This is a genomic window from Streptomyces sp. 8N706 (assembly GCF_052245415.1).
GTDB lineage: Bacteria > Actinomycetota > Actinomycetes > Streptomycetales > Streptomycetaceae > Streptomyces.
Window position 1 is genome coordinate 1 of sequence record NZ_JBQQBW010000055.1, and the last position, 46,056, is coordinate 46,056.

Here is a 46,056-nt window from a genome sequence, read left to right on the forward strand (position 1 = left end):
CCCCCCCACCACGTCGTCAACGGCGTCCGGACAGGCTCAGCAGCCGAGCAGGCGGCCGCCCAGGTAGGCCTGGATCTGGTCCAGCGAGACGCGCTCCTGCTTCATCGTGTCGCGCTCGCGCACGGTCACCGCGTTGTCGTCCAGGGTGTCGAAGTCGACCGTGACACAGAACGGCGTACCGATCTCGTCCTGGCGGCGGTAGCGGCGGCCGATGGCGCCGGCGTCATCGAACTCGATGTTCCAGTTCTTGCGCAGATCGGCCGCCAGACCCTTGGCCTTCGGCGACAGCTGCGGGTTCCGGGACAGCGGCAGCACGGCCACCTTCACCGGCGCCAGCCGCGGGTCGAGCCGCATCACGGTGCGCTTCTCCATGACGCCCTTGGCGTTCGGGGCCTCGTCCTCGTTGTACGCGTCCAGCATGAAGGCGAGCATGGCCCGGTTCACACCGGCCGCCGGCTCGATGACGTACGGGGTCCAGCGCTCGCCGGCCTCCTGGTCGAAGTACGACAGGTCCGTCCCCGAAGCCTTGGAGTGCGCGGACAGGTCGAAGTCCGTGCGGTTGGCCACGCCCTCCAGCTCGGAGAACTCGGTGCCGCCGAAGTTGAAGCGGTACTCGATGTCGGCGGTGCGCTTGGAGTAGTGCGACAGCTTCTCCGCCGGGTGGTCGTACCAGCGGATGTTCTCCTCCCGGATACCGAGGTCCCGGTACCAGCTCCAGCGCTGCTCCATCCAGTACTCGTGCCACTGCTCGTCCTCGCCCGGCTTGACGAAGAACTCCATCTCCATCTGCTCGAACTCACGCGTACGGAAGATGAAGTTGCCCGGAGTGATCTCGTTCCGGAAGGACTTGCCCATCTGCGCAATTCCGAAGGGCGGCTTCTTGCGCGAAGTCTGCTGTACGGCCGCGAAGTTGGTGAAGATGCCCTGCGCGGTCTCGGGGCGCAGATACGCGACCGAGCCGGAGTCCTGGGTCGGGCCGAGGTGGGTGGCCAGCAGCCCGGAGAACTGCTTGGGCTCGGTGAAGGCGCCCTTGTTGCCGCAGTGCGGGCAGTTGACGTCGGAGAGTCCGTTGGCCGGCAGATGGCCGTGCTTGGCCTCGTACGCCTCCTCCAGGTGGTCCGCGCGGAACCGCTTGTGGCAGGAGGTGCACTCGGTGAGGGGGTCGGTGAACGTGGCGACGTGGCCGGAGGCCTCCCAGACCTCGGGGGCCAGGATCACCGACGAGTCGATACCGACCACGTCATCGCGCGAGGTGACCATGGAGCGCCACCACTGGCGCTTGATGTTCTCCTTGAGCTCGACGCCGAGCGGCCCGTAGTCCCAGGCGGCACGCTGGCCGCCGTAAATCTCACTGCACGGGTAGACGAAGCCACGGCGCTTGCTCAGGCTGACGATGGTGTCGATCTTGTCGGCGGCCACGGTGCTCTCTTCATTACGACGACGAAGCGGTCATGGTGTGATCCGCCGGCACCCACGCGCGGAGGGCGGCGCCCCCGGGGAGGTGCCGGCCCGCTGCGGCCCAGCGAATACCTCAGATTACCGGCGGCTGTACCCCCCGGATCAAATCGGTTCGGGGCCGGACCGTCCCCTTATCTTTGTTGACAACCGTTTCCACCTTTGTTGAAAATGAGTGTCATGAACGTACGACGCCGTCTCATACCCGCCGCAGCCGCCGCCGGAGCCACCGCGCTCGCCCTCGGCTCTCTGTCCGCCTGCTCCTCGTCCGGCAGCACGGGCGGCGGCGAGAACGGCAAGCTGACCGTAGTGGCGTCGTTCTACCCCATGGAATACCTCGCCGAGGAGATCGGCGGCGACCATGTCACCGTCTCCGGTCTGACCAAACCCGGCACCGAGCCGCACGATCTGGAGCTCAGCCCCCGGCAGACCGCCCAACTGGGCGAAGCCGGAATGATCCTTTACCTCAAGGGCCTCCAGCCCGCGGTGGACGAAGCCGTCGCCCAGTCCGGCGTGAAGAACACCGTCGACGCCGCTTCCCTGACCAAGCTCGAGGACCATGGCACCGAGGTCGGCCACGACCACGGCGGTGAGGACCATGCCCCCGGCGGCGAGGAGAGCCACGGCGGCGAAGAGGACGCCCCCGCCGACCCGCACATCTGGCTCGACCCGGTGAAGTACGCCGAGGTCGCCAAGGGCGTCGGCAAGGCCCTGGAGAAGGCCGACCCGGACCACGCCGACGACTACAAGAAGAACACCGAGAAGCTCGTCGGCGAGCTCGACGGCCTCGACAAGAGGTTCGAGGACGGCCTGAAGAAGCGTTCCACCGACACGTTCATCACCAGCCACTCCGCCTTCGGCTACCTCGCCGAGCGCTACGGCCTGGACCAGGAGGCCATCGCGGGCCTCGACCCGGAGGCCGAGCCCAGCCCCGCCCGGGTACGCGCGCTGCACGGGATCGCGAAGCAGGAGAAGGTCACCACGGTCTTCTTCGAGACGCTCGCCAGCGACAGGACGGCCAGGGCCCTGGCGAAGGACACCGGGCTGAAGACCGACGTGCTCGACCCGGTCGAGGGCATCGGCGCCAAGTCCCAGGGCGACGACTACGTCGAGGTCATGGAGTCGAACCTCAAGAACCTGCAGCAGGCCCTCGAGGCCAAGTGAGGAAGGCACGCATGGCAAGCCGCGCCGATGAAGGACAGCCGGTCATATCCCTGCGCGAGGCATCCGCCTCGCTCGGCTCGCGGCCCGTGCTGCGCAAGATCGAACTGACCGTGCGGCGGGGCGAGGTCGTCGCGCTGCTCGGCGCCAACGGCTCCGGGAAGTCCACCGCCATACGGGCCGTGGTCGGTCAGGTGCCGCTCACCGGAGGGGAGCTGGAGCTGTTCGGCACCCCGCTGGGCCGGTTCCGCGACTGGGCGCGCATCGGATACCTACCGCAGCGGACCACCGCCGCGAGCGGGGTGCCCGCCACGGTCCGCGAAGTCGTCTCGGCGGGTCGTCTGGCCCGTACGAAGCTCGGGCTGCTGCGTAAGGCCGACCGGGCGTCGGTGGAACGGGCACTGGAGCTGGTCGGCATGGCCGACCGCGCCAAGGACTCCGTCAACGCGCTCTCCGGCGGCCAGCACCAGCGGGTGCTGATCGCCCGCGCCCTGGCCGCCGAGCCCGATCTGCTGATCCTGGACGAGCCGATGGCTGGTGTGGACCACACCAGCCAGGAGGTACTCGCCGACACCCTGCGGGAGCAGGTCGGCGCAGGCACCACCGTGCTCCTCGTCCTGCATGAACTGGGCCCGCTGGAGCCGCTGATCGACCGTGCGGTGGTACTGCGCGACGGCTGCGTGGTACACGACGGAACACCGCCGGAGGCCGTCGGCCAGCACGCGCTGCCCGGCCACGACCATGTGCACCCGCATACGGGCGCGAACGCCGAACCGATCCGGACGGGGCTGCTGACGTGAAGGACACCACCGCCAACGAGCCGGCCCCCCGCCGCCACTGCTCACCGCACTCGACGCGGGGGTGCTGAGAACCATGGACATCCTCACCTACGACTTCATGCAGCGGGCGCTGCTGGCCGCCGTGCTGGTGGGCATCACCGCCCCTGCCGTCGGTATCTATCTCGTCCAGCGCCGCCAGGCGATCATGGGCGACGGTATCGGGCACGTGGCGCTGACCGGCGTCGCGCTGGGCTTCCTGACCGGCACCAACCCCGTATGGACGGCCGTCGTGGTCTCCTCGCTCGGCGCGGTGCTGATGGAGCTGATCCGCTGGTACGGCAAGGCCCGCGGCGATCTCGCCCTCGCGATGCTCTTCTACGGCGGCATGGCAGGCGGCGTCCTGCTGATCAACCTCGCGCCGAACGGCTCCAACGCCAACCTCACCACCTATCTCTTCGGCTCCATCACCACGGTCTCGCGGTCGGATGTGGTGGCGATCTGCGTACTGGCCGCCCTGGTGGTGCTGATCACCCTGGGCCTGCGGCGACAGCTGTTCGCCGTCTGCCAGGACGAGGAGTTCGCCCGGGTCACCGGCCTGCCCGTACGGCTGCTGAACCTGCTTCTGGCCCTCACCGCGGCCGTCACGGTCACCGTGGCCATGCGGGTCGTCGGCCTGCTGCTGGTCAGCGCGCTGATGGTGGTTCCGGTCGCCGCCGCCCAGCAGGCCACCCGCGGTTTCGCCATGACCCTCGCACTCGCCATCGGCATCGGCACGGTCGTCAGTCTGTCCGGCACCGTCTACTCCTTCTACGTGGATGTGCCCCCCGGGGCGAGCATCGTCGTTCTCGCCATCGCCGTCTTCGGGCTGATCACCACGCTCGCCGCGCCGCTGGCGAGAAGAAGGGCCCGCAGGGCCGCGGCGGCAGGGGAAGGGTGCACTCTGGAGGCACCGGGCATCCGCCCGGCGGGGGACGACGTCAGCGTGTAACCGCTCCGCGCCCGCGAACTGGCACAATGGCCACTCGTACGTGCGGATCGGGCGATCAGAGGAGGCAACGGTGACTACCGCGGGGAGCCGTCCGACGAACATCGCGCCGGTGCGCGGCCGGTCGACCCGGCAGCGCGCCGCAGTGGCGGCCGCCCTCGACGAGGTGGATGAGTTCCGCAGCGCTCAGGAGCTGCACGACATGCTCAAGCACCGCGGCGACTCGGTCGGCCTGACCACCGTCTATCGAACCCTCCAGTCGCTCGCCGACGCGGGCGAGGTCGACGTCCTGCGCACGAGCGAGGGCGAGGCCGTCTACCGCCGCTGCAGCACCGACGACCACCACCACCATCTGGTGTGCAGCAGCTGCGGCAAGGCGGTTGAGGTGGAGGGCCCGGCGGTGGAGAAGTGGGCGGACCAGATCGCGGCCGACAACGGCTTCGTGGACGTCGCCCATACGATTGAGATCTTCGGCACGTGCGGCGAGTGCGCGGCGGCAAAGTCCTAGTAGCTCGTCACGCGGCCTTGACCGGGTAATCGACCTGCTGTTCTTGGGTCGGCAGACCACCTCCAAGACCTGATCTCGGAGGTGGTCGTGGGACGCCGACCCACTGTGTTCGTCCGGCCGGTGAGCATGGAAGTGCGCTGACTGGCAGTGCTGCGACGGCGCAGACGCAACGGGCCGTATACGGCTGCTGCAGCGCCGACAAGGGCCCCGCCAACGGCACCGATGAGTCCGTAAACCGCTCCTGAATCCGCCATGAGGACCACTGCGCCCCAGCGCAGTTGGGCGCTGTCACGTATCCCGCGGCCGAAAGAACGGGAGGTAACGGCGATGGCGAGTGTCAGCCCGTGCATCGGTGGACCGTCTGGTCTCGTTTGAGCCACATGTGGGGCCCGAGCGAGTTCCTCACTCGGCCGCGGCGTCGAGCGCCCGTTCCTTGGCCTGCCGATAGCGCGCGATGGTCTTCTCGTTCTCCGTCGTGAGCAACTTCCGCTCGACCTCCCGCTGGACGTCCGCGACGGCCTCGGCCAACCCGGTGTCCGTCTGGCACCGGGCGTCGGCGCTCGCGGCCTCGATCTCGTCACGGCCCAGCGCCCGCAATGTCCCCTCGTCCTTTGCCGCCGCGGGCAGGCGGGCGTTGAGCGGCGCGCGGGCGGCCTGAAGGTCCGCTCCCGGATGCCCGGATTCCGTCATGCAGGCGGACCAGCGCTGGACCGCCTCACGGTAGGCCGGCTCCTCCTCGACCGTGGCGAGCACCCGGTTCGCCAGGTTCACGGTGAGTGGCTCCAGAGTCTTCCACTCCGGCCCGTACACTTCCGCTTGCGCTCGGGCGATGCAGCCGTCTGTGGAGTACTGAACGTTGGTCCCGCCCGGGAGCTGCAGCGTCACCCGGTGTTCCACGGTTCCGGTCAGGGCTTGCTGCCACGCCTTCGTACGCGGCTTGTCGGTGGGTGGCGGCGTGGACCGCAGGTGGAGGTACTCGCCGACGATGCCGTAACCGTCCGCCGCCGCTCGCTCCGGGGTGAGCAGTCCGTACGGGTTCGTCTCCGCCCCGCGCGCGGAGGCGATCGCGGGCTGCGCCGTGTATTCCTGGCCGCGGGCGGTCATGCAGGCGGTGACGGCACGCTCCTCGCGGTCGTGCAGGCGCACGGAGTCGACGTGGCTGAACGCGGTGACTCCCGAAAGCGGGCGGACATCGGGCGCGGCAGGCTCGCGGCCGGGCTCCTCGGAGGAGGAGCAACCGGCCGCGGCCAATATCAGGGCGAGGTAAGGGAGCCGCCCGTGGAATCGGCTCAGCACCAGCGGTTGGAGGCGACGTTGTCCTTCCAGGGGCTGTAGAGGGGGCTGTAGGTCCAGCCCCGCTTGGCCAAGGCAGGCGAACCCGTGTAGTTCAGGCCGGAGTAGACGGTGACGTCGCAGTTGTTGCCGTTGTTGTACAGCGACTCGGCGTTGTTGAACTTGTTGTACTGCAGCAGATTGGTGTTGTTGCCCCAGACCGTCCCGGGGTCACCCGCGCCGCCGGTGCCCAGGTACGCGCAGAGCGCCCCGGACGGACAGTCGGAGTACGCCGCATGGGCGGGCGCAGCGGTCACCAGCGAGCCGGTTGCAGCCAGCGCCACAGCGCCAAGGAGCACACCGGCCTTGGGAAGAATCCGTTTCATACTCTGTCCTCCTGTTGATGGCCGCCCTTCTCAGCGGCCGCGATGGTAGAGGCAGCGTGCGAGGCGGTCCCAACCTGCCCCGTACGGTGTGCCGGTCGGGATTCCTCCGCGTATGTGCCGCCAGCCCCGTTCCCGCCCGCCGAGCGCGAGCACCACGAGACATCTGCGGCCCCTGGAGGACCAACCCGGTCAAGGCTCGCAGCACACAGCGACCCCAGATACGATAAAACCCGCCATAACTCGACGAGATACCGAACGTGGTGGTCAACTTCGTGCACCGCGCGGTGGACCTGCCGGAGGGCCCAGCGGCGAAGGCTGCGGGCCGTACGGAGGAGCGGCAACGGACCTGGGTGCGGCAGCGCACCGCCTTGTCGTACGACAAGGCGAAGCCCGCAAAATCGCTGAGGCGGTGATGAGGAGACAGTCTGCTGACCAAAGCGCAGCAGGTCGATTGCCCGGCCAAGGCTGCGTGACGAGCCACGAGAAGTCCTTCGCGGCGGCGAAGCGCTGGCAGCCCTGGAGGCCCGCCCCCTGCCCGGGAGAGGTCACTTCGGCGAGGGGCAGGAGCCGGGAACGGTGACGAACCGTCGGCACAACGGCCGGGAGCCGGGGAGGCTGAACGCCTCCCCGGCTCCCTTCGTCTCCACGCCGGCGCTATGCCTGCGCTTCCTTCGACTCCTGGGGCTCCTGCGGCTCCTGCGCCTCGTTCGCCTCATTGGGGATGGCGCCGCCGAAACGGCGGTCGCGCGAGGCGTACTCCAGACAGGCCCGCCACAGGTCGCGCCGGTCGAAATCCGGCCACAGCACGTCCTGGAACACCATCTCGGCGTAAGCGCTCTGCCATATCAGGTAGTTGGAGGTGCGCTGCTCTCCGGACGGGCGCACGAACAGGTCGACATCCGGCATGTCCGGGTAGTACAGGTACTTCGCGATGGTCTTCTCGTTGACCTTCGACGGGTCGAGCCTGCCTGCCTTGACGTCCGCGGCGATCGCGGCGGCGGCGTCTGCGATCTCCGCACGGCCGCCGTAATTGACACAGAAGTAGAGCGTCATCGCGTCATTGCCGCGCGTCTGCTCCTCCGCCACCTGGAGTTCCTGGACAACGGACTTCCACAGCTTGGGCATCCGCCCGGCCCAGCGGATCCGGATGCCCATCGCGTCCATCTCGTCGCGGCGGCGGCGGATCACATCGCGGTTGAAGTTCATCAGAAAGCGCACCTCGTCGGGCGAGCGCTTCCAGTTCTCGGTGGAGAAGGCGTACAGGGAGAGGTTCTTGACGCCCATCTCCAGACAGCCCTTGAGGACGTCGAGGACGACGGACTCGCCGACCTTGTGGCCCTCGGTCCGCGGCAGGCCGCGCTCCTTCGCCCAACGGCCGTTCCCGTCCATCACGATGGCCACGTGGTTCGGCACCAGCTCGCCGGGGATCTTCGGCGGGCGGGCACCGGACGGGTGTGGCTCGGGCGTCAGGTACTCGCGGCGGGTACGTCCCAGAATCCCGCGTCGTGCCATGCGATCCGTCTCCTCATTCCTATTTCTCTACATATCTGAGCGAGCGCAGACCGCGCTCCAAGTGCCAGTGCAGATACGCCGCCACGAGCCCGCTGCCCTCGCGTACGTGCCGGGCCTCGCACGCGTCGGCCGTCTCCCAGTCCCCGGTCAGCAGCGCGCCGAGCAGCGTCAGGGACTCCGCCGAGGGTACGACGCTCCCCGGCACCCGGCACTCGGCGCAGATGACGCCGCCCGCGGCGACCGAGAAGAACCGGTTGGGGCCGGGCATCCCGCAGCGCGCGCACGCTTCGAAGCTGGGTGCGTAGCCGTTGACGGCCAGTGAGCGGAGCAGGAAGGCGTCGAGCACGAGGTTCGGCTCGTGCTCCCCGGAGGCGAGGGTCCGCAGTCCGCCGACGAGCAGGAGATACTGCTGCACGGCGGGCTCGCCCTCATGGTCGGTGAACCGCTCCGCGGTCTCCAGCATCGCGGTGCCGGCGGTGTAGCGGGCGTAGTCGGTGACGATGCTGCCACCGTACGGAGCGATGGTCTCGCTCTGCGTACAGAGCGGCAGGCCGCGGCCCACGAGCTCGCTGCCGCGGGCGAAGAACTGCACATCGACATGGGAGAACGGCTCCAGCCGTGCTCCGAACTTCGACTTCGTGCGCCGCACGCCGCGGGCGACGGCTCGTACCCGGCCGTGGCCGCGGGTGAGCAGCGTGATGATCCGGTCCGCCTCACCCAGCTTCTGGGTGCGCAGCACGATGCCGTCGTCGCGGAACAGACTCATGCGGCCATTGTCGCGTACGAACGGGGCTGCCCCCGCCGCGGGCTCGGGACGGCACACGGCCACAGAACGGCATACGGCCTCGGGTGGGCCCGCGGACTCAGGAGGGCGCCCCGGCCTCAGGAGGGCATGCGGGCCGCAGCGGCCAGGAGGCGCTCGGTCTCCTCGTGGCCGAGGAGCAGGGCGCGGCCGACGGCGGCGAGGGCCTCGCGCTCGGCGGGGCTGTACGGGCCGTCGGCGAGGGCGATACGGGCGCCCTGCAGCAGGATGCCCTCGCGTCCCGCGGGAGCGAGGTGGGGCGCCAGGGGCTCGAGGGCCTCATGGAGCTCGATGGCCAGGACGGTGCCGCCCTCGAGTCCGTCCTCGAAGCAGCCGGGCAACCGTCCTGTGTCGGCGGCCAGGGCCTCGACGAGGGCGAGCAACTGCTCCCCGGTGCAGTCCGCGAATCCGGCGCAGCGCACCGCACCGACCGCGACCTCTCGTGCGGCACGGTCCTCGGCGCCGCCCGCCGTGAGGACCGCCAGGGCGACGGTGTGGACCGCATCGCGCAGCATGGCGGAGAAGCGGGTGGTGGTGGGGTGGTCGAGCGCCTCGGCCCCGAACCGGTCGTGACAGGAGCAGCATTCGACGACGGGACCGGCTGCTCCGCGCGGGAGGAGGGGGACGCCGAGCAGGGCGAACCGGCGCCGGCCGGCGCGGCGGCGGTAGTTGCGGTCGCCTCCGCACTCGGGGCAGAAGAACTCGCCGTCGCCGACCGTACGCCAGGTCGTGCGCATTCCCCACACTCGCTGCATCGCGCACCTCCGACGCATCGGCCCCGAACACCCGGACACGGACCGCCGTCATGTGGTGACTCTTCGGCAACGGTGCCGTGTGGGGGTGATGTTAACCACATTCTTGATGCGGCGTCAGCACCCCGTACGGAGCAAACACGGCCCGCCCGGCGACCCGGCACGCGCGGGGCCGCCCGGTGCCCGGTGTGCGACCTGCGGAGCGGTGCCCGGGAGCCTCGCGGCCCCCTCCGGAACAGCGGCGCAGATCACACCGGGCCCCCCGCACCCCGGCGCGGGCACGGAGGGGACGTTCCGCAGATCGGGCACCTGCCGCCCTGCCACCCGCGGCCCCCTCCGGCGTCGCGCCGGACCAGGGGAGGGTCGGAGCTGTCATCAGCGGTCGAGCCCCTCGGCATGGTCACCCCCCGCACCCCCGGCCGCCGATCGACGGGGGGTACGAGGCGACAGCCGGCCGGGCCGAGAGGCCGGAAGAGCCGTCAGCGGGAAACGAGGCCGGTGACCGGGCGCGGGTTCAGCCGCGCGCGGCGCGGTTCACCGCGGAGATGACCGCCTTCAGCGAGGCACGGGTGGTGTTCGGGTCCACACCCATGCCCCACAGGACCTTTCCGTCGATGGCGCATTCGATGTACGAGGCGGCGCGGGCGCTCGCACCCTCGCTCATCGTGTGCTCGGTGTAGTCCAGCAGGCGGGCGTCCACGCCGACCGCGGCCAGGGCGTCGAAGAACGCGGAGATCGGGCCGTTGCCTGTGCCCGTCAGGACCGTGTCCACGCCGTCGACGACGGCTTCGACGGTGAGCGCGTCGCCGCCGTCCGTCGTGGTCGAGGTCTGCGCGGAGCGCAGGGCGATCCGGCCCCAGGCGTTCTCCGGGGTGGGCAGGTACTCGTCCTGGAAGGTGGACCAGATCTGCGCCGGGGTGACCTCCCCGCCCTCGGTGTCGGTCTTCGTCTGGATGATCTTCGAGAACTCGATCTGCATCCGGCGCGGCAGATCCAGCTTGTGGTCGTTCTTCAGGACGTAGGCGATACCGCCCTTGCCGGACTGGGAGTTGACCCGGATCACGGCCTCGTACGAGCGGCCGACATCCTTCGGGTCGATGGGCAGATACGGCACCGCCCACTCGATGTCGTCCACCCCCTTGCCCTGGGCGGCCGCGTCGGCCTCCATGGCCTCGAAGCCCTTCTTGATGGCGTCCTGGTGGGAGCCGGAGAAGGCGGTGTAGACCAGGTCGCCCGCGTAGGGGTGGCGCGGGTGGATGGTCATCTGGTTGCAGTACTCGGCGGTGCGGCGGATCTCGTCGATCTGGGAGAAGTCGATCTGCGGGTCGACGCCCTGGCTGAACAGGTTCATCCCCAGCGTCACCAGGTCGACATTGCCCGTCCGCTCGCCCTGGCCGAACAGACAGCCCTCGATGCGGTCCGCGCCCGCCATGATGGCCAGCTCGGCGGCGGCGACGGCGGTCCCCCGGTCGTTGTGCGGGTGCACCGACAGGCATACGTGCTCGCGGCGCGAGAGGTTCCGCGACATCCACTCGAAGCGGTCGGCGTGGGTGCTCGGCGTCGAACGCTCCACGGTCGCCGGCAGATTGAGGATGATCTCGCGGCCGGGCTCGGGCTGCCAGACGTCCATGACGCCCTCGCAGACCTCCAGCGCGAAGTCCAGCTCGGTATCGGTGAAGATCTCGGGGCTGTACTGGTAGCCGAAGGCCGTCTCAGCGCCGAGGATCTTGTCGGCGTACTCCATCACCAGCCGGGTGCCGTCGGTGGCGATGGCCTTGACCTGCTCCCGCGAGCCCCGGAAGACGACGCGGCGGAAGACCGGCGCGGTCGCGTTGTAAAGATGCACCGTGGCCCGGTGCGCGCCCCGCAGGGACTCGACCGTGCGCTCGATCAGCTCCTCGCGCGCCTGGGTCAGGACGGAGATCGTCACGTCCTCGGGGATCGCGCCCTCTTCGATGATCGAGCGGACGAAGTCGAAGTCCGTCTGCCCGGAGGAGGGGAACCCGACCTCGATCTCCTTGTAGCCCAGCCTGACCAGCAGGTCGAACATCGCCCGCTTCCGGGCCGGGGACATCGGGTCGATCAGCGCCTGGTTGCCGTCCCGGAGGTCGGTGGACAGCCAGCGGGGTGCCTGGGTGATGCGGTTGTCCGGCCAGGTGCGGTCCGGGATGTCCACGGCCTCGTACCGGCCGTAGCGGTGGATCGGCATTCCGGAGGGCCGCTGGGTGACCGAGGACGCGGTGATGGGCGTGGGGCGGCCTACGGAATTCTCGGGGATCATGTGCGTGGGGCTCCTGTCGAAGGATGTTCGACGGCCGACGGCGGGCAACACCGGACTCCGCGGGGAGGGGGTCGGCCTCGACTACAGGCCCTCGCCGCGGCGACTAAGGAGGAGCTGCCGGAAACGCATGATGATCCGCAGCCTAGCCGAGTCCCACGGTCGGTACCGAGTCCGTTCCAGTATGCAAGACGCGACCGCGGTCACGGCTGGATGGTGACCTATCACTCCATTTCACTAATCTTCGTCGCACGCAGTGACAGTACGGTCACCCCGTGCCACATTGCGCTGCATGACCAGGAACTCCGTCTTCTGCACGATCGTGCCGCCGCACGTCCTCGACGAGCTCGCCCGCGCCGGGGACTCGTCGCTCGCCGCCCCCGCCCGCCGCACCCTGGAGCACGACGCCGCGCAGCGCACCCGTCGCCGGCTGACGACGGTCGTCGGCGCCGGCCCCGCCCGTTCCCCGCAGGGTCCGGCCGACCGGCCGCTCCGGACGGTCTCCGACGCCGAGCACCGGGAGGAGCTGCCCGGCCGTGAGGTGCGCGGCGAGGGCGACGAGCCGACGCGGGACGCCACCGTCAACCGCGCCTACGCCGGGCTGGGAGCGACGTTCGAGCTCTACCTCAAGGCGTACTCCCGGAGCTCCATCGACGGCTCCGGTATGGCCCTGGACGCGACCGTCCACTACGGCCGGGACTACGCCAACGCCTTCTGGGACGGCGAGCGGATGGTCTTCGGGGACGGCGACGGCGAGATCTTCCTTGACTTCACGATTCCGGTGGATGTCATCGGACACGAGCTGACCCACGGCGTCACCCAGTACACCGCCAATCTGGAGTACTTCGGCCAGTCCGGCGCCCTGAACGAGTCACTGTCCGATGTCTTCGGCTCTCTGATCAAGCAGTACGCACTCGGCCATACCGCCGACCAGGCCGACTGGCTGATCGGCGCGGGTCTGCTCGCCCCGCGGGTCAGCGGTGTGGCGCTGCGCTCCATGAAGGCCCCGGGCACGGCGTATGACGACGACGTCCTCGGCAAGGACCCGCAGCCGGCCACCATGGACGACTATGTCCGCACCGGCCGCGACAACGGCGGGGTGCACATCAACTCGGGGATCCCCAACCGCGCCTTCCACCTCGCCGCCACGGCCCTCGGCGGGCACGCATGGGAGAGGGCCGGACAGATCTGGTACGACGTGCTGACCGGCGGAGAGCTGGCCCCGGACGCCGACTTCGCCGACTTCGCCCGGCTGACCGTCGCCGCGGCGCGGTCCCGCTACGGCGAGGGCGATGTGCGCCAGGCACTGCTGAAGGCGTGGGCCCAGGTGGGCATTCCGGCCGTGGAGCGGGAAGCTGGGAGGTAACCGGCCGGAGCGGGTAGGGATGGAGCCATGCGTATTCAGGTGAGGCGTACCGGAGGGTTCGCGGGCATCGAGCGCTACGCCGAGGTGGACACCTCGGGGCGGGCCGACGCCCCGGAGTGGCACACCCTGGCCGAGGAGGCGGCCGCCGCCGGCCGGGGCACGCCCCCGGTCGGCGTACCCGACGGCTTCAGCTACCAGCTCACGGTCGACGACCGCACGGTCTACTGCGCGGATCCCCGGCTGACCGAGGCGCAGCGCGAGTTGATCACCCGGGTGCTGAAGGAAGGTGCGTAGCGGCGGTCCGGGCAGTCGCCCCGCGGCGCTTCAGCGGCACGCACCACGGCTCAGCGGCCGGCGCGGCGGCGCAGTCGGTCAGCGGGTCAGCCGTTTCAGCGGGGTCAGCCGTTTCAGAAGCCCAGCTTGCGCAGCTGCTTGGGATCGCGCTGCCAGTCCTTGGCGACCTTGACGTGCAGGTCGAGGAAGACCGAGGTGCCGAGCAGCGCCTCGATGTGCTTGCGCGACTTCGTCCCGACCTCCTTCAGACGGGCGCCCTTCGGGCCGATGATGATGCCCTTCTGGCTGGGCCGCTCGATATAGACGTTGGCGTGGATGTCGAGCAGCGGCTTGTTCTCGGGGCGGCCCTCCCGGGGCAGCATCTCCTCGACGACGACGGCGATCGAGTGCGGCAGCTCGTCGCGTACGCCCTCCAGCGCGGCCTCGCGGATGAGTTCCGCGACCATGACCTGCTCGGGCTCGTCGGTGAGGTGGCCCTCGGGGTAGAGCTCCGGGCCTTCGGGCAGGAGCGGGACGAGGAGGTCGGCCAGAAGTCCGACCTGCTGGTCCCCGACGGCCGATACGGGGACGATCTCCGCCCAGTCGATGCCCAGTTCCGTCCCGAGCTTGTCGATCGCGATCAGCTGCTGCGCAAGCTGCTCCGAGTCCACCAGGTCGGTCTTGGTGACGATGGCGACCTTGGGGGTTTTCTTGATCCCGGCCAGCTCGGAGGCGATGTAGCGATCGCCGGGGCCGAGCTTCTGGTCGGCGGGCAGACAGAAGCCGATGACATCGACCTCGGCCCAGGTGGTCCGTACGACGTCGTTGAGCCGCTCGCCGAGGAGGGTGCGGGGCTTGTGGAGGCCGGGGGTGTCGACGAGGACCAGCTGCGCGTCGGGGCGGTGCACGACGCCCCGGACGGTGTGCCGGGTCGTCTGCGGCCGGGTGGAGGTGATGGCCACCTTCGTCCCCACCAGTGCGTTGGTCAGAGTCGACTTGCCCGCGTTGGGGCGGCCGACGAAGCACGCGAAGCCCGAGCGGTGGGGGGCCGCCTCCGGCGCGGTCGGGGACGAGGGGGATCGGTCACTCATGGCAACCATTCTCCCCGATCATCCGGGCCGGCTCGACCAGCCGCGGGACAACGGGAACGAGGACGGCCTGGGAGCCGGGGCGTTCCCTCCGGCTCCCGACCGATCTGCCGCGCGATCTCTGCCGAGGCGCGAGCCCTTGCCGCGCGCACCGCACCGCACGACCGCGGGGTTCCCACCTGGGTCCTATCCGGCGGAGACGGAGGCGCGGAGAGTGCCGTCCGGTGCGGCGAGCAGGACGGGGGTGTCCGGGCCGCCGAGGTCCCGTACGGCGGCCCGGTCGGTGTCCGAGGCCGCGGCGGCCTCGGTGACCACAGCGGCGGCCTCGAGGGACTGGGCGCCGCTGGCCACGGCCATCGCGACGGCGGTCTGCAACGCACTGAGCTTGAGAGAGTCCAGATCGACGGTCCCGGCGACATACGTCCGGCCGGTCTCGTCCCGTACGGCCGCTCCCTCGGCGACGGCGTTCCTGGCCCGCGCGGAGCGGGCGAGGGTGATGATCTTGCGGTCTTCCGGGTCGAGAGGCGCTGCTTCGCTCATGCGGATGAGCATAGGACGCGGCCGGGGGCGGGAACGGACCGGCTCCACCGGACCTGCGAGGCCTACCGCTGCCGGTGGCCGGGAGACACCCCCGAAACGGTCGGTCCGGTGGCCGGGCCTCCCCGGCCTGCCCCGTCACCGCCGGAGGCCCTGACCTCCCCGAAGCGCGTCGCTCCCGTGTGGCCGAGGCGCCGAGCCCGTCGCTCCCCGGACCGAAGCCTTGAGGCCCGTGGTTCCCGTCTGCGGCCGAAACCCGCGCTCGTCGCTCTCCTGTGGCCCGAGCCCCGTCGCTTCTGTGCGGCCGGGGCCCGGTCGCTTCCGTGCGGCCCGAGCCTCCGTCGCTTCCGTGTGGCCGGCGCCCGCTGAACTCCGTCGCCGCGGGCGGGACCACCGCCGTGGACGGCACGCCGGCGACGGAGCTCGGCGCACCGCGGCTTCAGTCCTTCCCGTTGGCCATGTTCTCCTCGGCCGGTGGGCCCTCTCCCGAGCGGACGGGCTCCACCAGGACCGTGACGATCCTGTTGCGGCGCCCGGCCGGGGATTCCGCCGTCAGCCGGAGGGCCTTGAGCGAGGAGTCCGAGGTGTCCTCCGAGAGGTCGACCTCGGCCGTGGCGCCCGCGATCGGGACCCGGCCCAGGGACTTGGCCAGCAGACCGCCGACCGTCTCCACGTCCTCGTCGTCCAGTCGCAGGCCGTAGAGCTCGCCGAGGTCACCGATGTCGAGCCGGGCCGTGACGCGGTACGTGCCGTCGCCGAGCTCCTCGACCGGGGGCAGCTCGCGGTCGTACTCGTCGGTGATCTCCCCGACGATCTCCTCGAGGATGTCCTCGATGGTGACGATGCCCGCGGTCCCGCCGTACTCGTCGATGACGACGGCGACATGGTTGCGGTCGTGCTGCATCTCGCGCAGCAGGTCGCCCGCGTTCTTGGTGTCGGGCACGAACACGGCCGGCCGCATGGCGGTGGAGACCAGCTCGGATTCGGAGTCCCGGTTGATATGGGTCTTCCGGACGAGGTCCTTCAGATACACGATGCCGACGACGTCGTCCTCGCTCTCCCCGGTCACCGGGATACGGGAGAAACCGGAGCGCAGGGCGAGGGTGAGCGCCTGGCGGACGGTCTTGGCCCGCTCTATGACGACGAGGTCGGTACGCGGCACCATGACCTCACGGACAAGGGTGTCGCCGAGTTCGAAGACGGAGTGCACCATGCGGCGCTCGTCGTCCTCGATGAGGGACTCCTGCTCGGCGAGGTCCACCAGCGCGCGCAGCTCGGCCTCGGAGGCGAAGGGGCCCTTGCGGAAGCCCTTGCCGGGGGTGAGCGCGTTACCGAGGAGGATCAGGAGCTGCGGGATGGGGCCCATGACACGGGCGAGCGGCAGCAGGACGTACGCGGCCGCGGTGGCCGTGTTCAGCGGGTGCTGGCGGCCGATGGTGCGCGGGGAGACGCCGACGGCGACATAGGAGACGAGGACCATCACGCCCAGGGCGATGGTCAACGCCTCCCAGGTCTCGTCGAATTCGCGCACACAGGCGTAGGTGACCAGGACGCCCGCGGCCATCTCGCAAGTGACGCGCACCAGCAACGCGACGTTGAGGTAGCGGGTGGGGTCCTCGGCGACGGCCATCAGCTTGGCGCTGCCGCGCCGCCCGGAGCGTGCGGCTTCCCCCGCGCGGAAGCGGCTCGTACGGGCGAGTCCGGTTTCGGCGCAGGCGGCGAGCCAGGCGACGACGACCAGCAGGACGGCGGCCGCGACGAACTGTCCGGTCATCGCGTGGTGGGGGCCGGGGACGGCCCTTCGAGGCCGCGTTCGGCACGCCAGCCGTCGATGATCGCCTTCTGCAGGCCGAACATCTCGGCCCTCTCGTTGGCCTCCTCGTGGTCGTAACCGAGCAGGTGGAGGACGCCGTGGACGGTGAGGAGCTGGAGCTCCTCGTCCATCGAGTGGGCCGTCTCCGCTTCCTCGCCTTGCTTCTTCGCCACTTCCGGGCAGAGCACGATGTCGCCGAGGAGCCCCTGGGGGGGCTCCTCGTCGTCCTTCGCGGGCGGGCGCAGCTCATCCATCGGGAAGGACATGACATCGGTCGGCCCGGGCAGGTCCATCCACTGGATGTGGAGCTGTTCCATGGCGCCGGAGTCGACGACGATCACCGAGAGCTCGGAGAGCGGGTGGATACGCATCCGGGTGAGGGCGTAGCGGGCGACGTCCAGGACCGCCTGCTCGTCGATGTCCGTTCCGGATTCGTTGTTGACGTCGATCGACATGGGGTTTTGCGTTACTTTCGTCGGTTTGTCACAGACCGTTGCGGCTGTCGTACACCTCGTACGCGTCGACGATACGGCCCACCAGCTTGTGGCGGACCACGTCACTGCTGTTGAGAATCGAGAAGTGGACGTCGTCGACCCCTTCGAGGATCTCCCTGACCTGGCGCAGACCGCTCTTCGTGCCGCCCGGGAGGTCGATCTGGGTGACATCACCCGTGATCACGATCTTGGAGTCGAAGCCGAGCCGGGTGAGGAACATCTTCATCTGCTCGGGGTTCGTGTTCTGCGCCTCGTCGAGGATGATGAACGCGTCGTTGAGCGTCCGGCCGCGCATATAGGCCAGCGGAGCGACCTCGATCGTCCCGGCCGCCATCAGCCGCGGGATCGAGTCCGGGTCCAGCATGTCGTGCAGCGCGTCGTAGAGCGGGCGCAGATACGGGTCGATCTTCTCGTAGAGCGTGCCGGGCAGGAAGCCGAGCCGCTCGCCCGCCTCGACGGCCGGCCTGGTCAGGATGATCCGGTTGACCTGCTTGGACTGCAGGGCCTGGACCGCCTTGGCCATGGCCAGATAGGTCTTGCCCGTACCGGCCGGGCCGATGCCGAAGACGACGGTGTGCTTGTCGATCGCGTCGACGTAGCGCTTCTGGTTGAGGGTCTTGGGGCGGATGGTGCGGCCGCGGTTGGACAGGATGTTCTGGGTGAGCACCTCGGCAGGGGACTCGGTCTCGCCCGCTGCTCCGTCCTCCTCGCGCAGCATGGCGATCGAGCGTTCCACTGCGTCCTCCGTCATCGGCTGGCCGGTGCGGAGCACCAGCATCATCTCGTCGAACAATCGCTGGATCAGCGCTACTTCCCGCTCGTCGCCGACCGCGCTGACCTGATCACCCCGTACATGGATGTCGGTGCCGGGAAACGCCTTCTCGATCACGCGCAGCAGGGAGTCGCCGGAGCCCAGGACCGTGACCATGGGGTGCTTGGCGGGGACGGTGAAGTGGGCGCGCGCCTGTCCCCGCTCGGGGGTGTTGGCTGTGGGTGTCTGCGTCATGGGCCGGCTCTCTGGCCTCCAGACCCGCCTTCTGTGCTCGACATGCCGTACGTCTTCCGCACGGCGCCTACGGGTATCCAGCCTACGACGGAGCACCGACAAGTCCCGAGTACTTTTCGCGGTACGTCACCCGCGTCCGGGCCGCCGGTCCATACCTCGGGACGCGGCTCAGAAGGACGGCCGGGGAGGAGGCTCGGCGGGCGGCTCAGGGGGCGCCCGGGACGCGGCTCGGCAGGTGGCTCCGGGGGCGCCCGGGAGGAGCTCGGAGGGCGCTGGCTCAGGGACAGCCCGGGAGGAGGCTCGGCGGGCGGCTCAGGGGGACAGCGGGGAGCGGCTCAGCGCTGGCGGAAGCCGATCGTGGGGACGGCGCGGCGCAGCGGCCCGGGGCGGCCTCCGGCGGGCAGCAGGTCGTCGAGGAAGGCGTAGTGCCGGAGGGCGGCCGCCTGGTCGTCGTAGGACTTCACATGCTGCCACCAGGCAGCGACCTCGACCCAGCCCGGGGCGGAGAGCGAGCCGCCGAACTCCTGGACGGAGAGGGCGGCCGTCAGACCGGCGAAGGCGAGCCGGTCGGCGAGCGGCCAGCCGGCCAGGGTGCCGGTGACGAAACCGGCGACGAAGACGTCCCCGGCGCCGGTCGGGTCGAGCGCCTCGACCCGGATGGCGGGCACCTCGGCCGTCTCGCCGGTGCGGCCGTCCACGGCGTACGCGCCGTCGGCGCCCATGGTGACGACGGCGAGCGGCACCTTGTCGGCGAGCGCGTGGGCGGCGGCGCGCGGCGAGTCGGTGCGGGTGTAGCGCATCGCTTCCTCGGCGTTGGGGAGGAAGGCCTCGCAGTGCGCCAGATCGGCGAGGGCGGCGAGCTCCCAGCGGCCGGAGTCGTCCCAGCCGACGTCGGCGAAGATACGGCTGCCGCGGCGCGCGGCGACCGCGACCCAGTCCTCGACGCGGCCGGGGGCGAGGGAGGCGACGCAGGCGCGGGCGGGGGGCGGGCACTCGGGGGCGCCCTCCTGGTCGAGTACGGCGGGCTGCGGCGCCTCGTGGCCGTGCGACACCATCGTGCGCTCGCCCTCGTAGGCCATGGAGACGGTGACCGGGGAGTGCCAGCCGCGTACCCGGTGGGACTGGGTGAGGTCGATGCCCTCGCCGTTCTCGAGGCTGTCCCAGCAGTAGTCGCCGTACATGTCGTCCCCGAAGGCGGCGGCGAGGGAGGTGCGCAGACCGAGCCGGGCGAGGGCGGTGGCCATGTTGGCGACCCCGCCGGGGCTGGAGCCCATGCCGCGCGCCCAGGACTCGGTGCCGCGGACGGGGGCGCTGTCGAGCCCGGTGAAAATGATGTCGAGGAAGACGGAGCCGGTGAGGTACACGTCGACGGGCGGGTCGGCAGGGGTGCGGAGGGCAGCCAGCGGGTCGAGCAGACGGCCGGCCGCCGCCACGACGTCCGCCGCCGGCGGACCGCCCGATGGCTGGTTTCCGTCTCCTGACATCACCATGACTCCCTGGCCTCACCACGATCGTCGCAGGTTGCACCACTGTGCCCCAACGTAAGGATCCGGCCAAGCTCAGCGGATGCGGTGCTCGCGCCAGAAGGCGCGCAGGTCCTGGGGGGTGGCCGCTCGGGCGGCTCGCTGGAAGTCGGCGGTGGTGGCGACACCGTGCCAGTGGTCGCGGACGTACTGGCGGAGCAGCCGCGCCATCGCCGGGCCGCCGATCTTCCGCTCCAGGTCGTGCAGGGCGCAGGAGCCGTTGACGTAGACGACGGTTCTCCAGGCGGACTCCCGGCCCGTCCCGCCGCGGGCCCAGTGACCCATGGAACGGGTGATCGCGTCGTCCCGGCGCGGCCAGGAGACCCGTTCCCAGCAGCCCGGGCGGTGGTCTCCACGGAACACGTCGGCCGCGTAGACGGCGAAGGACTCGTCCAGCCAGGGCTCGCGGAACTGGTCGTTGCCGACGATGCCGTACCACCACTGGTGGGCCACTTCGTGCGCCACGGCCATACGCGCCGAGCTCAGGAGGACGAGGCCGGGGTACTCCATGTTGCCGGACGTGGCGTCGAAACCCGTCGTGGAGGACGAGATCGACCTCCCCGTCCGGGTAACGGCCGTAGCGCTCCCCGAAGTCGTCCAGCGCGGCGGCTGCCTCCTTCCGGGCCGCCTCGGCACCGGCCGCCGAAGTGGTGGGGGTCCGGTAGGAGTTGACCCTCACACCGCCCCATGAGACATCAGCAGCCGTACGGAACGGCCCCGCCGCCCAGGCGAAGTCGCGGACCCGTGGCGCGGTGCCGGTGGTCACGGTCCGGCCCCGCTCCCCCGGCCGGGCGACGGCCGTCCCCGTCGTGGGAACCTTCAGCCGCGACGGGTGATCGAGCCGTACCCGGAAGTCGGCCACGAGGCTGTGGTAGCTCTCGCCGAAGCCCACGTCGGGGTCCAGATGACGGCCTGCTGCCAGGACGGGCACGGCATTGCCGAGGAAGCGGTAGTCGCCCGACCGGCCGAAGCGCTCGGCGCGGTCGGGCACGGCGAGCGACAGCCGGAATCCCAGGGTGGTCCGGCCTCCGTGCGGCAGCGGCTCCGCCAGATCGACGCGGAGCGCCGTGCAACCGACAGAGGTGCCCCCCGGGCTGCCGCCTTCGATACGGGTGATCCGCACCGGCGGCGGCGTACTCCGGCAGCCCTCGCGGGAGTTGCCCCAGAGCCGCAGGTGCACCGTGTGCAGGGGCGCCCCGGTGGTGTTGGTGAACGATGTCCGCTGCCGGCCGGTCCAGTGCGTGCCGCTGCGGTCGCTGCGCAGCCGGATGTCGTACACGGGCCGTGCGAGGTCCCCGGCGGCGCGCGACGCACCACCGCCGCCCGGCGCGGCCGCCGCGGCGGTCCCGGGGTGCGCGCCGGGCACGGGAGCACCGGGCACGGCGGCCCGTACGGAAGGACTGGCAGCCGCCCGGTCGGCGGCGCCCGGTGCCCCGCCGGGTACGGTCAGCAGCGCGGCGGCCACCGCGGCCGGAAGGGCGGAGCGGACGGTCCGTTTCATGGCGCGGCCCGGGGTGCGGCCGGCTCGTTCAGCCGGACCTCCACCTCGCCGAGTGGCAGGACCTCCGCCTCGCCGAGTGCGCACGACTTCGCCATCGACTGCCCTGGATCTCGTTGCCTGCGGCATGCCTGGTGCGCGGCCCTGATGCCAGGCTACGCCGGGTCGCCCGGCACCGCCCGCCGATCACGGGGCGCGCTCAGGGGCCGCCTTGAGGTGCCCGTTCACCGGCGCCGCTCAGCGGCCGCGCCACCCGTGACGTTCTTCCGCGGTGCCCTGCTCGACGGTTGGGGGCGATCGGCGCCGGGGACTCCCCGCCTTCTGACCCGTCGTCGAGCCCTCCCGGCCCGGCCACCGCAGAGATGCCCGGCCGGCCTCGACGCAGGGGTCGGCGAACGTGCCCACCGGGCGCGCGGGCGGGCTCAGCGGCCGCGCTTCAGCGGCGCTTGGGCAGCGAGACCCTCAACAGATCGCGGGCAAGGGTCAGTTCCCCTTCGAAACCGGCAGCCCGCGCCTGGCGTTCGAACTCCGCGGGATCGGAGTAGCGCTGGGAGAAGTGCGTGAGCACCAGATGACCCACCCCCGCCTCCGCGGCAGCACGGCCTGCCTGACCAGCCGTCAGATGACCGTGCTCCTCGGCCAGTCGTATCTCCTCGTCCAGGAAGGTCGACTCGATGACGAGCATGTCGCACCGCTCGGCGAGAGCCTGCACCCCCTCGCACATCCGGGTGTCCATGACGAACGCGAAACTCTGCCCCCGCCGTGCCTCGCTCACCTCATCGAGGGTGACCGTGACGCCGTCCGCGGTGGTGAGCACGCCCTCGCGCTGGATCCGGCCGATCTCGGGGCCGCGGATCCCGTACGCGGCCAGCCGGTCGGGGAGAATGCGCCGTCCGTCCGGCTCGGTGAGCCGGTAGCCGAAGGCCTCCACGGAGTGCGAGAGCCTGCGGGCCTCGAGGGTGAAGTGCGGCCCGGCGACGATAACGCCGCCCTCGCCGGAGACCGGTTCCTCGCGCAGCTGCACGGTCTCGCGGTAGGCGGTGGAGTAGCGCAGCCGGTCGAAGAAGCGCTTGCCGCTCGCCGGGTAGTACGCGGTGACCGGATGAGGGACCCGGTCGAGGTTGATGCGCTGGACGACCCCGGCGAGGCCGAGGGAGTGATCTCCGTGGAAGTGTGTGACACAGAGCCGGGTGAGGTCGTGGGCGGCGACGCCCGCCAGCAGCATCTGCCGCTGGGTGCCCTCACCGGGGTCGAACAGGATGCCCTCGCCGTCCCAGCGCAGCAGATAGCCGTTGTGGTTCCGGTGCCGGGTCGGGACCTGACTCGCGGTGCCGAGGACGACGAGTTCGCGGGAGGACACCGGGACGCCTTATCCGGGCGGCCAGTTGAGGCCGCGGCCGCCGAGCACATGCGCATGGGCGTGGAAGACGGTCTGGCCCGCGCCCGAACCGGTGTTGAAGACGATGCGGTACCCCGTGCCGTCGACCTTGTCCTCGGCCGCCACCTCGCCCGCCTCACGCAGTATGTCCGCCGTGAGCTGCGGCTCGGCGGCCGCGAGGGTGGCGGCGTCGCGGTAGTGCGCCTTGGGGATGACGAGGACATGCGTGGGCGCCTGGGGGTTGATGTCGCGGAACGCGACGGTGGTCTCCGTCTCGCGTACGACGTCCGCCGGGACCTCCCCCGCGGCGATCTTGCAGAACAGGCAGTCGGCCTGCGGTTCTCCCGCCATTGCCCGAGCCCTCCTTCACCGAGTCCACTGAGCACGCTTCGAGCCGAGTACGCACCGAGCCGAGTGCTGTTCTCGAGCCGAGTGCTGTTCGATCAGTACGGTCGCATGCTAGCGGGCCCGCCCCTCAGCCCCGGTATCCGCGGCGCCGCCGGGCGTCTCCGCTGCCCGGGCAGACGACGGCAGGCAGCGCCAGGGCGGAGCCGGGGAAGGCCGCGAGCACCGCCGGGCCCCGTCCGCGGGACCCGCCACCACGCGTACCTCCACGAGACCCGGCAGGAGGACGGCAGACCGTCACGGCCACCGACGGACAGCCACACGCCACCGCGAGCACGTCCGCGCGGACCCGCTCCGACACTCCACGCAGCAGCTCGGTCAGGAACAACCGGAGCGGTACGTCCTCGGGCGCAGCGTCCACGGCGGCGCGCAGGCGGATCAGCGGTTTCTCATCGCCATGGGCACTCCCTACAAGGGTGCCCGGGGTCCGGTGCCTCGGCGGACGGCAGGGTTCCGGCCCGGGCGTTACGGGTGCGGGCGACCCGTGAAAAACCTGCCGTTCCGGTGAGCGCGATGGCGGGCGAGCAGCACTCCGACGACTGGTCGAGGCGGGATCGTGGCTGCGGCCGCACCGCCTCGCGTGGTCGCACAGAGCACGACGGTCCACCCCCATCGTGGTGAGGCCGTTGGCTGTACTCACCCGAACCGGCCGACGGTACGGTTCTGGTGTCGCAGCAGAACGGAGCCCCAGGATGCCCGACGACACCGGCATGCACATCGGCGCGCGGATTGCGGAACAGCGCAAGTTGGCGCATCTGACACAGCGCGGCCTCGCCCAGTCAGCACACGTCTCGTTCAGTCTGCTCAGCAAGGTGGAGAGCGGCCACAGGCCGGCCTCACCGGCTCTCGTCGCGGCATGCGCCCGAGCACTCGGCATCGAGAGCAGCGTGCTGGTGGGCCAGCCGTACACAGAGGAAATCCGAGCCGACCGATTCGAGGCGCCCCTGGCGGCGCTCCGCGCCAGCCTGGAGAACTGGGACATGGCGCTCGACACCGGCGTGCCGCTGCGCCCGCTCGACCACATCGCCCCATCAGTCAGCGGGCTGGGGCAGGCACGACGCGCCGCGAACTACCTCAAGGTGGCCCGCGACGCCCCGGCGGTCATTGACGAGCTGGTGGAGTCGACCCAGCAGTACGAGGGCTCCCGGAGGGAACGCGCGCACCAGTTGCTCGCGTACACCTACCGGTGTGTGCACGATGTGGTGTACAAGCTCGGGCACCTCGATCTGGGGAACACCGTGCTCGCCCGCATGTCGTACAGCGCAGAGCGGAGCGGCGACCCGTACATGGTCATGCTGACCGCCTACCTCCGGGCGCAGGGGAGTTTCAGCACCGGTCGGCACGATGTCGGGCTGCGGCTGATGAATCGGTCTCTCGACGACGTCGAGGAAGCCGCCACAGCGGGGGAGCGTGCCGCACTGTGCGTGCAGGGCAACCTACGGCTGCGGGCGGCGATCCTGGCCGCCCGCAGCGGAGACGCGGAGCAGGCGCGTGCCGAGCTGGACGAGGCAGCGGCCACAGCGAAGCGGCTGGGTGGCGACACGCAGAATTACGTGTTGTCCTTCGGCCCGTCCAACACCTCCATTCACAAGGTGGCGGTGGAGGTGGAGCTGGGCAACTACGGCCGTGCGGTACAGGAAGCCCGGGAGATCCGCTTTCCCGCCGAGTTCGTCGAGACCTCACCCGACCGGGTCGGCCACCACTTCATCGACCTCAGCCGCGCCCAACTGTGGACCGGCGACCGCGGCGGAGCGCTGGAGTCATTGCAGAAGGCCCGCCACGCCGCCCCCCAACAGGCCCGCTTCCACCCTCACGCCCGGGAAACGGTCCTCGCACTGCGCCGGGCGGACCGGCAGAGCAGTGAGACACTGGCCAACTTGGCTCACTGGATGGGTATCTAACGGTTTGTCAAGGACCGTGGGTTTCACAAGCTGTGAAACCCACATGCCTTCCGCATCGGCACTCTGTGACGGTCAGAACACCGTCCGTACACGGAGCCGACCATGTCCACCAGTCCCGACCGACCGCTCGCCTACATTTACGACCGGCACGCGACGCGGTCGCCCGGTACCCTCGATCTCCGTCTCGACGGCTGCCGCACGTACGCGGAACGGCAGGGCTGGGAGGTGGCCGGTCACTGGGTCGACCGCGGAGACGACGCGCTGAGCGAGGAGCACCGCCCCCAGCTGGACGCCCTGTGTGCCGCGATGGGCCGGTGCTCCGACGCCCGTACGAGAGTTTGTCTGGTGCACAGCTGGGAGCGCTTGTGCCGCGACGCCATGGCGCGCGAGCGGTTGAGCCGCAGGGTCGCGCTCGCCGGTGGCCGCACCGTCACCAGCTTCGGCCAGTCCGACGAGAGCGCACGCGCGACGCTCGCACCGTCGGAGGGCTGAGCCATGAGCACGGAGCGGATGTGCCATTGGCACAAGGAGTGGACGAGCGAGGGCGTTCTCGTCGCCGCTGTCGAGACCGGGAGCGGACCGGGCGCGATGTTCTACGCCTGCCCCGACTGCCGGGAGCGGTACGGGCTCCAGCCGCTGGACCCGAACGGCGACAGCGCCCCCGGGCCGGGTTGAACCGGGTTGGCCCCACAGGCCCCTGCCCAGAAGACAGCAGGCTCCCGGGAGCGTACGCGCTGTGGCCTCCCGCTCGGGCGCCGGATCCTGTGACCAGCGTCGCATTGCATCAACCGAGGGCGGCACCCTCGTGGGGTGCCGCCCTCGCAGGGAGTCGATGACCTGCTGTGGCCGCGGCTACCGGGAGACGGAGCCGATGTTCTTGGATCTGTCGACGGCGACGCACTGGGCCCGGGTGTGGCTGCCGGAGGCGGTGAGGGTCAGGCTGTTGGGGTTGCCGCAGTTGTTGTTCTGCCGCCCCTCCTGCGCGGTGTTCTGCTGGAACAGGCCAGCTGTGCTGGAGCCGCCTTCGGCCTCTGCGCCGTCGCTGATCTCGGCGGTGCCCACGCGGGTGGAGTGGTCGATCGTCTTGCAACGGGTCTCCGCCCGGCTGTCCGTCAGGGTGATGCTGGAGTTGTTGGGGTTGGCGCAGTTGTTGTTCTGCCGCCCCTCCTGCGCGGTGTTCTGCTGGAACGCCGTGCCGGCTGTGCTGGAGCCGCCGGTGGTGCGGGCCCCGCCGGTCTTGGTGACGGCGTGCTTGGTGTGGGAGCCATCCTTGTTGGTGCAGTGGCTGTCCACCCGGCCACCGGTTGCGGTGATACGGGAGGCGTTGAGGTTGGCGCAGTTGTTGTTCTGCCGGCCCTCCTGCGCGGTGTTCTGCTGAGTCACGGTGGTGCCGGCTGTGCTGGAGCCGCCCGTGGTGCGGGCGCCGCCGGTCTTGGTGACGGTGTGCTTGGTGTGGGAGCGGTCCTTGTTGGTGCAGTGGCTGTCCACCCGGCCACTGTCACTCAGGCCGATGCTGGAGTTATTGGGGTTGGCGCAGTTGTTGTTCTGCCGCCCCTCCTGCGCGGTGTTCTGCTGGGCCACAAACGCAGCTTGGCTGGAGCCGCCGGTGGTGCGCGCCCCGCCGGTCTTGGTGACGGCGTGCTTGGTGTGGGAGCCATCCTTGTTGGTGCAGTGGCTGTCCACCCGGCCGCCTCTCGGGGTGATGATGGAGACGTTGGGGTTGGCGCAGTTGGCGTTCTGGCGCCCCTCCTGGGCGGTGTTCTGCTGAAGCACGGCGTCGGCCGTGGCGGTGCCACCGGTGGTGCGGGCCCCGCCGGTCTTGGTGAGGGCGTGCTTGGTGTGGGAACGGTCCTTGTTGGTGCAGTGGCTGTCCAAACGGCTGTCCGCCACGTCGATCCCGGAGACGTTGGGGTTGGCGCAGTTGGCGTTCTGCCGTCCCTCCTGCGCGGTGTTCTGCTCGAACGCCGTACCCGCCGTGCTGGAGCCGCCGGTGGTGCGGGCGCCGCCGGTCTTGGTGACGGCGTGCTTGGTGCGGGAACGGTCCTTGCCGGTGCAGTGGCTGCGCGCCCGGCTGTCCGCCAGTTCGAAGTTGCTGTTGGGGTTGGCGCAGTTGGCGTTCTGCCGCCCCTCCTGCGCGGTGTTCTGCTGGGCCACAAACGCACTTTGGCTGGAGCCGCCGGTGGTATGTGCCCCGCCGGTCTTGGTGACGGCGTGCTTGGTGTGGGAGCGGTCCTTGCCGGTGCAGTGGCTGTCCGCCCGGCTGTCCATCAGCTCGAAGAAGCTGGAGGCATTGGGGTTGGCGCAGTTGTTGTTCTGCCGTCCCTCCTGCGCGGTGTTCTGCTCGAACGCCGTACCCGCCGTGCTGCTGCCGCCGGTGGTGCGGGCCCCGCCGGTCTTGGTCCCGCTGTGTTTGTTGTGGGAGAGGTCCTTGGCGGTGCAATGGCTGCGCAGCCGACTGTCCACCAGTTCGAGGCCGGAGGCGTTGGGGTTGGAGCAGTTGTTGTTCTGCCGGCCCTTTTGAGCCGTGTTCTGCTGGACCACGTTCTCAGCCGTGCTGGAGCCGCCGGTGGTGCTGGCCCCGCCGCCCTCAGTCAGAGTGTCCTTGTTGAAGGACGCGTCGCCGGTCGCACAACGGGTCTCCGCAAGGGAATCGGTCAGTCTCGGTGCCCCGAGGAAGCTGTTCGGGTTGGAGCAATTGTTGTTCTGCCGGTGTGCCTGCGCGGTGTTCTGCTGCGACAGATCGCCGCCCGTGCTGGAGCCGCCGGTGGCGGTGGCGCCGTGGTCGGCGGCGAAGGCGATCCCAGAACCGGTGGACACCAGGCCGCCCACCACCAAGGCCGCCAGCGTGGTCCTCCTGATCTTTTGCAGTTGCACCATTTCTCCTACGGCGGACTCGGGGTCGAAACGTTCTGAACGTCTCTTCTCAACGACGTCCGAGTCCGGTGGGACATTGGCATGAACCGGCGTTCCCCCGCACGGCCCACAGAGGCTCGATCGGCTGGTCGCGACCGCGCTCCGGCCGGAAGGTCTCCACCGCGTACTGCTCCCGCTCGTCCCGTAGCAGGGTCGCCCACCGGATCGGCTTCCACCGTGGGGGCGTCCGTTGCCGGGGCGACATTCAGCCAGGTCAGCGAACGTACACGCGCTGGGAAGGCGGCGGCCCCTCCCGGGGATCGACCGCTCGCGACAGCGCCCCCGGGCCGGGTTGGCCCCAGCCCCCTCCGCAACGGGCCACCCGCCCCGGTCGTCGTCCGCCCCCGGTCGTCCGCCCCCGGTCGTCCGCTCGCGCCGTGGCGGACGACCGGGCCTGCGTCATGCCTGGGCCCGTCGCCGCGATCACGGCAGGGAAACGGCGCCCTCGCCCGGATCACGGCAGGAACAACGGTGCCGTCCCCGGGATCACGGCAGGGACGGCGGTGTCTTCGCCGGGGTCTCGGCGAGGGCCTCCAGTGCGAGGCGGATCGCCTCGTCGAGCTGGGGGTCGCGGGCCGCGGCCCAGTCCTGCGGGGTGTGGACGACCTCGACGTCCGGGTCGACCCCGTGGTTCTCCACGTCCCAGCCGAACCCCTCCAGCCAGAAGGCGTACTTGGGCTGGGTGACGGATGTGCCGTCGACCAGACCGTAACGGTGGTCGATGCCGATCACCCCGCCCCAGGTGCGGGTACCCACCACCGGCCCGATACCGAGGGCCTTGATCGCCGCGTTGACGATGTCGCCGTCGGAACCGGAGAACTCGTTGGCGACGGCGACGACCGGCCCGCGGGGCGCGTCCAGCGGGTAGCTCAGGGGCGCCATACCGCGCGGCAGGTCCCAGCCGACGATCCGGCGGGCCAGCTTCTCGACGACCAGCTGGGAGGTGTGTCCGCCGCGGTTCTCGCGGACGTCCACCACCAGGCCCTCACGGGCGACCTCCACCCGCAGATCGCGGTGGAGCTGCGCCCATCCGGAGCCGACCATGTCGGGCACATGGAGATAGCCGAGACGGCCGCCCGACTGCTCGTGGACGTAGGCACGCCGGTCGGCGACCCATGCGTGGTAGCGCAGCGGTTCCTCGTCGGCGAGGGGTACGACGACGACGTGCCGGGGGTCACCGCCCCCGGCCGGGGCGATCGTCAGCTCCACGGGCTTGCCCGCCGCGCCGACCAGCAGCGGTCCCGGGCCGGTGACGGGGTCCACCCGGTGCCCGTCGACGGCGAGGATCGCGTCCCCGGCCCGTACGGCCACACCGGGCGCCGTGAGCGGTGAGCGGGCGTGCGGGTCGGATGTCTCGGAGGGCAGGATCCGGTCGATCCGCCACACCCCCTGCGCCGCACCGGACCCGGCCGCACCACCGGCACCGGCCCCTTCACCGCTCGCGTCGACGTAGGAGAGGTCCGCACCGAGCAGGCCCTGCCGGTGGGCGGGATCCCCGGGGCCGCCGGGCGGGGTGACGTACGCATGGGAGGTGCCCAGCTCGCCCTGGACCTCCCACAGCAGATCGACGAGGTCGTCGTGGGTGGCGACTCTGGCGAGTACGGGGCGGTAGCGGTCGAGCACCGCGTCCCAGTCGACGCCGCCCAGGTCGGGGCGCCAGAAGTGGTCCCGCATCAGCCGACCGGCCTCCGCGTACATCTGCGGCCACTCGGCTTCCGGGTCGACCGTCAGCCGGATGCGCGACAGGTCGACGGTGGTGCCGTCCGCACCGCCGTCGTCATCGGCGGGCTTGCTGTCGGCCGGTACGATCCGCAGCTTGTCGTGGGTGGTGAGCAGCACCCGCTTGCCGTCGCCGGTGACGGCGAAGTCCTCGGCCTCCTCGGCGAGTTCCTCCACCCGCCGCTGTCCGAGGTCGTAGCGCTCCAGCGCCGTGGCCGGGCCGTCGTCCTCGGGTCCGGCGAGGGACGCGCCGAGGACGCCGCGCAGCGGATGGCGCAGCCACAGCACTCCGCCCTCGGCGGCGCGCAGCGTGGAATAACGGCCGCCCTCCACCGGGAAGGGCACGGCGCGGTCGGCGAGCCCGTCGAGGTCGATACGGGTGGCCGGCGGGGCGTGCTCCTCGCCGTCACGGCGGTCGCCGTCGCCCTCGGGCTTCTCGTCCTCGACGGGGCGGCCGTACCGCTGCGGGCCGAACGGCGAGGGCGTGGCCGCCGCAAGGGTGATCAGATGCGGACGGCAGGCGCCCACGAACGCGAGGTCGAAGACATGCGCGTCGTAGACCGGGTCGAAGGCCCGCTCGGAGAGGAAGGCGAGGTGCCTGCCGTCGGTGGTGAAGGCGGGCGAGAAGTCGTTGAAGCGCAGCGGGGTGGCGTCGGCGACCGACAGATCGGCGGTGTTGGCGATCTTCAGCTGCCGCAGCGGGCCGGGGCCGGGGTGGGACCAGGCGAGCCAGCCGGAGTCGGGCGAGAAGACCAGGCCGTCGGCGTCCCCGTACGCGCTGCTCGCAACCTCGCGGACCTCGCCGGACTCACGCTCCACGAGCAGGACGCGGCCGTCGTGGGAGGCCACCGCGACCCGGCTGCCATCGGGGGCCACGGCGAGGTCGAGGACCCGGCCGAGCTGCCCGGCGGCGAGGCGGCGCGGGGCGGCTCCGGGCGCCGTACCGGCGGCGGGGGCGAATTCGAGGGCGTCCTCCCCCTCCGCGTCCGTGACCCAGACGACATGCTCCGCGCCGCGGGAGCTGCCGCGGCCGTCGCGGGCGGCGTGGAAGGTGCGGGGCATACGGGCCCGTACGCCGGGTTCGGCGGCGAGCGCGCGGGCCGGGCCCTCGCGGTGGGTGACCCAGTGGATGCTGCCGCGCACCTCGACGGCGCTTCCGCGGCCGGTCCGGTCGGGGCGGGCGTCGCCGAGATACGCGGCGGCGCGGACCGGGTGCGGCTGGAGGTCGCTGCGCTGTCCTCCCAGGCGGATGTCGAGGCGGCGCGGCTCGGCGTTCTCCAGGTCCTCCAGCAGCCAGAGTTCACCGGCGGAGGAGTAGATGACCCGCGTGCCGTCGGTGGCGGCGTGGCGGGCGTAGAAGCCTCCCCCGGGCTCCGTGGCCCCCACGGCGGTGTGGCGACGCAGGTCGGAGCCGTCGGGCAGGGAGGAGTAGAGCGCGCCGACGCCCTCGTGGTCGGAGAGGAAGGCGATCCTGCCCTGGCCGCCCTGGCCGCCTTCGCCGGAGGACACCCCGGTCACCCACAGCGGGCACTCCAGGTTTCCGTCCAGCCCGGCGTGGAGCCGTTCGAACTCCCCGCCGCCCGTGCGGTCGATCCACAACTTGCCTGCCGTGCCACCGCGGTAGCGCTTCCAGGCGGCGGCCTCGCGCCCCATCGTGGCCGACAGCAGGAGCACGGCTCCGTCCGGCCCGTACGCCACGTCACCGACCGGTCCGTACGGGAGCGTACGAGCCGGGCCGCCGTCCGGCGGGACGGCCCGTGCCCAGGTGCGGCGCAACGACGCCTGCCCGTACGCACTGATCGCCAGGATGTCGCCGTCGGGGGTCCAGCCGCGGACCGAGGTTTTGACGCTGCCCCAGTACGTCAGCCGGGCCGAACGGCCGCCGTCGAGCGGAGCGGTGTGCACCTCGGGGGCCCCGTCGCGGGTCGACGTCCAGGCGATGTGCCGGCCGTCGGGAGAGATCCGTGGGTGCGAAACGGGCATGTTGTCCGCGCTGACACGCCAGGCGCGGCCGCCGTCGAGAGGCGCCGCCCAGACGTCGTCCTCGGCGGTGAAGGCGATCAACTCGCCGTGCAAGTGCGGGAACCGGAGGTACGAAGGCTGCGTCACGCCCGCCACACTAACCAGGCGACCCCACCCCCCACCAGCGGTTTCAAGCAGGTGGGGACCGGCTCGCGCGGAACGCCGCGGTCCGTACCGGCCGCTCAGGACCAGCGGCCGGTACGCCCCAGGAGGAGCGCCGTGGCCGCCGTACCGGCGGTGGAGGTACGCAGCACGGTCGGACCCAGCCGGTACGGCTTCGCGCCCGCCTCCGCGAAGACCGCCAACTCCTCCGGCGAGACACCGCCTTCCGGGCCCACGACCAGCACGATGTCGCCCTCGGCGGGGAGTTCGGCGGTGGCCAGGGGCTCGCTGTCGCAGTCACGGTCCTCGTGGAGGACGGCGGCGAAGGCGGCCCGGCCGAGAAGGGCCGCGACCTGCTTGGTCGTCATCGCCTCCGCGACGTCGGGGAAGCGCACCCGGCGCGACTGCTTGCCCGCCTCGCGGGCCGTACTCCGCCACTTGGCGAGGGACTTGGCGCCCCGGTCGCCCCTCCACTGGGTGATGCAGCGGGCCGCCTGCCACGGCACGATCGCGTCGACGCCGGTCTCGGTCATGGTCTCGACGGCCAGTTCGCCTCGGTCGCCCTTGGGGAGGGCCTGGACGACGGTGATCCGCGGGGACGGCTCCTCCTCGGCGGAGCACGCACCCACCTGGACGACCAGCCGGTCCTTGCCCTCGACCGCGCGCACCACGCCGTCCAGCCGGCTGCCGTGCCCGTCGGTCAGGACGACGTCCTCCCCGGGGCGCATCCGCCGTACCGAGACGGCGTGCCGCCCCTCGGCGCCATCCAGCACGAACTCGGCCGTGCGGGGCACGGCATCGACGACGAAGACCGGTGCGGTCACGAGGCGGCGCCCCGCGTCAACGACGCCCGTGCGGCCTCCATTTCGGACGCCAGGACCTCGACGAGCCGGCCCGCGGGCATCTCGCGCGCCATCCGGTGGCCCTGCCCCGCCCACAGCGCCATGCCCTGCGGGTCCCCGGCCGCGGCCGCGGCCTTGCGCAGCCCGGCCGTGAGGTAGTGGATCTGCGGATACGCGGCCGGGGCGTACGGGCCGTGCTCACGGATGAATCGGTTGACCAGCCCGCGCGCCGGACGGCCGGAGAAGGCCCGGGTCAGCTCGGTGCCGGGGAACATCGGGTCGGTGAGGGCCCGCTTGTGCAGGGCGTTCGCACCGGATTCGGGGCAGACGAGGAACGCCGTGCCGAGCTGGGCCGCAGTGGCCCCGGCGGCCAGTACGGCCGCGATCTGCCCGCCGCGCATCAGCCCGCCGGCGGCGACGATCGGCAGCTGTACGGCCTCACGGACCTGGGTGATGAGCGTCAGCAGGCCCACTCCGGTGCCGGTGCCGTCGGCGTACGGGTCGTCGTGGTGGGTGCTCTGGTGGCCGCCCGCCTCGATGCCCTGCACACAGACGGCGTCGGCCCCGGACCACTGGGCGGCCTGCGCCTCGGCGGGGGTGGTGACGGTGACCACGGTCAGGGTGCCCGCGGCGGTGAGGGCGTCGAAGACGGCCCGGGAGGGGCAGCCGAAGGTGAAGGAGACGACCGGGACCGGGTTGTCCAGAAGGATCGCGAGCTTGGCCTCGTAGGCGTCGTCGGTGCTGCCGTCCGTGTCACCGAGCGGGGTCTCGTACCAGCTCGCCTCGCCCGCGAGCTGCTCCCGGTAGACCTCGACGGCGGCCGGGTCGGCGACGGAGGGCTGCGGCATGAACAGATTCACGCCGAAGGGCCGGGCGGTGAGCCCGCGCAGCTGCTTGATCTCCTCGTACATGGCCTCCGGCGTCTTGTACCCGGCGGCCAGGAAGCCGAGGCCACCGGCGTCGGAGACCGCGGCGGCGAGCTCCGGGCCGGAGGCGCCACCGGCCATGGGGGCCTGCACGATGGGGTACGGCGAGAGATCGGTGAGCGCGGAGGGCATGACCACATGGTGTCACGTCCCCGGCCCGCGCCCTCGAACGGGCTCGGCTCCGTGCGACCGGGTCGGGCGGCGGTCCCGCCCCGGGAGAGCGGCACCCGGGCCGCCGGGCGGGTCGTAAGCGCGGGGGGCGGAATGGGCAAGCGCGGAAAGCACGGGGGCGGAAAGCGCGGGGCGGAGGAGCCGACGAGCCGGACGGCGTGCGGCCCCAGGCTCCCTCCGGCCGAAGCACGGGGCCGCGGGCGGGGATCGGGCCGCCGGGGAGGACCGGGCTTCGGACCGCGGGCGGGGATCAGGCCGCGGGGAGAACCGGGCATCGGACCGCGGCCGGGAATCAGGCCGCCGGGGAAACGGACTTCGGACCCCGGCCGGGAATCAGGCGCCGGGGAAACCGCGCTTCGAGCCGCAGGCGAGAACCGGTGCCGGGAAACCGGCTTCGGGCCCGCGGGCGGGAACCAGGCCGCGGGAGCGGCCCGCGCACACCCCCCGGGACCGTGCGAAGCCGACGACGCGCGGGCGACACCGGATCAGGTCGTCCGCGCGCCGTCGGCAGAGCCTCAGCGGCCGTTGAAGGCGTCCTTCAGGCGCGAGAAGAGCCCCTGCTGTCCCGGCTGGAAGTGACCGGAGGGCCGCTCCTCGCCGCGCAGCTTGGCCAGCTGCCGCAACAGGTCCTCCTGCGCCGGATCGAGCTTGGACGGCGTCTGGACCTCGACGTGCACGATCAGATCGCCCCGGCCGCCGCCGCGCAGATGCGTGACGCCGCGCTGGTGGAGCGGGATGGACTGACCGGACTGGGTACCGGGCCGGATGTCGACCTCCTCCAGCCCGTCCAGCGTCTCCAGCGGGCACTGGGTGCCCAGCGCCGCAGCCGTCATGGGGATGGTGACCGTGCAGTGCAGATCGTCGCCGCGCCGCTGGAACACCGGGTGCGGCAGCTCATGGATCTCGACGTAGAGATCGCCCGCCGGGCCGCCGCCCGGGCCGACCTCTCCTTCGCCCGCGAGCTGGATACGGGTTCCGTTGTCGACGCCCGCCGGGATCTTGACGGTCAGCGTGCGCCGCGACCGTACGCGCCCGTCTCCCGCGCACTCCGGGCACGGCGTCGGCACGACGGTCCCGAAGCCCTGGCACTGCGGGCACGGCCGCGAGGTCATGACCTGGCCCAGGAAGGACCGTGTCACCTGGGACACCTCACCGCGGCCGCGGCACATGTCGCAGGTCTGCGCCGAGGTGCCGGGAGCCGCGCCCTCGCCGGTGCACGTGGTGCAGACGATCGCGGTGTCGACCTGTATGTCCTTGGTCGTGCCGAACGCCGCCTCGTCGAGCTCGACCTCGAGCCGGATCATCGCGTCCTGGCCGCGCCGCGTACGGGACCTCGGCCCACGCTGCGAGGCGGTGCCGAAGAAGGCGTCCATGATGTCGGAGAAGTTGCCGAAGCCCGCGCCGAAGCCGCCGGCGCCCCCGCCGCCCGCCTGGGACAGCGGGTCTCCGCCGAGGTCGTAGACCTGCTTCTTCTGCGGGTCCGACAGGACCTCGTAAGCGGCGTTGATCTCCTTGAACCGCTCCTGGGTCTTCGGGTCCGGGTTGACGTCCGGGTGCAATTCGCGAGCCAGGCGCCGGAACGCCTTCTTGATCTCGTCCTGCCCTGCGTCGCGGCGCACGCCGAGTACGGCGTAGTAGTCCGTGGCCACTTACGACTCCGCCAGGATCTGTCCGACGTAACGTGCCACTGCGCGTACCGCTCCCATCGTTCCGGGGTAGTCCATGCGGGTCGGTCCGACCACGCCGAGTTTGGCGACTGCCTCGTCGCCCGAACCGTAGCCGACCGCGACGACCGATGTGGACGTCAGCCCCTCGTGGGCATTCTCATGCCCGATTCGTACGGTCATGCCGGAGTCCTTGGCCTCGCCGAGGAGCTTGAGGAGCACCACCTGCTCCTCGAGAGCCTCCAGCACCGGCCTGATGGTCAGCGGGAAGTCATGTCCGAAGCGGGTGAGATTGGCGGTGCCGCCGATCATCAGCCGCTCCTCGGTCTCCTCGACCAACGTTTCCAGCAGTGTCGCCAGAACCGTGGAGACCGTGCCCCGGTCCTCCGTCTCGAACGAGTCGGGCAGATCCTGCACCAACTGCGGGACATCGGCGAACCGGCGCCCCACGACCCGGCTGTTCAGCCGCGCCCGCAGGTCGGCCATCGACGCCTCGCCGAACGGCGCGGGGCAGTCCACCATGCGCTGCTCGACCCGCCCGGTGTCCGTGATCAGCACGAGCATGATCCGGGCCGGGGCGAGCGACAGCAGCTCCACATGGCGGACGGTCGACCGCGTCAGCGACGGGTACTGGACGACCGCGACCTGCCGGGTCAGCTGCGCGAGCAGCCGGACCGTACGGCCCACCACGTCGTCCAGGTCGACGGCGCCGTCCAGGAAGTTCTGGATGGCCCGGCGCTCGGGCGAGGACAGCGGCTTGACGCCCGCCAGCTTGTCCACGAAGAGCCGGTACCCCTTGTCGGTCGGGATACGGCCCGCGCTGGTGTGAGGCTGGGCGATGTAGCCCTCGTCCTCCAGGACCGCCATGTCGTTGCGCACGGTGGCCGGGGAGACACCGAGACCGTGGCGCTCGGTGAGCGCCTTGGAGCCCACCGGCTCCTCCGTCCCCACATAGTCCTGGACGATGGCGCGCAGTACCTCGAGTCTGCGTTCACTGAGCATGCGCACACCTCCAGCTGTGGTTCCGTGGCCTCGCCTGGCACTCGTAGCGTTTGAGTGCCAGCTTCCCCCGAGCCAGTGTACGGCCGGGTGGTATGAGCTGGGCAAGGGCGGCCCGCCCGCCGGGCGGACCCGGCGGCGGGCAACGCTATCGCGTCACCACTAGCGTCGTCGTATGGACCGCACTTGGGAAGAGCCGGGTTGGGAAGAGCTGGTACCGGGCGTCGCGCGGCGCCGTCTGCCCGGCTGGGACGCCACGGCGGGCCTCGTGCACGGCCCGGCGGGTGTTCTCATGGTGGACGCGGGGTCGACGCTGCGCGAGGGCGCCGAACTACGTCGGCAGGCGGACCGGTTGCTCGGCAGGAGGGTGACACATCTCGCACTCACCCACCCCCATTTCGATCATGTCCTCGGCGCCGCGGCCTTCTCCGGGGTGGAGGTGTACGGGGCGGTCGGCTTGGAGCGGATGCTCGGGCGCCGCGGGCGGGAGTCGCTGCGCGACGACGCCGTACGGCACGGGGTGGACCCGGAGACCGCCACGGAGGCCGCGGATCTGCTCGTACGGCCGCGCCATCTGGTCAGCGGCGAGATGACGATCGGGCTCGGCGGGGGGCGGGAGGCGGTGCTCGCGAATGTCGGCCCCGGCCACAGCGGCCACGATCTGGCGGTCCTGGTGCCCGGGGAGGGCGGGACGCCCAGCGTCGTCTTCTGCGGGGATCTGGTCGAGGAGTCGGGTGAGCCGCAGGCGGGTCCGGACGCCGTACCGGGGCAGTGGCCGGCGGCGCTCGACCGGCTCCTGGAGCTCGGCGGTGAGGACGCACTGTACGTGCCCGGACACGGTGCGGTGGTCAATGCCCGGTTCGTCCGGGCCCAACGCGACGTGCTGGCGGCCCGCTTCGGCGTGTCGTAGCCACGGCCCGCGGTCTCTTCCTACTGTCGGGCGATGCGCAGCAGACAGTACGGGCCGGACCTCACGCCGCCGTGGAAGCCGTGGAAGAAGAAACAGCCCGCCCCCGAGGTCCCCGCCGAGCCCGGCCTCGTGGTCGAGGAGGTCGTCACCGGCTTCTGCGGTGCGGTGATCCGCTCGGAGAAGACCGCGGAGGGGCCGGCCGTCACCCTGGAGGACCGGTTCGGGAAGCACCGGGTGTTTCCCATGGAGCCGCGGGGCTTTCTCCTGGAGGGGCGCGTCGTCACGCTGGTGCGCCCCTCGGTCACGGCCCCGCGCGCTCCGGGCCGTACGGCATCCGGCTCGGTCGCCGTCCCCGGCGCCCGCGCCAAGGTGGCGCGGGCCGGGCGCATCTACGTCGAGGGCCGGCACGACGCGGAGCTGGTCGAGCGGGTCTGGGGCGATGACCTGCGCATCGAGGGGGTGGTCGTGGAGTATCTGGAGGGCGTCGACGACCTGCCCGCCATCGTGCGCGAGTTCTCCCCGGGCCCGGGTGCCCGCCTGGGTGTCCTGGTGGACCATCTCGTGCCCGGATCGAAGGAGTCCCGGATCGCGGAACAGGTCACCGACGCCCACACGCTCGTCGTCGGGCACCCCTACATCGACATCTGGGAGGCCGTGAAGCCCTCCTCCGTCGGCATTCCGGCCTGGCCGTCCGTACCCCGCGGGCAGGACTGGAAGACGGGGGTCTGCCGGGCTCTGGGGTGGGAGGAGAACACCGGTGCGGCCTGGCGGCAGCGCATCCTCGGGTCGGTCAACAGCTACAAGGACCTCGAACCGGCGCTGCTCGGGCGGGTGGAGGAGCTGATCGACTTCGTCACGGCTCCGTAGGAGGCGCGGGACCGGTCACGGTGTGTCCCGCCGGAACGGCCGCGGGATCGGTCTGCGGGACCCGGCCGCGGAATCGGTTGCCGGGCCGGTGCGTCCGGTCGTGCCGGTGGGCCCGGGTGGGTCCCTCCGGCACGGCGGTTCCCTTTCCGGTCGACCGTGCTCCCGGCGGCTCCAGGCGGTCGACCGGTCCGGTACGACGGCGGCGGCCCGGCGCGTCCGCGCAAGGTCAGGACCGCCCGGCCCGCCCCGTACGGGCCGGGCCGGGCCGCAGCAAGCCGCCGCTGGTCAGTCCACCAGGTCCCGGACCACCGCGTCGGCCAGTAGTCGCCCGCGCAACGTCAGCACCGCCCGCCCCGCCCCGTACGGGCCCGGCTGCAGCAGGCCGTCCGCCAGTGCGCGCTCGGCCGCCCGTGCACCCGCGGGCGCCAGCAGATCCAGCGGACAACCCCCGCCCAGCCGCAGCTCCAGCAGGATCCGTTCGACCCTCCGGTCCTCCTCGGCCAGCACCTCGCGTCCCGCACCGGGGGACCGTCCCTCGCTCAGCGCCTGCGCGTAGGCGCCGGGGTGCTTCACGTTCCACCAGCGCACTCCGCCCACATGGCTGTGCGCGCCCGGCCCGGCGCCCCACCAGTCGGCACCGGTCCAGTACAGCTCGTTGTGCCGGCAGCGGCCTGCTTCCGAGGTGGCCCAGTTGGACACCTCGTACCACCCGAAACCCGCTTGCGAGAGCTTCTCCTCGGCGATCAGATACCGGTCGGCGTGCACGTCGTCGTCGGTCATCGGCACCTCACCCCGGCGGATCCGGCGGGCGAGCTGGGTGCCCTCCTCGACGATCAGGGCGTAAGCGGACACATGGTCGGGGCCCGCCCCGATCGCCGCGTCCAGGGTGGCCCGCCAGTCGTCGTCGCTCTCCCCCGGCGTGCCGTAGATCAGGTCGAGATTGACATGACCGAAGCCGGCGGCCCGGGCCTCGGCGACGCACGCCTCCGGCCTCCCGGGGGTGTGGGTCCGGTCCAGCACCTTCAGAACGTGCTGTCGCGCGCTCTGCATACCGAAGGAGACCCGGTTGAACCCGGCGGCCCGCAGCTCCGCCAGATACCCCGGATCGACGGACTCCGGATTGGCCTCGGTGGTGATCTCCGCGCCGTCCGCCAGCCCGAACTCGTCCCGTATGGCACCGAGCATCCGCCCCAGGTCCTCGGCGGCCAGCAGCGTCGGTGTCCCTCCGCCGACGAACACGGTCTCGACCCGGCGCGGGTCGTCCCCCAGCACCTTCCGCGCGAGCCGGATCTCCTCGGCGAGCGTCTCGGCGTAGTTGTCCCGGGAGGCCAGGGCCCCGCCGGAGCCGCGCAGCTCGCTCGCGGTGTAGGTGTTGAAGTCGCAGTACCCGCAGCGGGTGGCGCAGTACGGCACGTGCAGATAGAAACCGAGCGGCCGGGCGGCGGCCCCGTCCAGGGCATGACGTGGCAGCGCCCCGTCGTGGGGCATGGGCTCGCCGTCGGGCAGTGCGGATGGCATACGGCCCATTGTCCCCGACGGGCCGGTGTCCTGGACGAGGCCGGTGTCCTGGACGGGGCCGGTGTCCTGGACGGGGCCGGTGTCCTGGACGGGCCCGGCTTCCGGCCCCTGCCGGGACAGGTGCCCGATCGGCCCTGGGGCCGGGCCCGGCCGGGCGGCCGCCCGTTCTCAGGCGTTCCCGGCACAGGTTTTCCCGGCCCCACGGGCCTCCGGAGCGACCCGGCACCCGTCTCCCGGGCCCTCCGGCGCTCCCGCGTATCCGGTCGGCGGTCCCGCCTGTCCGGTCGGTGGAGTCGCGCATGCGGTCCGCGGTCCCGTCGGTCCGGTCGGCGGAGTCGCGCATGCGGTCGGCGGTCCCACGTATCCGGTCGGCGCGTGCCGCGGAGGGTCGGCGGTCCCGCGTATCCGGTCGGCGCGTGCCGTCAGCGAGCCTGGAGAACGAGCAGCGCCAGGTCGTCGTCCGGCGGCAGCTCGTCGAAGGCGTGCACCGCCTTTCTGATCCGCTCCGCGATGTCAGCCGCTCCCAGCCCGGCGCACCCCGCCAGGGCCGCCGCCAGCCCGTCGCCGTCGTCGAACTGGCGCCGTCCGGAGCGCCGCTCCGTCACCCCGTCCGTCACACACAGCAGGGTGTCACCGGGCTCCAGGACGAAGGACTCGGTCTCGTACCCGGTGTCCTCCAGCACGCCCAGCAGCACCTGCGGGACCGCCACCGGCCGTACGGCGCCGTCCGGGCGGAGGAGCAGCGGCAGCGGATGCCCGGCGCTGGCCAGGGTGCAGCGCAGGCCGCCGCCTGCCTCCTCCGTCGGGACCAACTCGCCATGGAGCAGGGACAGGAACCGCACCTGGGTGACCTCCCCCGCCGGGTGCGCCCCCGCCGTCGCCACGGCGGCGACCGCGGCAACAGCTGCGGCCGCGGCTTCCGTGGCCTGCGTCGCGTCGTCCACGAGCATGCGGTTGAGCCGGTCGAGCACGCCCGCGACGCTGTAGCCCTCATGCGCGAGCAGCTTCAGCCAGGGCCGGACGAGCCCGGTGACAACGGCCGCCTCCGGCCCGTTCCCGCACACATCGCCCAGCGCGAAGCACCATCGGCCGTTCCCGGCCTGGAAGATGTCGTAGAAGTCGCCGCCTGCCCAGGCGCCTTCTCCCGCCGGTTCGTACACCACCTGCGTGTCCACGCCCGGGATGGACGCGATGCTCCTGGGGCGCAGTCCGCGTTGCAGGACGAGGCTCGTGGTCGCCTGCCGGGTGTACTGCCGCGCCGACACCACCGCGAGCGCGACACGGCGGGCGAAGTCCTCGATCAGGGCGGTCACTTCGTCGGGGATACGGGCCAGGCCCGCCCGGCCGAGCAGCAGCGTGCCGACGCTGCGGCCGCCCGCGAAGAGCCGGCAGGCCAGCGCCGAGCCGTCCTCCTCGTACGGCTCCGAGTCGGGCCCCTCTCCGCCCAGCGGCTCGCTTTCGGAGACCGGGCGGGCCTCCCCGACCAGCGGCTCGTTCCCGGAAGCGCGGGCGCCCCCGAGCAACGGCTCGTCTCCGGAAGCCGTGAAGGCATCCCCGACCAACGGCTCGTTCTCCAGCACCGGGGAGACGACCGGCCAGGGCCACGGCACCGGCCAGCCCAGCGCCGCGTCGGGCAGCGCCGGAGGATCCTTCTCCAGCACCGCCCGCAGCCCCTCGATACGGGTCTCGCTCGCATGCCAGACCCGGGCCAGCCGGGGTGCCGAGCCGGGGCCGCGTCCGCCCTCGCCGTCGAGCCACACCGCGCACCAGTCGGCGAGCCTCGGTACGAGCAGCTGTCCGGCCAGCGCCGCCACCTTCTCCTCGTCGAACTGCCCGGCCAGCAGGTCGGACGCCTCGGCCAGGAAGGAGAGCGCGCCACGGCTGCCCCAGCCGGAGTCCGGCTCCCGTCCGGGTGACGGCCCCCAGCGCACGCCCCCGTCGTCGCCGCCGGACGGGAGCGGCATCCCCGCTGCCGGAGCCGCGCCCCACAGCGGTGGCGCGCCGCAGAGATCCGCCGGGTCCGGCGCGACGGAGTCCGTGGCGGCGATCCGGAACCATACGGTCTTGAACCCCCGCCGGTAGCTCACGCCCCACGCCTCGGCGAGCGTACTCACCAGGTGCAGCCCGCGGCCGTACTCGCCCGTGGGATGCGGCTCGCCCCGGACCGGCCGCGCCGGGTGGCGGTCGGAGACCTCCACCACCAGGGCCTCCGGCACGGGGTCGGCGCCCTCCGGACCGGCCGTCTCGACCAGACGGCAGACCAGTTCGACATCCGTCCCCGCGTGCACCACCGCATTGGTCACCAGCTCGCTGGCGAGCAGGGTCGCGTCCTCCACGAGCCGGTCGGTGAGCAGCCCAGGCGCCGCCGGTCCGCGGTCCGGCAGCCCGCGGTCCAGGAGCCCGCGTTCGGCCCACTCGGCGAGCACGAGGCGTACGAACCGGCGGGCGGCAGCTGGCGACAGAGGATTCCCCGGCAGGCTGGTGTGCGCCGCCGCGCCGGGCCCGCGGACGGCCGTCCGGGAATCGGCGGTATCCCGCTGCATCGGAATGGACCCCACGCTTCGTCTCCTGATCGGTTCGGGCAATCGGCCGCTGACGGCACCGCCAGAGTGACAGACTGGTCCCGTCCATGAGCGCCGAGTCACCGAAGTGGGAAGCACCGACGTGGGAAGCACGGAAGTGAGCGACCCGGAAATGGCCGTCGACGAGCACATACGCGTGCCCAGGGCAGGCACCGCAGCCGTCGCCGCCCCGGCCCTGACCCACCGCAGCCTCCGGACCGTCCCCGAGGGCCGCACCATGAACAGCGGCTCCGCCGCCGACCGGGCCGCCATCCTCCTCGTGGACGACATGGAGGACAATCTCGACGCCCTCGAAGCCGTACTGGGCTCGCTCAACGAACGGCTCGTACGGGCCCGTTCCGGGGAGGAGGCCCTGCAGGCGCTGCTGAGCGAGGAGTTCGCCGTCGTCCTGCTCGATGTGCTGATGCCCGGCATGGACGGATTCGAGACCGCCGCGAACATCAAGCGGCTCGACCGGACCAGAGACGTACCGATCATCTTCCTGACGGGCAGCGAAACCGACCGAGGCTATGCCTTCCGCGGCTATTCGACGGGCGCGGCGGACTTCCTCGCCAAGCCGTTCGACCCGTGGGTGCTGCGGGCCAAGGTCAGTGTCTTCCTCGATCTGCACCGCAAGAACCGGCAGTTGCAGCGGCTGCTCACCCGCGACCAGGAGCGGCTGGACGAGCTGGACGAGCGGCTGGCGGCGATAGAGACCTGCCTCGCCTCGGACCAGGCGCCCGACGCGGCGGAGTTACGGGAGAGCGTGGCCCGGATGGAGAAGACGCTGCGGGAGCTCCGGAGCGGGCGGGAAGGGTGGTGACCGGGAAGGGTGGTGGCCCCCGGCCGCCCCGTCCGGGTCCGGCCCCCGCCGCCCGGGCCGTAGGACGCGTCACGTCTCCGGGACCCGGCCGGCGTGGGAGGGCCCGGCCCCGACGCGTGGCGTCTCCGGGCCGGGCCCCCCGTACACGCTCACGGGTACGTGCTCACGTGCTGACGTGTTGGGGCCCGGCCGGGCGTGCATACGTGTACGGGCGGGCCGGGGGCGCGTCACGCTCCCGGCTCAGCCCGGCGCGCATCGCACCTCCCGGCCCGGCCCCGCGTACGTCACGCCTCGCGCGAGCCGTCGTACATCTCGTCGATCAGGTACTTGTACTCGCGCTCCACAACAGGGCGCTTGAGCTTGAGGCTCGGAGTGAGCTCACCGTGCTCGACGTCCAGGTCACGCGGCAGCAGCCGGAACTTCTTGATGGTCTGCCAGCGCTGCAGTCCCTCGTTGAGCCGGGCGATGTAGCCGCTGATGAGCTCCTGGGCCTCCTGGGACGCGACGACCTCGGCGTACGGCTTGCCGCCGAGCCCGTGCTCCTTGGCCCAGCCCAGGATCGCCGGTTCGTCGAGGGCGATGAGGGCGGTGCAGAAGTTCCGGTCGGCGCCGTGCACCAGGATGTTGGAGACGAACGGGCAGACCGCCTTGAACTGGCCCTCGACCTCCGCCGGGGCGATGTACTTGCCGCCCGAGGTCTTGATCAGGTCCTTCTTGCGGTCGGTGATCCGCAGAAAGCCGTCCGGGGACAGCTCGCCGATGTCACCGGTGTGGAACCAGCCGTCGGACTCCAGCACTTCGGCGGTCTTGTCCGGCAGCCCGTGGTAGCCCTCCATGATGCCGGGGCCGCGCAGCAGGATCTCGCCGTCGTCCGCGATCCGTACCTCGGTGCCGGGCAGCGGCTTGCCCACCGTGCCCGTACGGTATCCCTCGCCCGGGTTGACGAAGCTCGCGGCGCTGGACTCGGTGAGGCCGTAGCCCTCCAGGATGTGGATACCGGCGCCGGAGAAGAAGTAGCCGATGTCGGGGGCCAGGGCGGCGGAGCCGGACACGGCGGCGCGCATCCGGCCGCCGAACGCCTCCCGGAGCTTGGCGTAGACGAGCTTGTCGGCGATGGCGTGCTGCACCGTGAGGCCGAGGGGCGCGGTGCGGTTGCCGGTGCGGCGGTAGTTCTCCTGCGTCACCTTGGCGTACTCGCGGGCGACCCCGGCCGCCCAGCGGAAGATCTTGTACTTGGCGCCGCCGGCCTCCCGGGCCTTGGCCGCCACTCCGTTGTATACCTTCTCGAAGATGCGCGGCACGGCGGCCATATAGGTCGGGCGGACCACCGGCAGATTGTCGATGATCTTGTCGATACGGCCGTCGACTGCGGTGACGTGCCCGACCCCGATCTGCCCGGAGATCAGCACCTTCCCGAAGACATGCGCCAGCGGCAGCCACAGGTACTGCACGTCGTCGCCGGTCACCATCCCGGTGGAGGGGATGGCGCGGGCCATGTACGACCAGTTGTCATGCGGAAGCCGCACGCCCTTGGGGCGGCCGGTGGTGCCGGAGGTGTAGATGAGGGTGGCCAGCTGGTCCGCGGTGATCGCGTCGATCCGCTTGCGGACGCTGTCCGGGTTCTCGGCCAGGTGCGCCGCGCCGCGCTCCTCCAGCTCGGTGAGGGAGATGACCCAGCCGTCGGGGTCGCCCTCGGCCGGCTTCGCGTCCGCCTCCTCGATCACCACGACATGCGCCAGCTCGGGGAGCTGGGCGCGGCATTCCCGGGCCTTGCTCAGCTGCTCGGCATCCTCGGCGACCAGCACCCGGCTGCCCGAGTCCGCCAGGATGTACGCCGTCTCCTCGGCGTTGGTGCTCGGGTAGACCGTGGTGGTCGCCGCGCCCGCACAGAGGACGCCGAGGTCGGCGAGGATCCACTCGACACGGGTGCTGGAGGCGAGCGCCACCCGCTCCTCCGGCTGCACCCCGAGGTCGATGAGACCGGCGGCCATGGCGAGGACGCGGTCCGAGGACTGCCTCCAGGTCAGCGAGCGCCAGATATCGGTCCCCTGCTCCGAGGGCGATGGCACGGGGTAGCGGAATGCCTCCGCGTTCGGTGTTGCCTCGACCCGCTCCAGGAAGAGCGTCGCCACGGAGGGCGGCCGGTTTTCGATCAACGTCTGCGTGTCGCTCACGACATCCTCCGTGGCCCGCGGCAGTGCTGTGACTGGCTGGAAGTTGTTTAACTGGCGAGTAACCTTCAAGCAGGCATCAGGTTAAAGCTCGTACCGCCCTTACGTAAGGGGTGGCAGCCCACCGTCTTGGCCGAGTTTCGTCCATCGGACGGCACAGCCCCGTCATCCCGGGGAAAAGCAGGCGGCTGCGGCTTTCTCCGACATCACCCGTATGGACCGGGAGTGGTGGCATAACGCAAGGCGCCCGCCCCCTGGAGGGACGAGCGCCTGTCGCGTGTGGCGGCCGTGTCCGCCCTCGGCCCGGCCTCGGCCGACCTCAGCTCCGGGGCCTCTGCCTCGTGGTCTCGGCGTCGGCCTCGTGGCTCGCGGTTCGCGTCTCGTCGCGGTTCGCGGTTCGCGTCTCGACCTCGTGGCCCCCTGGCCTGGGGCCTGACCTCCGGGCCCCGGCCTCTGGGCCCAGCTTCTGGCCCCGGCCTCTGAGCCACGGTTGTTGGACCCGGTTCCGGGGCCCTGGCCGCCCTGGCCTCCGGACCCCGGGTTCCCGGACCCTGGCCGCCCTGGCCTCCGGACCCCGGGTTCCCGGACCCTGGCCGCCCTGGCCTCCGGACCCCGGGTTCCCGGACCCTGGCCGCCCTGGCCTCCGGACCCCGGGTTCCCGGACCCTGGCCGCCCT

General features: G+C 71.4%; 39 protein-coding genes. 14 read left to right on the forward strand and 25 right to left on the reverse strand.

Annotated features, from left to right (window positions below; translation table 11 throughout):
* Nucleotides 1–36: 36 nt before the first annotated feature.
* Entirely contained in the window at nucleotides 37–1,419 is a 1,383-nt protein-coding gene (locus ACTWQE_RS20715) for a glycine--tRNA ligase (protein WP_443330486.1), read from the reverse strand.
* A 216-nt stretch (nucleotides 1,420–1,635) separates the two neighbouring features.
* On the opposite strand from ACTWQE_RS20715, the gene ACTWQE_RS20720 reads away from it, so the two are divergent.
* The 4 genes from ACTWQE_RS20720 (at nucleotide 1,636) to ACTWQE_RS20735 (ending at nucleotide 4,888) form a co-directional block, all read left to right on the forward strand.
* Complete coding sequence (locus ACTWQE_RS20720) at nucleotides 1,636–2,619, forward strand: metal ABC transporter substrate-binding protein (RefSeq protein WP_443330487.1); 984 nt, start codon at nucleotides 1,636–1,638, stop codon at nucleotides 2,617–2,619.
* A gap of 11 nt (nucleotides 2,620–2,630) precedes the next feature.
* The gene (locus tag ACTWQE_RS20725) at nucleotides 2,631–3,416 is read left to right on the forward strand and encodes a metal ABC transporter ATP-binding protein (protein ID WP_443330488.1); all 786 of its coding nucleotides are present in this window, start codon (nucleotides 2,631–2,633) and stop codon (nucleotides 3,414–3,416) included.
* A gap of 73 nt (nucleotides 3,417–3,489) precedes the next feature.
* A complete protein-coding gene (locus ACTWQE_RS20730) occupies nucleotides 3,490–4,383 on the forward strand; it encodes a metal ABC transporter permease (RefSeq protein ID WP_443330489.1) in 894 nt (297 codons plus the stop codon).
* A 70-nt stretch (nucleotides 4,384–4,453) separates the two neighbouring features.
* Nucleotides 4,454–4,888: a Fur family transcriptional regulator gene (locus ACTWQE_RS20735; RefSeq protein ID WP_443330490.1), complete on the forward strand. Its 435-nt coding sequence runs from the start codon at nucleotides 4,454–4,456 to the stop codon at nucleotides 4,886–4,888.
* A gap of 402 nt (nucleotides 4,889–5,290) precedes the next feature.
* Here ACTWQE_RS20735 and ACTWQE_RS20740 read toward each other — a convergent pair whose 3' ends face one another.
* Both ACTWQE_RS20740 and ACTWQE_RS20745 read right to left on the reverse strand, forming a co-directional pair.
* A complete protein-coding gene (locus ACTWQE_RS20740; protein ID WP_443330491.1) occupies nucleotides 5,291–6,184 on the reverse strand; it encodes a hypothetical protein in 894 nt (297 codons plus the stop codon).
* The gene (locus ACTWQE_RS20745; protein ID WP_443330492.1) at nucleotides 6,178–6,546 is read right to left on the reverse strand and encodes a peptidase inhibitor family I36 protein; all 369 of its coding nucleotides are present in this window, start codon (nucleotides 6,544–6,546) and stop codon (nucleotides 6,178–6,180) included. Before ACTWQE_RS20745 ends, ACTWQE_RS20740 begins: the two co-directional genes overlap by 7 nt.
* Nucleotides 6,547–6,803: 257 nt before the next feature.
* Between ACTWQE_RS20745 and ACTWQE_RS20750 the strand changes: the two genes are divergently transcribed.
* Nucleotides 6,804–6,959, forward strand: a complete 156-nt coding sequence (locus ACTWQE_RS20750; RefSeq protein ID WP_443330493.1) for a hypothetical protein — start codon at nucleotides 6,804–6,806, stop codon at nucleotides 6,957–6,959.
* A 241-nt stretch (nucleotides 6,960–7,200) separates the two neighbouring features.
* Here the strand turns inward: ACTWQE_RS20750 and ACTWQE_RS20755 are convergent, their stop codons facing one another.
* From ACTWQE_RS20755 to leuA, 4 genes are all read right to left on the reverse strand, one after another.
* Entirely contained in the window at nucleotides 7,201–8,058 is an 858-nt protein-coding gene (locus tag ACTWQE_RS20755; RefSeq protein WP_443330494.1) for an isoprenyl transferase, read from the reverse strand.
* Between the two features lie 19 nt (nucleotides 8,059–8,077).
* Nucleotides 8,078–8,824, reverse strand: coding sequence for a DNA repair protein RecO (gene recO / locus ACTWQE_RS20760; protein WP_443330495.1), 747 nt, complete (start codon nucleotides 8,822–8,824; stop codon nucleotides 8,078–8,080).
* Between the two features lie 116 nt (nucleotides 8,825–8,940).
* The gene (locus ACTWQE_RS20765) at nucleotides 8,941–9,597 is read right to left on the reverse strand and encodes a TerB family tellurite resistance protein (protein ID WP_443330496.1); all 657 of its coding nucleotides are present in this window, start codon (nucleotides 9,595–9,597) and stop codon (nucleotides 8,941–8,943) included.
* Nucleotides 9,598–10,126: 529 nt separating this feature from the next.
* On the reverse strand, nucleotides 10,127–11,893 hold the full coding sequence (gene leuA, locus ACTWQE_RS20770; RefSeq protein ID WP_443330497.1) for a 2-isopropylmalate synthase: 1,767 nt from the start codon (nucleotides 11,891–11,893) through the stop codon (nucleotides 10,127–10,129).
* 289 nt (nucleotides 11,894–12,182) lie between these two features.
* Between leuA and ACTWQE_RS20775 the strand changes: the two genes are divergently transcribed.
* Both ACTWQE_RS20775 and ACTWQE_RS20780 read left to right on the forward strand, forming a co-directional pair.
* Nucleotides 12,183–13,256, forward strand: coding sequence for a M4 family metallopeptidase (locus ACTWQE_RS20775; RefSeq protein WP_443330498.1), 1,074 nt, complete (start codon nucleotides 12,183–12,185; stop codon nucleotides 13,254–13,256).
* A 27-nt stretch (nucleotides 13,257–13,283) separates the two neighbouring features.
* On the forward strand, nucleotides 13,284–13,550 hold the full coding sequence (locus ACTWQE_RS20780) for a protealysin inhibitor emfourin (RefSeq protein WP_443330499.1): 267 nt from the start codon (nucleotides 13,284–13,286) through the stop codon (nucleotides 13,548–13,550).
* 113 nt (nucleotides 13,551–13,663) lie between these two features.
* Here ACTWQE_RS20780 and era read toward each other — a convergent pair whose 3' ends face one another.
* From era to ACTWQE_RS20815, 7 genes are all read right to left on the reverse strand, one after another.
* Nucleotides 13,664–14,629: a GTPase Era gene (gene era, locus ACTWQE_RS20785; protein WP_443330500.1), complete on the reverse strand. Its 966-nt coding sequence runs from the start codon at nucleotides 14,627–14,629 to the stop codon at nucleotides 13,664–13,666.
* A 174-nt stretch (nucleotides 14,630–14,803) separates the two neighbouring features.
* Nucleotides 14,804–15,157 (reverse strand): cytidine deaminase, encoded by a 354-nt coding sequence (locus tag ACTWQE_RS20790; protein ID WP_443330501.1) that lies wholly within the window; start codon nucleotides 15,155–15,157, stop codon nucleotides 14,804–14,806.
* Nucleotides 15,158–15,593: 436 nt separating this feature from the next.
* Nucleotides 15,594–16,928 carry a hemolysin family protein gene (locus ACTWQE_RS20795; RefSeq protein WP_443330502.1) on the reverse strand — a complete coding sequence of 445 codons (1,335 nt, stop codon included), beginning with the start codon at nucleotides 16,926–16,928 and terminating at the stop codon, nucleotides 15,594–15,596.
* Nucleotides 16,925–17,422: an rRNA maturation RNase YbeY gene (gene ybeY, locus ACTWQE_RS20800; protein ID WP_443330503.1), complete on the reverse strand. Its 498-nt coding sequence runs from the start codon at nucleotides 17,420–17,422 to the stop codon at nucleotides 16,925–16,927. Before ybeY ends, ACTWQE_RS20795 begins: the two co-directional genes overlap by 4 nt.
* Nucleotides 17,423–17,450: 28 nt before the next feature.
* The gene (locus ACTWQE_RS20805; protein WP_443330504.1) at nucleotides 17,451–18,467 is read right to left on the reverse strand and encodes a PhoH family protein; all 1,017 of its coding nucleotides are present in this window, start codon (nucleotides 18,465–18,467) and stop codon (nucleotides 17,451–17,453) included.
* Nucleotides 18,468–18,802: 335 nt separating this feature from the next.
* Complete coding sequence (locus ACTWQE_RS20810) at nucleotides 18,803–19,951, reverse strand: carbohydrate kinase family protein (protein ID WP_443330505.1); 1,149 nt, start codon at nucleotides 19,949–19,951, stop codon at nucleotides 18,803–18,805.
* Nucleotides 19,952–20,026: 75 nt separating this feature from the next.
* Entirely contained in the window at nucleotides 20,027–20,500 is a 474-nt protein-coding gene (locus ACTWQE_RS20815) for a M1 family aminopeptidase (protein WP_443330506.1), read from the reverse strand.
* Between the two features lie 158 nt (nucleotides 20,501–20,658).
* On the opposite strand from ACTWQE_RS20815, the gene ACTWQE_RS20820 reads away from it, so the two are divergent.
* Nucleotides 20,659–20,826, forward strand: coding sequence for a hypothetical protein (locus tag ACTWQE_RS20820; RefSeq protein ID WP_443330507.1), 168 nt, complete (start codon nucleotides 20,659–20,661; stop codon nucleotides 20,824–20,826).
* Nucleotides 20,827–21,924: 1,098 nt separating this feature from the next.
* Here the strand turns inward: ACTWQE_RS20820 and ACTWQE_RS20825 are convergent.
* Together ACTWQE_RS20825 and ACTWQE_RS20830 are read right to left on the reverse strand one after the other, a co-directional pair.
* Nucleotides 21,925–22,848: a ribonuclease Z gene (locus tag ACTWQE_RS20825; RefSeq protein WP_443330508.1), complete on the reverse strand. Its 924-nt coding sequence runs from the start codon at nucleotides 22,846–22,848 to the stop codon at nucleotides 21,925–21,927.
* Between the two features lie 9 nt (nucleotides 22,849–22,857).
* Nucleotides 22,858–23,217, reverse strand: a complete 360-nt coding sequence (locus ACTWQE_RS20830; RefSeq protein ID WP_443330509.1) for a histidine triad nucleotide-binding protein — start codon at nucleotides 23,215–23,217, stop codon at nucleotides 22,858–22,860.
* 746 nt (nucleotides 23,218–23,963) lie between these two features.
* On the opposite strand from ACTWQE_RS20830, the gene ACTWQE_RS20835 reads away from it, so the two are divergent.
* The 3 genes from ACTWQE_RS20835 (at nucleotide 23,964) to ACTWQE_RS20845 (ending at nucleotide 25,847) form a co-directional block, all read left to right on the forward strand.
* Nucleotides 23,964–25,172: a helix-turn-helix domain-containing protein gene (locus ACTWQE_RS20835; protein WP_443330510.1), complete on the forward strand. Its 1,209-nt coding sequence runs from the start codon at nucleotides 23,964–23,966 to the stop codon at nucleotides 25,170–25,172.
* A gap of 102 nt (nucleotides 25,173–25,274) precedes the next feature.
* Nucleotides 25,275–25,664, forward strand: a complete 390-nt coding sequence (locus ACTWQE_RS20840; RefSeq protein ID WP_443330511.1) for a recombinase family protein — start codon at nucleotides 25,275–25,277, stop codon at nucleotides 25,662–25,664.
* Nucleotides 25,665–25,667: 3 nt separating this feature from the next.
* Nucleotides 25,668–25,847, forward strand: a complete 180-nt coding sequence (locus ACTWQE_RS20845; RefSeq protein ID WP_443330512.1) for a hypothetical protein — start codon at nucleotides 25,668–25,670, stop codon at nucleotides 25,845–25,847.
* A gap of 177 nt (nucleotides 25,848–26,024) precedes the next feature.
* Here the strand turns inward: ACTWQE_RS20845 and ACTWQE_RS20850 are convergent, their stop codons facing one another.
* The 6 genes from ACTWQE_RS20850 to hrcA form a co-directional block, all read right to left on the reverse strand.
* On the reverse strand, nucleotides 26,025–28,049 hold the full coding sequence (locus tag ACTWQE_RS20850) for a hypothetical protein (RefSeq protein ID WP_443330513.1): 2,025 nt from the start codon (nucleotides 28,047–28,049) through the stop codon (nucleotides 26,025–26,027).
* Between the two features lie 522 nt (nucleotides 28,050–28,571).
* Nucleotides 28,572–31,913, reverse strand: a complete 3,342-nt coding sequence (locus ACTWQE_RS20855) for a S41 family peptidase (protein ID WP_443330514.1) — start codon at nucleotides 31,911–31,913, stop codon at nucleotides 28,572–28,574.
* Nucleotides 31,914–32,008: 95 nt separating this feature from the next.
* A complete protein-coding gene (locus ACTWQE_RS20860) occupies nucleotides 32,009–32,752 on the reverse strand; it encodes a 16S rRNA (uracil(1498)-N(3))-methyltransferase (protein ID WP_443330515.1) in 744 nt (247 codons plus the stop codon).
* On the reverse strand, nucleotides 32,749–33,828 hold the full coding sequence (locus ACTWQE_RS20865; protein ID WP_443330516.1) for a nitronate monooxygenase: 1,080 nt from the start codon (nucleotides 33,826–33,828) through the stop codon (nucleotides 32,749–32,751). Before ACTWQE_RS20865 ends, ACTWQE_RS20860 begins: the two co-directional genes overlap by 4 nt.
* A 554-nt stretch (nucleotides 33,829–34,382) precedes the next feature.
* Nucleotides 34,383–35,516, reverse strand: a complete 1,134-nt coding sequence (dnaJ, locus tag ACTWQE_RS20870; protein WP_443330517.1) for a molecular chaperone DnaJ — start codon at nucleotides 35,514–35,516, stop codon at nucleotides 34,383–34,385.
* On the reverse strand, nucleotides 35,517–36,533 hold the full coding sequence (gene hrcA / locus ACTWQE_RS20875; RefSeq protein WP_443330518.1) for a heat-inducible transcriptional repressor HrcA: 1,017 nt from the start codon (nucleotides 36,531–36,533) through the stop codon (nucleotides 35,517–35,519).
* Nucleotides 36,534–36,705: 172 nt separating this feature from the next.
* On the opposite strand from hrcA, the gene ACTWQE_RS20880 reads away from it, so the two are divergent.
* Entirely contained in the window at nucleotides 36,706–37,440 is a 735-nt protein-coding gene (locus ACTWQE_RS20880; RefSeq protein ID WP_443330519.1) for an MBL fold metallo-hydrolase, read from the forward strand.
* Nucleotides 37,441–37,473: 33 nt separating this feature from the next.
* Complete coding sequence (locus ACTWQE_RS20885; protein WP_443330520.1) at nucleotides 37,474–38,307, forward strand: DUF3097 domain-containing protein; 834 nt, start codon at nucleotides 37,474–37,476, stop codon at nucleotides 38,305–38,307.
* Between the two features lie 285 nt (nucleotides 38,308–38,592).
* Here ACTWQE_RS20885 and hemW read toward each other — a convergent pair whose 3' ends face one another.
* On the reverse strand, nucleotides 38,593–39,825 hold the full coding sequence (hemW, locus tag ACTWQE_RS20890) for a radical SAM family heme chaperone HemW (RefSeq protein ID WP_443330521.1): 1,233 nt from the start codon (nucleotides 39,823–39,825) through the stop codon (nucleotides 38,593–38,595).
* Nucleotides 39,826–40,247: 422 nt separating this feature from the next.
* Nucleotides 40,248–42,368 (reverse strand): SpoIIE family protein phosphatase, encoded by a 2,121-nt coding sequence (locus tag ACTWQE_RS20895; protein WP_443330523.1) that lies wholly within the window; start codon nucleotides 42,366–42,368, stop codon nucleotides 40,248–40,250.
* Nucleotides 42,369–42,624: 256 nt separating this feature from the next.
* Here ACTWQE_RS20895 and ACTWQE_RS20900 point away from each other — a divergent pair, with 256 nt between their 5' ends.
* On the forward strand, nucleotides 42,625–43,209 hold the full coding sequence (locus ACTWQE_RS20900; protein WP_443330524.1) for a response regulator: 585 nt from the start codon (nucleotides 42,625–42,627) through the stop codon (nucleotides 43,207–43,209).
* A 284-nt stretch (nucleotides 43,210–43,493) separates the two neighbouring features.
* Here the strand turns inward: ACTWQE_RS20900 and ACTWQE_RS20905 are convergent, their stop codons facing one another.
* Nucleotides 43,494–45,383 (reverse strand): AMP-dependent synthetase/ligase, encoded by a 1,890-nt coding sequence (locus ACTWQE_RS20905; protein WP_443330522.1) that lies wholly within the window; start codon nucleotides 45,381–45,383, stop codon nucleotides 43,494–43,496.
* Nucleotides 45,384–46,056: the final 673 nt, after the last annotated feature.

What these genes read in the sequence shown, in the direction of transcription:
- ACTWQE_RS20720 (WP_443330487.1), top strand. Translation starts at nt 1,636, where the DNA reads ATGAACGTACGACGCCGTCTCATACCCGCCGCAGCCGCCGCCGGAGCC.
- ACTWQE_RS20725 (WP_443330488.1), top strand. Translation starts at nt 2,631, where the DNA reads ATGGCAAGCCGCGCCGATGAAGGACAGCCGGTCATATCCCTGCGCGAG.
- ACTWQE_RS20730 (WP_443330489.1), top strand. Translation starts at nt 3,490, where the DNA reads ATGGACATCCTCACCTACGACTTCATGCAGCGGGCGCTGCTGGCCGCC.
- ACTWQE_RS20745 (WP_443330492.1), bottom strand. Translation starts at nt 6,546, where the DNA reads ATGAAACGGATTCTTCCCAAGGCCGGTGTGCTCCTTGGCGCTGTGGCG.
- ACTWQE_RS20755 (WP_443330494.1), bottom strand. Translation starts at nt 8,058, where the DNA reads ATGGCACGACGCGGGATTCTGGGACGTACCCGCCGCGAGTACCTGACG.
- recO (WP_443330495.1), bottom strand. Translation starts at nt 8,824, where the DNA reads ATGAGTCTGTTCCGCGACGACGGCATCGTGCTGCGCACCCAGAAGCTG.
- ACTWQE_RS20765 (WP_443330496.1), bottom strand. Translation starts at nt 9,597, where the DNA reads ATGCGCACGACCTGGCGTACGGTCGGCGACGGCGAGTTCTTCTGCCCC.
- leuA (WP_443330497.1), bottom strand. Translation starts at nt 11,893, where the DNA reads ATGATCCCCGAGAATTCCGTAGGCCGCCCCACGCCCATCACCGCGTCC.
- ACTWQE_RS20775 (WP_443330498.1), top strand. Translation starts at nt 12,183, where the DNA reads ATGACCAGGAACTCCGTCTTCTGCACGATCGTGCCGCCGCACGTCCTC.
- ACTWQE_RS20780 (WP_443330499.1), top strand. Translation starts at nt 13,284, where the DNA reads ATGCGTATTCAGGTGAGGCGTACCGGAGGGTTCGCGGGCATCGAGCGC.
- era (WP_443330500.1), bottom strand. Translation starts at nt 14,629, where the DNA reads ATGGTTGCCATGAGTGACCGATCCCCCTCGTCCCCGACCGCGCCGGAG.
- ACTWQE_RS20790 (WP_443330501.1), bottom strand. Translation starts at nt 15,157, where the DNA reads ATGAGCGAAGCAGCGCCTCTCGACCCGGAAGACCGCAAGATCATCACC.
- ACTWQE_RS20795 (WP_443330502.1), bottom strand. Translation starts at nt 16,928, where the DNA reads ATGACCGGACAGTTCGTCGCGGCCGCCGTCCTGCTGGTCGTCGTCGCC.
- ybeY (WP_443330503.1), bottom strand. Translation starts at nt 17,422, where the DNA reads ATGTCGATCGACGTCAACAACGAATCCGGAACGGACATCGACGAGCAG.
- ACTWQE_RS20805 (WP_443330504.1), bottom strand. Translation starts at nt 18,467, where the DNA reads ATGACGCAGACACCCACAGCCAACACCCCCGAGCGGGGACAGGCGCGC.
- ACTWQE_RS20810 (WP_443330505.1), bottom strand. Translation starts at nt 19,951, where the DNA reads ATGTCAGGAGACGGAAACCAGCCATCGGGCGGTCCGCCGGCGGCGGAC.
- ACTWQE_RS20815 (WP_443330506.1), bottom strand. Translation starts at nt 20,500, where the DNA reads ATGGAGTACCCCGGCCTCGTCCTCCTGAGCTCGGCGCGTATGGCCGTG.
- ACTWQE_RS20830 (WP_443330509.1), bottom strand. Translation starts at nt 23,217, where the DNA reads ATGGCGGGAGAACCGCAGGCCGACTGCCTGTTCTGCAAGATCGCCGCG.
- ACTWQE_RS20835 (WP_443330510.1), top strand. Translation starts at nt 23,964, where the DNA reads ATGCCCGACGACACCGGCATGCACATCGGCGCGCGGATTGCGGAACAG.
- ACTWQE_RS20840 (WP_443330511.1), top strand. Translation starts at nt 25,275, where the DNA reads ATGTCCACCAGTCCCGACCGACCGCTCGCCTACATTTACGACCGGCAC.
- ACTWQE_RS20845 (WP_443330512.1), top strand. Translation starts at nt 25,668, where the DNA reads ATGAGCACGGAGCGGATGTGCCATTGGCACAAGGAGTGGACGAGCGAG.
- ACTWQE_RS20850 (WP_443330513.1), bottom strand. Translation starts at nt 28,049, where the DNA reads ATGGTGCAACTGCAAAAGATCAGGAGGACCACGCTGGCGGCCTTGGTG.
- ACTWQE_RS20865 (WP_443330516.1), bottom strand. Translation starts at nt 33,828, where the DNA reads ATGCCCTCCGCGCTCACCGATCTCTCGCCGTACCCCATCGTGCAGGCC.
- hrcA (WP_443330518.1), bottom strand. Translation starts at nt 36,533, where the DNA reads ATGCTCAGTGAACGCAGACTCGAGGTACTGCGCGCCATCGTCCAGGAC.
- ACTWQE_RS20880 (WP_443330519.1), top strand. Translation starts at nt 36,706, where the DNA reads ATGGACCGCACTTGGGAAGAGCCGGGTTGGGAAGAGCTGGTACCGGGC.
- ACTWQE_RS20885 (WP_443330520.1), top strand. Translation starts at nt 37,474, where the DNA reads ATGCGCAGCAGACAGTACGGGCCGGACCTCACGCCGCCGTGGAAGCCG.
- hemW (WP_443330521.1), bottom strand. Translation starts at nt 39,825, where the DNA reads ATGCCATCCGCACTGCCCGACGGCGAGCCCATGCCCCACGACGGGGCG.
- ACTWQE_RS20895 (WP_443330523.1), bottom strand. Translation starts at nt 42,368, where the DNA reads ATGCAGCGGGATACCGCCGATTCCCGGACGGCCGTCCGCGGGCCCGGC.
- ACTWQE_RS20900 (WP_443330524.1), top strand. Translation starts at nt 42,625, where the DNA reads ATGAACAGCGGCTCCGCCGCCGACCGGGCCGCCATCCTCCTCGTGGAC.